The organism is Kitasatospora sp. NPDC057940 (assembly GCF_042887425.1).
Classification (GTDB): Bacteria; Actinomycetota; Actinomycetes; order Streptomycetales; family Streptomycetaceae; genus Kitasatospora.
Genome location: NZ_JBHVPH010000001.1, coordinates 681,153 through 736,965 on the forward strand (window position 1 = coordinate 681,153; position 55,813 = coordinate 736,965).

Annotated in this window: 50 protein-coding genes and 1 tRNA gene (2 of these 51 only partly in view); 33 read left to right on the top strand and 18 right to left on the bottom strand. The window is 74.3% G+C overall.

Going from position 1 to position 55,813, the window contains the following annotated elements:
• Positions 1–152 carry the 3' end of a LysR family transcriptional regulator gene (locus tag ACFVTF_RS02930; protein WP_387808158.1) on the top strand. 811 nt of this gene lie to the left of the window's left edge, so only the last 152 of its 963 coding nucleotides appear in the window; its start codon lies off the left edge, out of view; its stop codon occupies positions 150–152.
• Between the two features lie 168 nt (positions 153–320).
• On the opposite strand, the gene ACFVTF_RS02935 is transcribed toward ACFVTF_RS02930, so the two are convergent.
• Positions 321–929, bottom strand: coding sequence for a YceI family protein (locus ACFVTF_RS02935; protein ID WP_387808160.1), 609 nt, complete (start codon positions 927–929; stop codon positions 321–323).
• A gap of 182 nt (positions 930–1,111) precedes the next feature.
• On the opposite strand from ACFVTF_RS02935, the gene ACFVTF_RS02940 reads away from it, so the two are divergent.
• The 7 genes from ACFVTF_RS02940 (at position 1,112) to ACFVTF_RS02970 (ending at position 8,298) form a co-directional block, all read left to right on the top strand.
• Positions 1,112–4,357, top strand: a complete 3,246-nt coding sequence (locus ACFVTF_RS02940; protein ID WP_387808163.1) for an SNF2-related protein — start codon at positions 1,112–1,114, stop codon at positions 4,355–4,357.
• Complete coding sequence (locus ACFVTF_RS02945; protein WP_387808165.1) at positions 4,354–4,635, top strand: hypothetical protein; 282 nt, start codon at positions 4,354–4,356, stop codon at positions 4,633–4,635. The genes ACFVTF_RS02940 and ACFVTF_RS02945 overlap by 4 nt, the downstream gene beginning before the upstream one ends.
• 43 nt (positions 4,636–4,678) lie before the next feature.
• Positions 4,679–5,572 (top strand): RNA polymerase sigma-70 factor, encoded by an 894-nt coding sequence (locus tag ACFVTF_RS02950; RefSeq protein ID WP_387808168.1) that lies wholly within the window; start codon positions 4,679–4,681, stop codon positions 5,570–5,572.
• A 34-nt stretch (positions 5,573–5,606) separates the two neighbouring features.
• A complete protein-coding gene (locus ACFVTF_RS02955; RefSeq protein WP_387808171.1) occupies positions 5,607–6,728 on the top strand; it encodes a MerR family transcriptional regulator in 1,122 nt (373 codons plus the stop codon).
• Between the two features lie 69 nt (positions 6,729–6,797).
• Positions 6,798–7,262 carry a helix-turn-helix domain-containing protein gene (locus tag ACFVTF_RS02960; RefSeq protein WP_371518211.1) on the top strand — a complete coding sequence of 155 codons (465 nt, stop codon included), beginning with the start codon at positions 6,798–6,800 and terminating at the stop codon, positions 7,260–7,262.
• A gap of 2 nt (positions 7,263–7,264) precedes the next feature.
• Positions 7,265–7,825 carry a hypothetical protein gene (locus tag ACFVTF_RS02965; RefSeq protein ID WP_371518212.1) on the top strand — a complete coding sequence of 187 codons (561 nt, stop codon included), beginning with the start codon at positions 7,265–7,267 and terminating at the stop codon, positions 7,823–7,825.
• A 122-nt stretch (positions 7,826–7,947) separates the two neighbouring features.
• Positions 7,948–8,298 carry a DUF2516 family protein gene (locus tag ACFVTF_RS02970; protein WP_063348783.1) on the top strand — a complete coding sequence of 117 codons (351 nt, stop codon included), beginning with the start codon at positions 7,948–7,950 and terminating at the stop codon, positions 8,296–8,298.
• 109 nt (positions 8,299–8,407) lie between these two features.
• Here the strand turns inward: ACFVTF_RS02970 and ACFVTF_RS02975 are convergent, their stop codons facing one another.
• The gene (locus tag ACFVTF_RS02975; protein ID WP_387808176.1) at positions 8,408–9,901 is read right to left on the bottom strand and encodes a PP2C family protein-serine/threonine phosphatase; all 1,494 of its coding nucleotides are present in this window, start codon (positions 9,899–9,901) and stop codon (positions 8,408–8,410) included.
• A 455-nt stretch (positions 9,902–10,356) separates the two neighbouring features.
• Positions 10,357–11,187: a class I SAM-dependent methyltransferase gene (locus ACFVTF_RS02980; protein WP_387808178.1), complete on the bottom strand. Its 831-nt coding sequence runs from the start codon at positions 11,185–11,187 to the stop codon at positions 10,357–10,359.
• Between the two features lie 218 nt (positions 11,188–11,405).
• Between ACFVTF_RS02980 and mshA the strand changes: the two genes are divergently transcribed.
• Positions 11,406–12,776: a D-inositol-3-phosphate glycosyltransferase gene (gene mshA / locus ACFVTF_RS02985; RefSeq protein WP_371522757.1), complete on the top strand. Its 1,371-nt coding sequence runs from the start codon at positions 11,406–11,408 to the stop codon at positions 12,774–12,776.
• A 109-nt stretch (positions 12,777–12,885) separates the two neighbouring features.
• Positions 12,886–13,398, top strand: a complete 513-nt coding sequence (locus tag ACFVTF_RS02990) for a YbjN domain-containing protein (RefSeq protein ID WP_371518216.1) — start codon at positions 12,886–12,888, stop codon at positions 13,396–13,398.
• Between the two features lie 22 nt (positions 13,399–13,420).
• Here ACFVTF_RS02990 and ACFVTF_RS02995 read toward each other — a convergent pair whose 3' ends face one another.
• On the bottom strand, positions 13,421–14,824 hold the full coding sequence (locus ACFVTF_RS02995) for an MFS transporter (protein ID WP_387808182.1): 1,404 nt from the start codon (positions 14,822–14,824) through the stop codon (positions 13,421–13,423).
• A gap of 149 nt (positions 14,825–14,973) precedes the next feature.
• Here ACFVTF_RS02995 and ACFVTF_RS03000 point away from each other — a divergent pair, with 149 nt between their 5' ends.
• Positions 14,974–15,732, top strand: a complete 759-nt coding sequence (locus ACFVTF_RS03000; protein WP_063348789.1) for a phosphoglyceromutase — start codon at positions 14,974–14,976, stop codon at positions 15,730–15,732.
• A 279-nt stretch (positions 15,733–16,011) separates the two neighbouring features.
• Positions 16,012–16,602: a lytic polysaccharide monooxygenase gene (locus ACFVTF_RS03005; protein WP_371518219.1), complete on the top strand. Its 591-nt coding sequence runs from the start codon at positions 16,012–16,014 to the stop codon at positions 16,600–16,602.
• A 111-nt stretch (positions 16,603–16,713) separates the two neighbouring features.
• Here the strand turns inward: ACFVTF_RS03005 and ACFVTF_RS03010 are convergent, their stop codons facing one another.
• Positions 16,714–16,893: a hypothetical protein gene (locus ACFVTF_RS03010; RefSeq protein WP_063348791.1), complete on the bottom strand. Its 180-nt coding sequence runs from the start codon at positions 16,891–16,893 to the stop codon at positions 16,714–16,716.
• 284 nt (positions 16,894–17,177) lie between these two features.
• A complete protein-coding gene (gene phoU / locus ACFVTF_RS03015; protein WP_350878362.1) occupies positions 17,178–17,858 on the bottom strand; it encodes a phosphate signaling complex protein PhoU in 681 nt (226 codons plus the stop codon).
• A 307-nt stretch (positions 17,859–18,165) separates the two neighbouring features.
• Here phoU and ACFVTF_RS03020 point away from each other — a divergent pair, with 307 nt between their 5' ends.
• Both ACFVTF_RS03020 and ACFVTF_RS03025 read left to right on the top strand, forming a co-directional pair.
• Positions 18,166–19,587: a sensor histidine kinase gene (locus ACFVTF_RS03020; RefSeq protein ID WP_371518222.1), complete on the top strand. Its 1,422-nt coding sequence runs from the start codon at positions 18,166–18,168 to the stop codon at positions 19,585–19,587.
• A gap of 2 nt (positions 19,588–19,589) precedes the next feature.
• Complete coding sequence (locus ACFVTF_RS03025; protein WP_030061050.1) at positions 19,590–20,285, top strand: response regulator transcription factor; 696 nt, start codon at positions 19,590–19,592, stop codon at positions 20,283–20,285.
• A 109-nt stretch (positions 20,286–20,394) separates the two neighbouring features.
• Here ACFVTF_RS03025 and ACFVTF_RS03030 read toward each other — a convergent pair whose 3' ends face one another.
• Positions 20,395–21,060, bottom strand: coding sequence for a DUF461 domain-containing protein (locus ACFVTF_RS03030; RefSeq protein ID WP_387808186.1), 666 nt, complete (start codon positions 21,058–21,060; stop codon positions 20,395–20,397).
• Positions 21,061–21,488: 428 nt separating this feature from the next.
• On the opposite strand from ACFVTF_RS03030, the gene ACFVTF_RS03035 reads away from it, so the two are divergent.
• The 7 genes from ACFVTF_RS03035 (at position 21,489) to ACFVTF_RS03065 (ending at position 28,555) form a co-directional block, all read left to right on the top strand.
• A complete protein-coding gene (locus ACFVTF_RS03035) occupies positions 21,489–21,971 on the top strand; it encodes a CarD family transcriptional regulator (RefSeq protein ID WP_030244332.1) in 483 nt (160 codons plus the stop codon).
• Positions 21,972–22,252: 281 nt separating this feature from the next.
• The gene (gene ispD / locus ACFVTF_RS03040; RefSeq protein ID WP_387808330.1) at positions 22,253–23,008 is read left to right on the top strand and encodes a 2-C-methyl-D-erythritol 4-phosphate cytidylyltransferase; all 756 of its coding nucleotides are present in this window, start codon (positions 22,253–22,255) and stop codon (positions 23,006–23,008) included.
• The gene (gene ispF / locus ACFVTF_RS03045) at positions 22,998–23,519 is read left to right on the top strand and encodes a 2-C-methyl-D-erythritol 2,4-cyclodiphosphate synthase (RefSeq protein WP_350878367.1); all 522 of its coding nucleotides are present in this window, start codon (positions 22,998–23,000) and stop codon (positions 23,517–23,519) included. The genes ispD and ispF overlap by 11 nt, the downstream gene beginning before the upstream one ends.
• A gap of 160 nt (positions 23,520–23,679) precedes the next feature.
• The gene (locus tag ACFVTF_RS03050; protein WP_350878368.1) at positions 23,680–24,072 is read left to right on the top strand and encodes a PPOX class F420-dependent oxidoreductase; all 393 of its coding nucleotides are present in this window, start codon (positions 23,680–23,682) and stop codon (positions 24,070–24,072) included.
• A gap of 94 nt (positions 24,073–24,166) precedes the next feature.
• Positions 24,167–25,576: a cysteine--tRNA ligase gene (gene cysS / locus ACFVTF_RS03055; protein WP_387808191.1), complete on the top strand. Its 1,410-nt coding sequence runs from the start codon at positions 24,167–24,169 to the stop codon at positions 25,574–25,576.
• Positions 25,577–25,711: 135 nt separating this feature from the next.
• Positions 25,712–26,704: a 23S rRNA (guanosine(2251)-2'-O)-methyltransferase RlmB gene (gene rlmB / locus ACFVTF_RS03060; RefSeq protein WP_350878370.1), complete on the top strand. Its 993-nt coding sequence runs from the start codon at positions 25,712–25,714 to the stop codon at positions 26,702–26,704.
• Between the two features lie 252 nt (positions 26,705–26,956).
• Positions 26,957–28,555, top strand: coding sequence for a DoxX family membrane protein (locus ACFVTF_RS03065; RefSeq protein WP_371518231.1), 1,599 nt, complete (start codon positions 26,957–26,959; stop codon positions 28,553–28,555).
• 88 nt (positions 28,556–28,643) lie between these two features.
• Here the strand turns inward: ACFVTF_RS03065 and ACFVTF_RS03070 are convergent, their stop codons facing one another.
• The 3 genes from ACFVTF_RS03070 to ACFVTF_RS03080 form a co-directional block, all read right to left on the bottom strand.
• Positions 28,644–29,435, bottom strand: coding sequence for an NDP-sugar synthase (locus ACFVTF_RS03070; protein WP_387808194.1), 792 nt, complete (start codon positions 29,433–29,435; stop codon positions 28,644–28,646).
• 81 nt (positions 29,436–29,516) lie between these two features.
• A complete protein-coding gene (locus ACFVTF_RS03075) occupies positions 29,517–29,966 on the bottom strand; it encodes a hypothetical protein (RefSeq protein WP_387808197.1) in 450 nt (149 codons plus the stop codon).
• Between the two features lie 194 nt (positions 29,967–30,160).
• Positions 30,161–31,252: an ABC transporter ATP-binding protein gene (locus ACFVTF_RS03080; protein WP_371518237.1), complete on the bottom strand. Its 1,092-nt coding sequence runs from the start codon at positions 31,250–31,252 to the stop codon at positions 30,161–30,163.
• Positions 31,253–31,535: 283 nt separating this feature from the next.
• Here ACFVTF_RS03080 and ACFVTF_RS03085 point away from each other — a divergent pair.
• Positions 31,536–31,609, top strand: a tRNA-Thr gene (locus ACFVTF_RS03085).
• A 93-nt stretch (positions 31,610–31,702) separates the two neighbouring features.
• On the opposite strand, the gene ACFVTF_RS03090 is transcribed toward ACFVTF_RS03085, so the two are convergent.
• Entirely contained in the window at positions 31,703–32,107 is a 405-nt protein-coding gene (locus ACFVTF_RS03090) for a CU044_2847 family protein (protein WP_387808200.1), read from the bottom strand.
• Between the two features lie 124 nt (positions 32,108–32,231).
• Between ACFVTF_RS03090 and ACFVTF_RS03095 the strand changes: the two genes are divergently transcribed.
• The gene (locus tag ACFVTF_RS03095) at positions 32,232–33,455 is read left to right on the top strand and encodes a hypothetical protein (protein ID WP_387808203.1); all 1,224 of its coding nucleotides are present in this window, start codon (positions 32,232–32,234) and stop codon (positions 33,453–33,455) included.
• On the opposite strand, the gene ACFVTF_RS03100 is transcribed toward ACFVTF_RS03095, so the two are convergent.
• Genes ACFVTF_RS03100 through ACFVTF_RS03110 form a run of 3 tightly spaced genes read right to left on the bottom strand, consistent with a single transcriptional unit; the run spans position 33,445 to position 38,094 of the window.
• A complete protein-coding gene (locus ACFVTF_RS03100; protein WP_387808206.1) occupies positions 33,445–34,038 on the bottom strand; it encodes an NUDIX hydrolase in 594 nt (197 codons plus the stop codon). The genes ACFVTF_RS03095 and ACFVTF_RS03100 overlap by 11 nt on opposite strands.
• A gap of 43 nt (positions 34,039–34,081) precedes the next feature.
• Positions 34,082–37,225, bottom strand: coding sequence for a trypsin-like peptidase domain-containing protein (locus ACFVTF_RS03105; RefSeq protein ID WP_387808209.1), 3,144 nt, complete (start codon positions 37,223–37,225; stop codon positions 34,082–34,084).
• The gene (locus ACFVTF_RS03110) at positions 37,222–38,094 is read right to left on the bottom strand and encodes a hypothetical protein (protein WP_387808211.1); all 873 of its coding nucleotides are present in this window, start codon (positions 38,092–38,094) and stop codon (positions 37,222–37,224) included. Before ACFVTF_RS03110 ends, ACFVTF_RS03105 begins: the two co-directional genes overlap by 4 nt.
• A 203-nt stretch (positions 38,095–38,297) precedes the next feature.
• On the opposite strand from ACFVTF_RS03110, the gene ACFVTF_RS03115 reads away from it, so the two are divergent.
• The 3 genes from ACFVTF_RS03115 to ACFVTF_RS03125 all read left to right on the top strand — a co-directional run bounded on the left by ACFVTF_RS03115 (position 38,298) and on the right by ACFVTF_RS03125 (position 40,781).
• Positions 38,298–39,626 (top strand): MFS transporter, encoded by a 1,329-nt coding sequence (locus ACFVTF_RS03115; protein WP_387808214.1) that lies wholly within the window; start codon positions 38,298–38,300, stop codon positions 39,624–39,626.
• A 211-nt stretch (positions 39,627–39,837) separates the two neighbouring features.
• Positions 39,838–40,071 (top strand): hypothetical protein, encoded by a 234-nt coding sequence (locus ACFVTF_RS03120; RefSeq protein WP_063348809.1) that lies wholly within the window; start codon positions 39,838–39,840, stop codon positions 40,069–40,071.
• Between the two features lie 164 nt (positions 40,072–40,235).
• A complete protein-coding gene (locus ACFVTF_RS03125; protein WP_387808217.1) occupies positions 40,236–40,781 on the top strand; it encodes a methylated-DNA--[protein]-cysteine S-methyltransferase in 546 nt (181 codons plus the stop codon).
• A 101-nt stretch (positions 40,782–40,882) separates the two neighbouring features.
• On the opposite strand, the gene ACFVTF_RS03130 is transcribed toward ACFVTF_RS03125, so the two are convergent.
• Positions 40,883–41,962 carry an ATP-grasp domain-containing protein gene (locus tag ACFVTF_RS03130; protein WP_371518269.1) on the bottom strand — a complete coding sequence of 360 codons (1,080 nt, stop codon included), beginning with the start codon at positions 41,960–41,962 and terminating at the stop codon, positions 40,883–40,885.
• A gap of 378 nt (positions 41,963–42,340) precedes the next feature.
• Here ACFVTF_RS03130 and ACFVTF_RS03135 point away from each other — a divergent pair, with 378 nt between their 5' ends.
• The 4 genes from ACFVTF_RS03135 to ACFVTF_RS03150 all read left to right on the top strand — a co-directional run bounded on the left by ACFVTF_RS03135 (position 42,341) and on the right by ACFVTF_RS03150 (position 48,201).
• On the top strand, positions 42,341–43,762 hold the full coding sequence (locus ACFVTF_RS03135; protein ID WP_387808220.1) for a family 2B encapsulin nanocompartment shell protein: 1,422 nt from the start codon (positions 42,341–42,343) through the stop codon (positions 43,760–43,762).
• Positions 43,763–44,066: 304 nt separating this feature from the next.
• The gene (locus ACFVTF_RS03140) at positions 44,067–45,116 is read left to right on the top strand and encodes a family 2 encapsulin nanocompartment cargo protein polyprenyl transferase (protein WP_350878389.1); all 1,050 of its coding nucleotides are present in this window, start codon (positions 44,067–44,069) and stop codon (positions 45,114–45,116) included.
• A 306-nt stretch (positions 45,117–45,422) separates the two neighbouring features.
• The gene (locus tag ACFVTF_RS03145; protein ID WP_387808224.1) at positions 45,423–46,769 is read left to right on the top strand and encodes a DUF1254 domain-containing protein; all 1,347 of its coding nucleotides are present in this window, start codon (positions 45,423–45,425) and stop codon (positions 46,767–46,769) included.
• A gap of 97 nt (positions 46,770–46,866) precedes the next feature.
• Positions 46,867–48,201 (top strand): DUF1254 domain-containing protein, encoded by a 1,335-nt coding sequence (locus tag ACFVTF_RS03150; RefSeq protein WP_387808227.1) that lies wholly within the window; start codon positions 46,867–46,869, stop codon positions 48,199–48,201.
• 45 nt (positions 48,202–48,246) lie between these two features.
• Here the strand turns inward: ACFVTF_RS03150 and ACFVTF_RS03155 are convergent, their stop codons facing one another.
• On the bottom strand, positions 48,247–50,136 hold the full coding sequence (locus ACFVTF_RS03155) for a hypothetical protein (RefSeq protein ID WP_387808230.1): 1,890 nt from the start codon (positions 50,134–50,136) through the stop codon (positions 48,247–48,249).
• 150 nt (positions 50,137–50,286) lie between these two features.
• On the opposite strand from ACFVTF_RS03155, the gene radA reads away from it, so the two are divergent.
• Together radA and disA are read left to right on the top strand one after the other, a co-directional pair.
• Positions 50,287–51,798: a DNA repair protein RadA gene (gene radA, locus ACFVTF_RS03160; protein ID WP_350878393.1), complete on the top strand. Its 1,512-nt coding sequence runs from the start codon at positions 50,287–50,289 to the stop codon at positions 51,796–51,798.
• A 201-nt stretch (positions 51,799–51,999) separates the two neighbouring features.
• Positions 52,000–53,058 carry a DNA integrity scanning diadenylate cyclase DisA gene (gene disA / locus ACFVTF_RS03165; protein ID WP_350878493.1) on the top strand — a complete coding sequence of 353 codons (1,059 nt, stop codon included), beginning with the start codon at positions 52,000–52,002 and terminating at the stop codon, positions 53,056–53,058.
• Positions 53,059–53,243: 185 nt separating this feature from the next.
• Here the strand turns inward: disA and ACFVTF_RS03170 are convergent, their stop codons facing one another.
• Positions 53,244–54,137, bottom strand: a complete 894-nt coding sequence (locus ACFVTF_RS03170; protein WP_387808232.1) for a hypothetical protein — start codon at positions 54,135–54,137, stop codon at positions 53,244–53,246.
• A 266-nt stretch (positions 54,138–54,403) separates the two neighbouring features.
• Here ACFVTF_RS03170 and ACFVTF_RS03175 point away from each other — a divergent pair, with 266 nt between their 5' ends.
• Positions 54,404–55,279, top strand: coding sequence for an A/G-specific adenine glycosylase (locus ACFVTF_RS03175; protein ID WP_371522763.1), 876 nt, complete (start codon positions 54,404–54,406; stop codon positions 55,277–55,279).
• A 72-nt stretch (positions 55,280–55,351) separates the two neighbouring features.
• Here ACFVTF_RS03175 and ACFVTF_RS03180 read toward each other — a convergent pair whose 3' ends face one another.
• Positions 55,352–55,813, bottom strand: partial view of an MDR family MFS transporter gene (locus tag ACFVTF_RS03180; protein ID WP_371518276.1) — the end only. It continues 1,143 nt past the right edge of the window; 462 of the gene's 1,605 nt are visible here — the last part of the coding sequence; its start codon lies off the right edge, out of view; its stop codon occupies positions 55,352–55,354.

Genomic DNA, 55,813 nt, shown 5'->3' on the forward strand with positions numbered 1-55,813 from the left:
GCCTGGTCAGCCTGGTGCACCGGCCCGGCGAGCGCCACCCGGGGCTGGCCGCGCTGGGTGCGGCGGCCGCCGGGCTCGGTGCGGCCGAGGGCTGGCTGCGGCGGCCGGCGGGCAGCTGGCTGCCGGCGGCGGACGCGGTGCTGCTCGGGTGACCGGGCCGGGTGCCGGGGCCGGGTGGGACCGGGCCGCCGGGACCAGCCGCCGGAAACCGTGGGACGCGACACCGCCCCTGCCGTCGGGGGGTCGGCAGGGGCGGCGGGTGGGCGGACCGGGCCGCGCGGCGGGTCCGGTGGCCCGGGTGGCAGTCGTGGACGGCCGGGTCAGGCCGCCTTGACGGCGGAGATGTCGAAGCTGAGCTTGACCTTCTCGCCGATCAGCACGCCGCCGGTCTCCAGGGCCGCGTTGTAGGTCAGGCCGAACTCGGTGCGGTCGAGGACGGCGCTGCCCTCGAAGCCGACCCGCTCGGCGCCGTAGGCGTCGGTGGCGCTGCCGGTGTACTCCAGCTCCAGGACCACCGGGCGGGTGGTGCCCTTGATGGTCAGCTCGCCGCTCATCCGGTACGTGTCGCCGCGCAGCCGCTCGGCCGAGGTGCTGCGGAAGCGGATCTCCGGGTAGGTGTCGGCGGCGAAGAAGTCGCCGGTGCGCAGGTGCTCGTCGCGCTGGGCCTGGTTGGTGTCGATGCTGGAGACCTTGATCACCAGGTCGGCGGAGGAGTTGCCCGGGGTGCTGCCGTCCAGGTGCAGCTTGCCGTCGTACTCGGTGAAGCGGCCCTTGACGTTCGTCACCATGGCGTGGCGCACCGAGAAGGCGACCTCGCTGTGCGTGGTGTCGATGGTCCAGTCGCCGCTCAGGTGGGCGAGGTCCGGGCCGGCCGGGGTCTCGACGACGGCGGTGGGGGCGGCGGTCTTGGTGCGGTTGAACAGGCCCATGGCTCCTCCTCGGGTCCGAAGCCATTTGTTTAGGCTTCAACTTGTTGGCTTCAGCGTAGGCCGCTTTCGTTCAAATTTCAACCACAGTGCTCGGCGTTTCGCGAAAGACTTGGCGGAGCGGCACTGTCGGACCGCCCGGTTAGGCTGCGAAGGACGGTTCCGCCGACCGGAAGGCCTCCCGCATGTTCGTCCTGCACGCGCTCTGGCGGGCGGGCGGACGGCTGGCCCTGTGGGCCGAGGACGCCCGCTCCCACCCGGGCACCGCCGAGCCCCGCCCCGGCCGGGCGGCCCCGCGCGCCCACCCCTACGCCTGCCCGGCCGGCGAACTCGCCGCCGTCCTCGGCGGCATCGGGCCCGGCCTCGGCTGGCTCGCCGGCCAGGCCCCCGAGCGCTGGGCCACCCTGCTGCTGCCCACCACCGGCGCCCTGCCCGCGCCCTCGCCCGACCTGCCGGTCACCCCGGTGCGGGGTGCGGCGGTCCTGACGCCCTGGCGCGTCCCCGCGCTGCTCTTCGACACCGGGGCGGCCGCCCAACTGCTCGGCGAGGTCTTCGACCCGCACTGGGCCGTCACCAGCACCGATCTGCCCGGCACCGGGCGCGTCGAGGTCGTCCAGGGCCCCTCGCTGCGCTGGCTGACCGGCGTGCACGACCTCGCCTGGCGAACGGTCGGCCGGGGCCGGGTGCTGCCGCTGCCCGTCCTGGCGGACGGCCGCCCGCAGGCCCGTTGGCGGCCCGACCCCACCCCGGCGGGCCGCCGGGAGGCCGCCGCGCTGGCGGACGCCTGCCCGCCCGTCCTGCTGGGGGAGTGGCCGACCGGCGGCGCCGGCACCGGCGAGGCCCTGCTGGACGCCGCGCTGGGCGCGCTGGTGGACGCCGAGGCCCGGGCCGCCCTGGCCGGCGCGCCCCCGTTGGGCCCGGGCGGTGCCCGAACCGGCGACGCCCGACCCGGTGTTGCTCCAGCCGACGCCGTGGTGGAGGCCGCTGCCACGACGGTCGCCGCGGTGGGGAGCGTCGCGGTGGGGACCGCTGCGGTGGGGGCCGCCGCCGAACGCTGGCTGCACGCCCTGACCACCCCGGACGGCGGCCTCACGGACGTCCGGTCCGAGGGCTTCGCCGAACTGCGCCGCCGAATCGCCGCCTGGTACGCCGCCGCCGAGCCCACCGCGCCCGCGCTCCGGCTCTGCTTCCGCCTGCTGGAGCCACTCGGTCCCGACCCGGACGACCCCGAGGGCCGGCCCTCCGACGACGCCTGGCAGCTGGAGTTCCTGCTCCAGGCCGTCGACGAGCCCTCCCTGCTGGTCCGCGCCGCCGACCTGCACGAAGGCGGCGCCGCCCACGCCGCGCTGGCCCGCAAAGCGCCGGACCCGGCCGACGTCCTGGTCACCGAGCTCGCCCGCGCCGCCCACCGCTGGCCGGCCCTGGACGGCCTGCGGCACCGTTCCCGCCCGGCCGCCCTGCCGCTCGACCGGGCCGGCGCGCTGGACTTCCTGCGCACCGCCGCGCCCGCCCTCGCCGAGGGCGGCTTCGGCGTGCTGCTGCCCGCCTGGTGGCGCCGCCGGCCCAGGCTCGGGCTCGCCCTGCGGGCCACCACCCCGCCCGCGCCGGGCTCGCTCGCCGTCTCCTCCCAGGTGGACCGGGACGCCGTGGTCGCCTTCCGCTGGCAGGCCGCGCTCGGCCCGGAGGGGGCGCCGCTCACCGAGCAGGAACTGGCCGAACTCGCCGCCGCCAAGCAGGGGTTGGTCCGGGTCCGCGGCACCTGGCTGGAGGCCGACCCGGAGCAGATCGCCGCCGCGCTCGCCTTCCTCGCCGACCGGCGCGACGGCGTGCTGGCCACCGCCGACCTGCTGCGGCTGGCCCTCGATCCGGAGGCGACCGTCGCCGGGCTGCCCGTCACCGCCGTCCGCGCGGACGGCCCGCTCGGCGACCTGCTCGCCGGGCGCGCCGCCCCGGCCCCCGCCCCCGCGCTGCCGCCCGACTTCCGGGCCACCCTGCGCCCCTACCAGGAGCGGGGCCTGGCCTGGCTGCGGGCGATGGCCGGGCTCGGCCTCGGGGCCGTGCTGGCCGACGACATGGGCCTCGGCAAGACCGTCCAGACCCTCGCCCTGCTGGCCACCGAGCAGGCCGAGGGGGCGTCCGGCCCCACCCTGCTGGTCTGCCCGATGTCCCTGGTCGGCAACTGGCAGCGCGAGGCCGAGCGCTTCGCCCCCGCGCTGCGGCGCCACGTCCACCACGGCTCCGGCCGCCTCGGCGCCGACCGACTCGCCGAAGCCGTACGGGGCGTGGACCTCGTCATCACCACCTACGGGCTGGTCCAGCGCGACCTCGCCGCGCTGCGGGCGATCCGCTGGCGCCGGGTGGTCGCCGACGAGGCGCAGTACGTCAAGAACGCCGGCACCGCCCAGTCCCGGGCCGTCCGCGCGCTGCCCGTCACCCGCCACCGGATCGCCCTGACCGGCACCCCGGTGGAGAACCGGCTCGCCGAACTGCACGCCGTCCTGGACTTCGCCAACCCCGGGCTGCTCGGCCCGGCCGAGCGCTTCAAGGAGCGCTACGCGATCCCGGTCGAACTGCACCGCAGCCCCGAGCGCACCGCCGAACTCCAGCGCCGCACCGCCCCGTTCGTGCTGCGTCGGCTCAAGTCCGACCCGGCGGTGGCCGCCGAGCTGCCGGCCAAGCAGGAGATGACCGTCTGGTGCAGCCTCACCGCCGAGCAGGCGGGCCTCTACCAGGCCGTGGTGGCCGACCTGCTGCAGCGGGTCGAGGGGATCCGGGGCGTGGAGCGGCGCGGCACCGTGCTGGCCGCGATCGGCAAGCTCAAGCAGGTGTGCAACCACCCGGCCCAACTGCTGCACGACGGATCGGCGTTGGGCGAGCGCTCGGGCAAGGTGGCCCGGCTGGCGGAGCTGCTGGAGGAGGCGCTGGCCGAGGGCGACCGGACGCTGGTCTTCACCCAGTACGCCGAGTTCGGCACGATGCTGCGCCCGTACCTGGCCCGCCGGCTCGGCGAGGAGGTGCTCTACCTGCACGGCGGCGTCCCCCGGGCCCGCCGCGAGGAGATGGTCGAGCGCTTCCAGTCCCCGGACGGGCCAAGGGTGTTCCTGCTCTCGCTGCGGGCCGGCGGCACCGGCCTCAACCTGACCGCCGCCAACCAGGTGATCCACCTGGACCGCTGGTGGAACCCGGCGGTCGAGGAGCAGGCCACGGACCGCGCGTTCCGGATCGGCCAGCGCCGGGACGTCCAGGTCCGCCGACTGGTCTGCGTCGGCACCGTCGAGGAGCGGATCGACGAACTCCTCGCCGCCAAGCGCTCGTTGGCCGCAGCGGTGGTGGGGGAGGGGGAGCGCTGGCTCACCGACCTGCCGGTCGAGGCGCTGCGTGAACTGGTCGCGCTCACCCGCGAGGACGCCGTCGCCGAGGAGGACGCATGACACCCGACCACCCCGCCCCCGTCCCACCCGGGAACACCCCCGCCGGGAACGCCCAAACCGTGGACTCCCAACCCGGGAACGCCCCTGCCGGGAACGCCGCCGCCGTGAACGTCGCCGCCTACTGGGGCGGCGGCTTCACCCTGCGCCCGGCCCCGCCCGGGCCCGAGGAGGAGCCCGACGAGCCCTCGCTGCGCCGTCTCGGCCGCTCCGGCGTCACCGTGCGCGGCCGCGACCTCGCCACCCTGCTCGCCCCCGCGTACGAGGCGTTCCGCGGCTGACGAGGCCTCGGCTCGCCGCCGCCCGTGCGGTAGCGTCGGAGCGGTGACCGACACCCTCACCGACCCCGCCCTCGACGACTTCGAGCGGCACCGCCGGATGATCTTCGGTATCGCCTACCGGATGCTCGGCAGCGTCGCCGACGCCGAGGACCTGGTCCAGGACACCTGGCTGCGCTGGAGCGGCGTCACCGGCCCGGTCGCCAACCCGGGCGGCTACCTGGCCCGGACGGTCACCAACCTCGCGCTCAACCGGCTCGACTCGGCCGCCGTCCGCCGCGAGGCCTACGTCGGCCCCTGGCTGCCCGAGCCGCTGGTCGCCGAGCCGGACGCGACCGCCGACGTCGAGCGCGCCGAGACGGTCTCGTTCGCCCTGCTGGTGGTGCTGGAGAGCCTGTCCCCGCTGGAGCGGGCCGTCTTCGTCCTCAAGGAGGCCTTCGGCTTCTCCTACCGGGAGATCGCCGAGGCGCTGGAGCGCACCGAGGCCGCCTGCCGGCAGGTCGGCAGCCGGGCCAAGGCGCACGTCCGGGCCCGCCGGCCGCGCTACGACGCCCCGCCGGAGCTGCGCCGCCGTGCCACCGAGGAGTTCCTCGCGGCCTGCGTCGGCGGCGACCTCAACCGGATGCTGGACCTGCTCGCCCCCGACGTCACCTCCTGGACCGACGGCGGCGGCGTGGTCCGCGCCGCGCTGCGCCCGGTCACCGGCGCCGACAACGTCGCCCGCTTCCTGCTCGGGGTGCTCGGCCAGCTGGGCGAGGGCGCCGAGCTCCGGCCGGTCCTGGTCAACGGCCAGCCCGGGCTGCTGGTCACCCAGGACGGTGCGATCGACGCCGTCTCGGTGTTCGACTTCGTCGAGGGGCCCGACGGCGGGCTCCGGATCGCCGAGCTGCGCATCGTCCGCAACCCGTCGAAGCTCGCCCACCTCACCGGCCGGGCTTGACCCTCGACCTGGTCGAGCCCGCAGAGTCACCGGCATGGAGAGCGAGCTGCACAGCATCGGCGAGCTGGCCCGCGTCAGCGGCCTGGGCGTCGGCACCCTGCGCTACTACGACGGCGCCGAGGTGCTCACCCCCGCCTGGGTCGACCCGCAGACGGGCTACCGCTGGTACCGGCCCGGGCAACTCGCCGACGCCCGCCTGCTGGCCCGGCTGCGCCGGGTCGGCCTGCCGCTGGCCGGCATCCGCGCCGTGCTCGGCGCGGCGCCCGGCTCGGGCGCGGCCGCGCGGGTGCTCGACGCGCACCTGCGCCGGCTGGAGGACGGCCTCGCCGACGCCCGCCGCGAGCTCTCCCTGATCCGCGTGATGATCGACCAGAGGGAGCAACCGATGACCACCACCCCCGCCGAAGTCCGCCTCACCGTCCCCGCCGAGGAGCTGGCCGCCGCACTGGACGCGGTCCGCTTCGCCGTCGGCGGCGACCCCGACACCCCGGCGCTCGCCGGGGTGCTGTTCGAACCGGACGGCCCGGTGCTGCGCCTGGTCGCCACCGACCGCTACCGGATGGCGCTCGCCGAGGTGCCCGCCACCACGGCGCCCGCCAGGGCGGACGGCGGCACGATCGTCCCCACCGCCCTGGTCGACGCCCTGCGCGCGCTGCTCGGCGCGGGCGCGGGCACGGGCGAGGTCGAGGTCGAGGTGACCCTCGGCGGCGGCCTGGTCCGGGCCGAGACCGGCGGCCACCGGATCGAGGGCGCCGCCCTGGACTTCGACTACCCCGACCACCGGGCGCTGACCCGGCTCGAACCGGAGCACCGGATCGACCTGTCCGCCGCCGAACTGCGCGGCGCCGTCGAGACCGGCGCCACCCGCACCCTGCCCTCCGGCCCGAACGGCGCGGACTGCGCGGTCACCGTCCTCACCCTGACGGCGGACGGCCGCCTGGCGGTGGCCGGTGCCGAGCCCGGCCCCGGATCCACGTCCGGAGACCTGAGGGTGGCGGTCAACCGCGACTTCCTGCTGGACGCCCTGCGGGTCGGCCGGCCCGAGCAGCTGGTGCTCGAACTCGGCGGCCCGATCGCCCCCTTGGCGATCCGCACGCCGGGCCGGGAGGGCACCTTCTCGCTCCTGATGCCGGTCCGCGTCCCCGACCTCGGCTGAGCCCGCCCGCCGTTTGCTGTTGTTAGCATCCTGCTTGCATCTGCAAGCAGGATGTTGCAGTCTGCCGGTATGGCCTCACTGAACGTCGGCTCGCTGGGCGAGTACATCCGCGAGCAGCGCCGGAACGCGCAGTACTCACTGCGCCAGCTGGCGGAGGCCGCAGGCGTGTCGAACCCGTACCTCAGCCAGATCGAGCGAGGGTTGCGCAAGCCGAGCGCGGAGATCCTGCAGCAGATCGCGAAGGCGCTGCGGATCTCGGCGGAGACGCTGTACGTCCAGGCCGGGATCCTGGAGGAGCGGCGAGGTGAGGGCCTGGAGCTGCGGGCCTCGATCCTGGCCGATCCGCTGATCAACGAGCAGCAGAAGCAGGCGTTGCTCGCGGTCTACGACGCCTTCCTGAAGGAGAACGCCGTCCAGCGGGGCGCGGTGGCCGAGCGGTCGCCCGCGGCCGGCACCGGCACCGGCGTTCCACCAGCCTCCGGCCCGACGACCGACGGCTCAGTCACCCAGAACACCCACCGGGAGGACCGGTAAGCATGCCGATCACCGACGAGATCAAGAAGACCCTCAGCGACCCGACCCCGCTGTACGCCATCGCCGGCGCCGGGGATCTCGCGTACGAGAAGCTGCGCGAGGTGCCGGGCCGGGTGGAGGCGCTCACCGCGGACCGCAAGGGCGCGCAGGAGAAGGCCACCGCCCGGTTCCAGGAGGCGCAGACGAAGCTGGCCGAGGCGCAGGCCAAGGTCACCGAGACCGTCACGACGCTCCCCGTCGACCTGCGGACCTTGCAGGAGCGGGCGCAGGGCTTCGCCCTCCAGCAGGTCGGCCGCGCGGTCGAGCTGGCGGTGAAGGCCAAGGAGACGTACGACGAGCTGGCCGAGCGCGGCAAGGTCGTGGTGGACCGGGCCCGCCCGGGCGCGCCCGCCGAGCCGGGGCTGCCGGCCGGGGAATCGGAGCTCGCCCGGGCGGCCGAGCCGGTCGAGGCCGAGCTGGTCGAGGACGACACCGACACCCCGGCCACCGCCCCGGCCGCGGACGCCCGGCCCGCCCCGAAGAAGGCCGCCCGCCCCCGGAAGGCCGCCGACCGCGCGGAGTGAGGGAAGGGCCGCCGGACGGGCACATCCGGTGACCGCTGGACGTTGACAGGAGAGCGGACGGTCGACCGTGCCAGGATGGGCGGTGGCCGGAGCGCCGGAGGCGAGAGACAGAGGAGAGCGTGATGGGCGGAGTGGCCCAGATTCTGGACTTGGCCTATCTGAACCCGATCTGGTGGCTGTCCGTCGCCATCCTGGGCTTCAAGCTGTTCGCCCTGGGCGACGCGGTCACCCGCCGTGAGGACGCCTACCGGGCGGCGGACAAGAAGACCAAGCCGTTCTGGCTGGCGATCCTGGCGATCGCCTTCGGCTGGGACCTGCTGTTCGGGGTGAACTTCTTCACCGGCATCGGGACGCTCGCCGGGCTGGTCGCGTCGATCGTCTACATGGTGGACGTGCGCCCGGCGATCCGGGAGCTGACCGGTGGCGGCGGCCGTGGCGGCCGCAGCAACACCGGTCCGTACGGCCCCTGGTAGGCCGCGCGATCGGGCAAAGATCAGGCAACGGCGAGGCCCGGGCGGGGAGTTCACCCACCCGGGCCTCGCCGTACCCGGCTCCGGTCGGCTCCGGTCGTCGCCGGCCGGCTCAGCCGAGGATCAGCTGCACCGGGTTGCGTTCCAGCAGCAGCACCGCGACGTCGTCCGTCAGCGCGCCGCCGTTGAGCTCCTCGACCTCGGCGATGGCGCTGTCGACGAGCCGGCCCCGGGTGAGCCCGGCGGACTGGTGGTCGCCGATGAGGTCGGCCAGCCCGTCCTGGCCGAGGCGGCGGGAGCCGGCCCCGACCCGGCCCTCGATCAGCCCGTCGGTGTAGAGCAACAATCGCCAGCCGGGCTGGAGTTCGAGCTGCTGGGCGGGCCACGCGGCCTGCCCGTCGTGGCACGGCAGCAGGCCGAGCGCCGGACCGGCGAGGTCGGCGGGCAGGGTGACCGGCTGGTGGTCGCGGCCGAGCAGCAGCGGCGCCGGGTGCCCGGCGAGGTAGAGCCGGGCGGGCTCGCCGGCGCCGAGCGAGTCGAGGCCACCGCTGGCGCCGCCCGGCTCGATGACGAGCATGCAGAGCGTCGCGAAGATCTCGTCGCTGCGCCGCTCGTGTTCCAGCACGTGCTGGAGGGTGGTCAGCAGGGCCTCGCCGGTGAGGCCCGCGAAGACGAGGGTGCGCCACGCTATCCGGAGGGCGACGCCGAGCGCGGCCTCGTCCGGGCCGTGGCCGCAGACGTCGCCGATCACGACGTGGACGGTGCCGTCGTCGGTGCGGACGGCGTCGTAGAAGTCGCCGCCGAGCAGGGCGCGGCGGCGGCCCGGGCGGTAGCGCCGGGTGAAGGAGAGGCCCGCGCCGTCGAGCAGCGGGGTGGGCAGCAGGTGGCGCTGGAGCCGGGCGTTCTCCTGGCCTCGCAGTTCGGCCTCGACCAGGCGGCGCTGCGACTCGTCGGCGCGCTTGCGCTCGACGGCGTAGCGCAGGGCGCGGCCCAGCAGTGGGCCGTCCGTCGCGTGCTTGATCAGGAAGTCCTGGGCGCCCGCGGCGACGGCGGCCGCGCCCAGTTCGGCGCCGGCCGCGTCGGTGAGCACCACGACCGCGGTGTGCGGGGCGCGGCGGAGCAGTTCGTGCAGGCCTTCGAGGCCGTCGGAGTCGTCGGACGGGTGCGGCAGGTCGGCGGGGGCGGCGAGGTCGAGCAGCACGCAGCTGAAATTGCTGCCGCGGGAGCGCCCGCGCCGGGTGCCGGACGGGGACACGGCGAGCAGTTCGGTGGCCTGTTCCAGCCCGCGGGCCCAGTGGATCTCGATCGAGGTGCCGCTGTCGGCGACCGCCGCCTTGATCAGCTGGGCGTCGGAGGCGTCGTCCTCGATCACCAGCAGTTTGAGCGGTGCGGTGCTGCTGGCGGCCGCGGCGGGGGCGTCGGCGGGGGCCGAGGTGTGTCCGGTCTGGTGCCGGGGGTGCGGTATCGGGGGAGCGGCCGTCACCTGGCCGGCCGGCGTCGGGCCGGTCGGGGCCGGGCGGTTGCGGGCATGGTCAACGGGGGCGCCGGCCTGGGCGCCCGACAGGCTCGTGGCACCAGGTGCCCGCCCGTCTCCCGTTGCGGGCATCGGTGGTTCCTCCCTTTCCCCGAGTGCGTAACGGTCAGCGCCCGTCCGCAGTGCCCGCCTGGCACCGTGCGCCGGGGAACTTCTCGCGACCATAACGTGATCTCCGGGGATTTCTCTGGCCGACCGGCGCCGTTGTGGTTTTTGCCACGCCGGTGGCGGTGCGGTGATCTGACTCGGACGACGGCTGGCATCCCCGCGGTGGCGGGGGAGGAAAGGGGACGGGCGATGGTGACGCGGATCACCCTGGTCGAGGGTGACGTCGGGGGCCGCAGGTGGACGCCGTGGCGCCGGGCGGCGACGGCGCACGGGCAGGTCGTCCGGCGGCGTCCATCGTGACGTGATGGGGCGTCAACACGCCAGTGGTATTCGATAACTCGTTCGAGTGAATGCGGTGAGTCGCTCACCCGCACCGGCCCCGGTCCGTGCCGGGCCGGCGTCCCCGGCCGCGTGGCCCGCTACGGCGCGAGCGCCCTCCAGGGCACCGTGACCTCGCCCTGCCGCCACCGCCCGCGCGCGTCCACCAGGGGCCAGTCGCCCGCCAGCGCCGTGCAGGCCGCCACCCAGCGCTGCCGCGCCCCGAACGCCCCGTACGGCGCGGCCGCCGCCCAGGCCCGGTCGAAGTCGGCCAGGAAGGAGTGCACCGGCCGGCCCGGCACGTTGTGGTGGATCAGCGCCTTCGGCAGCCGTTCGGCCAGGTCGGAGGGCTGGCCGAGGCCGCCCAGCCGGGCCGCGAAGGTCACCGTCCGGGGCCCCTCCGGGCCGAGCGCGACCCAGACGTGCCGCCGCCCGATCTCGTCGCAGGTGCCCTCCACCAGCAGCCCGTCCGGGGCCAGCCGGGCGCAGAGCCGCTCCCAGACCCCGGCCACCGCCGACTCGTCGTACTGCCGCAGCACGTTGGCGGCCCGGATCAGCTGGGCCGGCGCGCCGCCGTCCAGCGGGACCTCGAAGCCACCGCGCCGGAAGGTGAGCAGCGGCGGTTCGGCGTACGGCAGCGCGGCCGCGACCCGCTCCGGCTCGATCTCGATCCCGACCACCCGGACGTCCGGGCGCACCGTGCGCAGCCGCCCGGCCAGTTCGACGGCCGTCCACGGCGCGGCGCCGTAGCCGAGGTCGACCGCCACCGGCGGGCGCCCGCCGGCGCGCAGCGTGCGGCCGAGGGTGTGGGCGATCCAGCGGTCCATCCGCCGCAGCCGGTTGGTGTTGGTGGTGCCCCGGGTGACCGTCCCCACCGGCCGTCCGGTCCGCCCACGGGCGGGTGCGGTCGCGGAGTCGAAGGAGGCAGCCATGCCTGGAAGGGTAGTCGGGTCCGCGTCGGCACCGCTGTGACCTGGGACGTCGCCCCGTCCGGCATCTCGTCGGCCGGACCGGGAATGCCGGACGCGGGCCGGGTGGTTGGCTGTCTGGTGGTGATGTGTGCCCGGGACGGGGCAGCGCACACCGGACAGCGGGCGGCCCGTGCGCGGGCCGCCGAGACGGGCCGCACAGAGGAGGCTTCAGCCAGGTGATCCAGCACCCCGTCCGTTCGGTACGCCGTGCCCAGCCCGCCGCGCCCGCGCGGGGCCGGCTCCAGTCGCTCGTCCCGGGCCGCCGCCGCCCGCGCCGGATAGCGATGCTGAGTGTCCACACCTCGCCGCTGCACCAGCCCGGCACGGGGGACGCCGGCGGGATGAACGTCTACATCGTCGAGCTGGCCAAGCGCCTGGCCGCGCTCAACATCGAGGTCGAGGTGTTCACCCGGGCGATCTGCTCGGACGACGCCCCCACCGTCGAGCTGGCCCCCGGCGTGCTGGTCCGGCACGTCACCGCCGGCCCGTACGAGGGCCTGCTGAAGGAGGACCTGCCCGCCCAGCTGTGCGCCTTCACCCACGGGGTGCTGCGGACGGAGGCGGGCCACCGCCCCGGCCACTACGACCTGGTGCACTCGCACTACTGGCTCTCCGGGCAGGTCGGCTGGCTGGCCGCGCAGCGTTGGGGGGTGCCGCTGGTGCACACCATGCACACCATGGCGAAGGTCAAGAACGCCGCGCTGGCCGAGGGCGACACGCCCGAGCCCGCGGCCCGGGTGATCGGCGAGACCCAGGTGGTCGAGGCGGCCGACCGGCTGATCGCCAACACCACCGAGGAGGCCGCCGAGCTGGCGCTGCACTACGCCGCCCGGCCGGACCAGCTGGCCGTCGTCCACCCCGGCGTCAACCTGGACGTCTTCCGCCCCGGCGGGGCGTCGGCGCGGGCCGCCGCCCGGGCCCGGCTGGGCCTGCCGCAGGACGCCGCGGTGCTGCTCTTCGCGGGCCGGATCCAGCCGCTGAAGGCCCCGGACGTGCTGCTGCGGGCGGTCGCCGAGCTGCTGGCGCGCCGCCCGGGGCTGCGCGAGCACCTGCTGGTGCCGGTGGTCGGCGGTCCGTCCGGCACCGGACTGGCCCGGCCGGAGAGCCTGCACAAGCTCGCCGCCCAGCTGGGCATCAGCGACGTGGTGCGGTTCCACCCGCCGGTCGGCCAGGCCGAGCTCGCGCAGTGGTACCACGCGGCGACGGCGCTGGTGATGCCCTCGTACAGCGAGTCCTTCGGGCTGGTCGCGCTGGAGGCGCAGGCCTGCGGCACCCCGGTGGTGGCGGCCTCGGTCGGCGGCCTGCCGGTCGCGGTGCGGGACGGCGAGACGGGCACGCTGGTGCACGGCCACGACCCGGCGGCCTGGGCGCACGCGCTGGAGCCGTACGTCACCGACCGGGGCCTGGTCGCCCGGCGCGGCGCGGCGGCGGCCCGGCACGCGGCCGGCTTCGGCTGGGACACCGCCGCGGCCGGCACCGCCGAGGTGTACGCCGGCAGCCTGGCCCGCCCGGCCGGCCGCTTGGCCGCCGCCCGGCGGCGGCTGGCCTGACCTCGGCCTGACTGCGGCCGGACCACGAGCCGGCTGCGGCCCGACTGCGGCCGCCGGGGGCACGCACCGCTGGTGCGCGCCCCCGGTACCGCCGAGTAACGTCACCCCCATGGCAATCCGCACCAAGGACGAGGCCCTGACCCTCCTGCGCACCGCCCTGGACGACGCCGGAGCGGCCTGGGAGCCCGCCGCCACCGACCCGTTCACGCTGGTGGTGACGCTCCCGGGCACCCGCAAGCTGAGCACCGCCTGCGCGCTGCGGGTCGGCGACCACACCCTGTCGGTGAACGCCTTCGTGATCCGCCGACCGGACGAGAACCACGAGGCCGTCTACCGCTGGCTGCTGGAGCGCAACACCCGGCTGTACGGCGTCGCGTACGCGATCGACCCGCTCGGCGACGTCTACCTGGCCGGCCGCCTGCCCCTGGAGGCGCTCACCCCGGACGCCGTGGACCGGCTGCTCGGGACGGTGCTGGAGAACGCCGACGAGCCGTTCAACACCCTGCTGGAGCTGGGCTTCGCCTCGGCGATCCGGCGCGAGTGGGAGTGGCGGACCAAGCGCGGGGAGTCCACCCGCAACCTGGCCGCCTTCGCCCACCTGGCCGCCCCGGCGGCCGACTGACCCGGCAGCGGGGCCGGCGCCCTCAGATGCCCGCCGGAGCCTTCTTCTCCGCGGCGGGCTCCGGCACCTCGGGCTCCGCCACCTCGGGCTCCGTCACCTCGGTCACCGCCACGGTCACCTCGGTCGCTGCCGCCTCGGTCACCGGCACCTCCGTCACCTCGGCCACCGCGGCCTCCGGCACCGCCCCGGCACGGCCCGCCGTCGCGTCCGTGCGCCGCCCGAGCACCACGTGCCCGGCCGCCGCGACCGTGCCGCAGACCCCGCACACGACCCAGAGCACCGCGGAGCCGGCGTGCTGCAGCAGCAGACCGCCGATCGCCGGGCCGAGGAACGAGGCGAGCGACCAGGAGAGCGAGTAGACGCCCTGGTAGCGGCCGCGCGCGTGGGTCGGCGCCAGTTCGGCGACCAGGCCCATGATGGTCGGCGCGTTCAGGACCTCGCCGACCGTCCAGACCGCCACCGAGAGGGCGAACAGCCACGCGGACGACCCGGCCAGCGCCGCCAGCCCGAAGCCCCAGCCCGTGATCAGGCAGCTGGCTATCAGCATGGCGGTCCGGGAGCGGCTCTCCATCCACCGGGTGAGCGGGATCTGGAGCACCACGATCAGCAGCCCGTTCAGGCCGATGACCAGCCCGTACTCGGTGGAGCTGATGCCCGCGGCGCCCATGTCGACGGCCAGGGTGGTGCTGCCCTGCTGGAGGATCAGGGCGAGCAGCAGGTTGAGCCCGACGACGGCCATGAACCGCCCGTCCCGGAACACCGCGCCGAGGCCGACCGTCGGCTCGTCCGTCCCCTTCCCGTGCCGGGGCGAGTCCTGCGGCTTGGTCTCGGGGATCCGGATGAAGATCACCACCGCGCACACCAGCGTGGAGAGCGCGTCGAGCAGGAAGAGCGTGAGGTAGCCGTGGGTGGCGATCAGGCCGGCCACGGCGGCGGAGAGGCCGAAGCCGATGTTGATCGCCCAGTAGTTCAGCGAGTACGCGCGGACCCGGTCCTCGGCCGGGACGAGGTCGGCGATGATCGCCGAGGTCGCGGGCCGGGTGGCGTTGTTGCAGAGGCCGACCAGGAAGGCCACCGTGGCGATCGCCACCTGGCCGTCCGTGAAGCCGAGCACGGCGGTGAACAGCGCGGTGCCGAGCTGGGCGGCGACCAGGGTCGGGCGCCGGCCGATCCGGTCGGTCAGCACGCCGGCGCCGATCGCGGCGACCGCCGAGCCGAGGCCGTAGAGGGAGGCCACCAGGCCCGCGTAGGAGGCCGAGTACCCCCGGTTGGTGGTCAGGTAGAGCGCGAGGAAGGTGAGCACGAAAGCGCCCAGCTTGTTCACCAGTGTGCTGACCCAGAGCCACCAGAACTCCCGTGGTAGCCCGCCCACCGTCTCCTGTATCAGCCTTCGGATCCGGGGGTTGGTGAACAGGGCGACGGGCATGTGGGGGGCTCCCGGGGCAGGCGTCCGCCGAGCGGCACGGGCAGGTCCGGTCAGCCGACGTATGTAAGTGTCAGATAGGCGGTGCACACATTACACATCTGCCGTAGGTCCGGACCAGCGCTTTTCCTGCCTCCACTAAGCTGGGGGCCATGGCTGACACGACGTACCGACTCATCCTGCTCCGCCACGGCGAGAGCCAGTGGAACCAGAAGAACCTGTTCACCGGTTGGGTCGACGTCGACCTCAACGAGAAGGGCGAGAAGGAGGCCGCGCGCGGTGGCGAGCTCCTGGCCGCCGAGGGCCTGTTCCCGGACGTGCTGCACACCTCGCTGCTCCGCCGTGCGATCCGCACCTCGCAGATCGCCCTGGACAAGGCCGACCGCCACTGGATCCCGGTCAGCCGCAGCTGGCGCCTGAACGAGCGACACTACGGTGCGCTCCAGGGCAAGGACAAGGCCCAGACCCTGGCCGAGTTCGGCGAGGAGCAGTTCCAGCTGTGGCGCCGCTCGTACGACACCCCGCCGCCGGTGCTGGCCGACGACGCCGAGTACTCGCAGGCCGGTGACGCCCGCTACGCGGACATCCCGAGCGAGCTGCGTCCGCGCACCGAGTGCCTGAAGGACGTCGTCGACCGGATGCTCCCGTACTGGTACGACGCTATCGTCCCGGACCTCGCCGCCGGCAAGACCGTCCTGGTCACCGCCCACGGCAACAGCCTGCGCGCGCTGGTCAAGCACCTCGACGGCATCTCCGACGAGGCCATCGCGGGCCTGAACATCCCGACCGGCATCCCGCTCGTGTACGAGCTCGACGCCGACTTCAAGCCCGTCACCAAGGGCGGCCGCTACCTCGACGCCGACGCCGCCGCCGCGGCCATCGAGGCGGTCAAGAACCAGGGCAAGAAGTAACCCGCCTGGCGAAACGGCCCCGCCTCCGGTTCGCCGGGGGCGGGGCCTTCGTCGTTCAACCGGCCTGTGCGGAAGTCGAGTTGTGCTTGGTGCCGGCGGCCGGATCCGGGCTCGTCCCAATAGTGGTTCAGACCATTGACGGGTGGCGGAGTCCGCTCCTACGGTGAGGGCGCCGGACTGCCGCAGGCATGCCAAGGATCTCCCCGTCCCGGCCGCCGCGCCCCCACGCGCGCGTCTGCGTCCCGGCGCACTCTCCATCCACCCCCACGGAGGAGCATCATGCGCACACGTCACATCGTCGGGGCGGTGGTCGCCGCCCTCGCGGTGCCGCTCAGCCTCGCCGTCCCGGCGCAGTCCCACGGGTACATCTCGACGCCGCCCAGCAGGGCCGCGCTCTGCGGAGCGGGCGGGGTGTCGTGGGACTGCGGCGACATCCAGTGGGAGCCGCAGAGCGTCGAGGGTCCCAAGGGCTTCCCGGACTCCGGGCCCGCCGACGGCACCATCTGCGCCGGCGGGAACTCCCGCTTCGCCGAGCTGGACGACCCGCACGGCGGCGCCTGGCCGACCACCGCGGTGACGGCGGGGCAGCAGCTCACCTTCACCTGGACGTTCACCGCCCGGCACGCGACCACCGACTTCCGGTACTACCTGACCAAGCCGGGCTACGACGCGAGCCAGCCGGTCACCCGGGACAGTCTGGACCTGACGCCCTTCCTGATCGCCCCGTACGGCGGGAAGCAGGTGCCCAGCACGCTCAGCCACACCGGGACCGTCCCGAGCGGGCGCACCGGCCACCAGGTCGTGGTCTCGGTCTGGACGATCGCCGACACCGGGAACGCCTTCTACTCCTGCACCGACGTCCAGTTCTGACGCCCGGGGCGGCACGGCGGACGCCGTGCCGCGGACGCGCGGCACCAGGACGCGCAACGAGGTGCACGGCCGACGGCCGTGCACCTCGGGGACTCCTCGGCGGCGGACCGCTCAGTGGCCGCCGCAGCAGCCGCCGTCCGCGCCGCCGCACTGGCAGGGCGCGCCGGACTGGCAGCCGCAGCCGCAGCCGGGGCCACAGCCGCAGCCGGCCGCGAGGACGGGCAGGAGCTTCGGGGTGGGCGGCTCGACGGTTTCGTGGGCGCGTGCCGGTCGGGTGGGGTTGGCCTTCATCGAGCTGTTCCCTCCTAGTGACGGGCACAGTCCTGTGCCCCCAACGTCGAGTGAAGCCGCCGATCGGAGGGAGCGTCAACAGGCGCGCAGTGGTGGGATGTACCAGCGTCGTGCGCCCCCACCACCCCTGTCGCAGGTTTACTCACCCCGCAGGGGGAGCGGCCGCCCCTTGAAGCCCCGAGCCCGAGCCCCGAGCCCGAGCCCCGAGGCGCCGAGCCCGAGCCCCGGTATGCCGAGCCCCGAGCTGCCGAGCCCCGAGGCGGCCGCACCGCACCCGCACGAGGTCACTCCGCCGCCGCGGCCTCCGAGGCGGCCACGAACTCGGCCACGTGCTCGCCCGTCACCAGGTACACCACGCGCTTGGCGACCGACACCGCGTGGTCCGCGAAGCGCTCGTAGTAGCGGCCGACCAGGGTGATGTCGACGGCGGTCTCGATGCCGTGGTGCCAGCGGTCGTCGATCAGGTGCGACAGCAGCTCGCGGTGCAGGGAGTCGATCGCGTCGTCGTCCTGCTCCAGCTCCAGGGCCTTGTCGACGTCCTTGGTGGCGATCACCAGGCCGGTCTTGGCCACCAGGCGCTGGGCGAGCTGGCCCATCTCCAGGACGGTGGAGTGCAGGTCGCCGGGCACGGCGGAGTCGGGGTAGCGCATCCGCGCGACCTTGGCGACGTGCCGGGCGAGGTCGCCGCAGCGCTCCAGGTCGGAGCTCATCCGCAGCGAGGTGACGACGATGCGCAGGTCGGTGGCGACCGGCTGCTGGCGGGCGAGCAGGTCGATCGCGCGGTTCTCCAGCTCGTGGTGGAGGTCGTTGATCTTCTCGTCGGCGGCGATCACGCTCTCCGCCAGTGCCAGGTCCGCGTCCAGGAGTGCGGTGGTGGCCCGGCCCAGGGCCGAGCCGACCAGGCGGGCCATCTCGACCAGGCTGTCGCCGATCGCATCGAGTTCCTCGTGGTACGCGTCGCGCATGCTCTCTCCTCAGTAGCTGTGTCGGTGGCGGTGCCGACCGGCCGGCCCGTCCGACGATCGTCTTGTCGTCCGGGTGACCGCTGCTGGTGGCGCGAATCGTACGCGCACACCTGAGACGGCGGCCGGTGGTTCGGCCCGCCGCCCACTCCCACACGGGCTGCATGGCCAACTCTGGGCCGTCCGGGCGACGATGCACGGCCGGTGTGGTGAATCAGCGGCCACGTGAAGGTGAATTCTCGGCAACGCGTGGCCGATGCCTTGATCGGGCCCTTGGGGAGTGGCCTGGCCGTGCGCTTACGCTGGCCACATGGACGTGAACGTGGCCGCCGCCGCTGCCTGCGCCATAGCCGGGCTCGGCGTCGGCCTCACGGCCTCCATCGCCTTCCGTTGGAGCGAGCGCGAGCAGGCCAGGGGCAGGTACGGCGGCACCAGCAGCAGACACCACGGTCGGCACCAGGGCCTGGGCACCGGCACCCCGGAGCCCCCGCTGCCGCCGGGGGTGGACACCGTCCTCTCCGTCCTCCGCTCCTGCGCGATCGTGCTGGGCGAGGGCGACGAGGTGGTCAAGGCCAGCTCCGCGGCGTACGCGATGGGACTGGTGCGCGGTGGCGCGGTCGCCGTGGACCAGATGCTCTCGCTGGCGCGCGCCACCCGCCGGGACGGCGAGATCCGCCAGGTCGAGCTGGAGGTGCCCCGCCCCGGCGTGGCCCGTGCGGGCGAGCCGCTCGCGGTCTCCGTCCGGGTCGCCCCGCTGGGCTCCCGGCTGGTGCTGGTGCTGGTCGAGGACCAGACCGAGCGCCGTCGGGTGGAGGCGGTCCGCCGGGACTTCGTGGCCAACGTCAGCCACGAGCTGAAGACCCCGGTGGGCGCCCTGTCGCTGCTCTCCGAGGCGGTCGCCGACGCGTCCGACGACCCGGAGGCGGTGCAGCGCTTCGCCGGCCGGATGCAGATCGAGGCGACCAGGCTGGCCAGCCTGGTCCAGGAGATCATCGACCTCTCCCGGGTGCAGGACGACCGGCTGATGGTGGACCCGGAGCCCGTCGCGGTGGACGAGCTGATCGCCGAGGCGATCGACCGCTGCCGCCAGCAGGCCGCCGCCAAGCAGATCCTGATCACGGCCGGCGGCATCGCCGGGCTCTACCTGCACGGCAACCGCGGCCAGCTCGCCGCGGCGCTCGGCAACCTGGTCGAGAACGCCGTCAACTACAGTCCTCCCCGTACCCGGGTGGCGATCGCCACCCGCCGGATCTCCAGCGCCGCGGCGCTCGGCGAGGCGGACGGCGAGCTGATCGAGATCTCGGTCACCGACCAGGGCATCGGCATCTCGGAGAAGGACCGCGAGCGCGTCTTCGAACGCTTCTACCGGGTCGATCCGGCCCGCTCCCGGGCGACCGGCGGAACCGGCCTCGGCCTGTCCATCGTCAAGCACGTCGCCGCCTCGCACGGCGGCACGGTCTCGGTGTGGAGCGTCGAGGGCCAGGGTTCGACCTTCACCATCCGCCTGCCCGCCGGGCAGGCGCCCGAGGCCGAGGACGGCGACGACCTCGACGACAGCGGCGACCTCGACGCCCGCGGTGCCACCGGCGGCCGTGGCGCCGCCGCCGCGCCCACCAGAACCCTCACCACGGACCGGACGGCCACCACAGGCCGCACGGACCGTCCGCTCCCCACGGGGGAGCGGGAACACCCCCTGTCAGACGCAACCCCCCAGCTTGCCCCGGAGGCCTGATCGTGACCCGAGTACTGGTGGTCGAGGACGAGGAGTCGTTCAGCGACGCCCTGTCGTACATGCTCCGCAAGGAGGGCTTCGAGGTGGCCGTCGCCGCCACCGGCCCCGACGCCCTGGAGCAGTTCGAGCGCAACGGCGCCGACCTCGTCCTGCTCGACCTGATGCTGCCGGGCCTGCCGGGCACCGAGGTCTGCCGTCAGCTGCGGGTGCGCTCCAACGTGCCGGTGATCATGGTCACCGCCAAGGACAGCGAGATCGACAAGGTGGTCGGTCTGGAAATAGGTGCGGACGACTACGTCACCAAGCCCTACTCCACCCGTGAGCTGGTCGCCCGGATCCGGGCGGTGCTGCGCCGCCGCGGTGAGGACGGCGGTGCCGGCGAGAACGGCGGCGGCCCGGGCGCCCTGGAGGCGGGCCCGGTCCGGATGGACGTCGACCGGCACGTGGTGACGGTGGACGGCGCCAAGGTCGACCTCCCGCTGAAGGAGTTCGACCTGCTGGAGATGCTGCTGCGCAACGCGGGCCGGGTGCTCACCCGCATGCAGCTGATCGACCGGGTCTGGGGCGCGGACTACGTCGGCGACACCAAGACCCTGGACGTCCACGTGAAGCGCCTGCGGGCCAAGATCGAGCCGGACCCGGGCGCCCCGCGCTACCTGGTCACGGTCCGCGGCCTGGGCTACAAGTTCGAGCCGTAAACCGCGGGCGCGGACAGACGCGGAAGGCCCCCGCCGGCAGTCGCCGGAGGGGGCCTTCGCGTTGGTGTCCGGCAGGCCCGGGAGGGCCCGCCGGACGCCGGGTGGTGCGTCAGTGGGCGCCGGCGGACTGGGTGGCACCCGGGGTGGTGGCGGTACCGGACGGCGTGGCCGCACCGGTGGTGGCCGGAGCGGCCGGGGTGGTGCCGGCGGCCGGGGTGGTCGCGGCGGTGGCGCCCTTGGTGGGCACGGCCGCCGGGGACGACGTCGGGCCGAAGCCCTTGTAGAGGCCCGTGTTCGGGCTCACGCCGGCCTGGGCGTCGACCTTCTGGCCGTCCTTGAAGGTGAACGAGGTGGTGGCGAAGCCGCCGACCTGGACGCCGACCGAGGCGACCTTGGCGGACGGGTTGCCCTCGCCACCGATCGCCACGGCGCCGCCGGCCGGGACGACGATGGTGGACAGCGGGGCGCCCGCGGCGTCGGAGAACGCGGCGGTGGCACCGTTGCCGACGGTGACGGACTGCAGCTCCGCCGGGGTGCTGCCCGTGTTGGCGATGTTGACGGTCACGTTGGCGGGACCGTTGTGCTCGCCCGAGGACTCGTCCCCGGTGACGACCACGATGTTGTTCAGCCGAAGGTTCGTTCCGAGGGTTGCCGCCGCGTTGTCGGGCTTGACCTGCAGCGTGTCCGGCGTGTTGCCGGCGGCGCAGGACGACAGCGAGGCGATGGCGATGGCGGCGATGGCGGCGATGCTGCCGCGTCGAAGGCTGCGGCTCACGGCGGCGGCTTCTCCTAAGTCAACGTGTCGATAGGTCAGGCCTCAGATTATCGACCTCACTTATGCGCTCCTCACGGGGTGGTCCCCGTGTCGCACTCCCGGGGTTCGCGGGGCGGCCGTCCGGCCGCACTTGTGGCGTGTCCGGGTCACTCTCGGGACAAGCTTCGACCAAGATCGAATAACGATGTGGATACGGCCCGATAAACGGTGAAAACCCAAGATCCAATCATGGTTTCCAGGGTGTTGCCCAGGGTTTCGCCGAACGCTGGAACCGCCTCCGACCTGCGGGAAGCCTCCCTCGAACACCGGTCGCAGCACGTCATGGGGGTCCTTGTCAAGCCCCGAGACCGGCCCTGACCTGCGAAAACGCCCTTCGGGTGCGCTGAAAAGCGTGTTATTCTGGAAAGCCACGGAAGGGGTCCTGTCACATGACGTTCAAGGTTGGCGACACGGTGGTCTACCCCCATCACGGGGCCGCGCTGATCGAGGCCATCGAAATTCGCCAGATCAAAGGTGTGGACAAGACCTACCTGGTGCTCAAGGTGCAGCAGGGAGACCTGACGCTCCGCGTGCCCGCTGAGAACGCGGAGTTCGTCGGCGTGCGCGATGTGGTCGGCCAGGAGGGTCTGGACCGGGTCTTCGAGGTGCTGCGCGCACCGTACACCGAAGAGCCGACCAACTGGTCCCGTCGCTACAAGGCGAACCTGGAGAAGCTCGCCTCTGGCGACGTTATCAAGGTCGCCGAGGTTGTGCGCGACCTCTGGCGCCGTGAGCGCGAGCGCGGCCTCTCGGCCGGCGAGAAGCGGATGCTCGCGAAGGCGCGCCAGATCCTCGTCAGCGAGCTCGCGCTGGCGGAGAACACCAACGAGGACAAGGCGGAGACGCTGCTCGACGAGGTGCTGGCCTCGTAGCGCAGTCGGGCTGCCGCCCACCGCTCACAGCGCCCGGTGTCGGCGCGCCGCTCCCAGGACGAAGCGTCCGGGGGTGGTGCAGTGGCACTTCGGGCGCTGAGGCGTGTCCGGACGACGCCCCCGCCCCGAGCCGGTCCAGGCCCGGCAAGGCCGTTCTCCGCCCTGCAAGACCGATTCTGCGGGATTGTGCGGCGGACGGTTGGACCGTAATTCTTCGGAAGGGGCCCGTAGCGCCCGCCGGGCACGCCAAGGCCATACCCACTTCTCCGAAGGAGTGAAACCTGAACGCCTCAGCAGCAGTCGCAGCAGCAGTGGTGCCCGCCGCCGGACGCGGTGAGCGGCTGGGGCCCGGTGCCCCGAAGGCCCTGCGGGAACTGGGTGGCGTGCCGCTCCTGGTGCACGCCGTGCGGGCGCTGGCCCGCAGCCGTGCGGTCGGCCTGGTCGTGGTCGCCGCGCCCGCCGACGGGGTGGCCGAGGTGGTCGCCCTGCTGGACAGCCACGGGCTGGACGGCAAGGACATCCGGGTGGTCGCCGGTGGCGCCACCCGCCAGGAGTCGGTCCGGCTCGGCCTGGCCGCGATCCCGGCCGAGGTGGAGATCGTCCTGGTGCACGACGCGGCCCGCCCGCTCGTCCCGGTCGAGGTGGTGGACGCGGTGGCGGCCGCCGTCCGGGCCGGGGCCGGGGCGGTGGTGCCCGCGGTGCCGCTGGCCGACACGGTGAAGCGGGTCGAGCCGAGCCCGGGCCGCCCCGAGCCGGTGCTCGACACGCCCGACCGGGCCACCCTGCGCGCGGTCCAGACCCCGCAGGGCTTCGACCGGGCCACCCTGGTCGGGGTGCACGCCAAGGCGCTGGCCGAGGAGGCCGCGGGCGTCGACGGCGCGCCGCCGGTCACCGACGACGCGGGCCTGGTGGAGCGCTACGGCGGCCAGGTCGTCGTGGTGCCCGGCCACGAGGAGGCGTTCAAGGTCACCCGTCCACTGGACCTCGTGCTCGCCGAGGCCGTACTCGCCCGCCGGAGGGCCGCCGATGCCTACTGACCCGCTGACGCCCGCCGACCGGGCCCCGGCCCCCGTGCTGCCGCGCGTGGGCATCGGCACCGACGTGCACGCCTTCGAGGCCGGCCGCCCGCTCTGGGTGGCCGGACTGGAGTGGCCGGACGCCGGGGTCGGGCTCTCCGGGCACTCGGACGCCGACGTCGCCGCGCACGCGGCCTGCGACGCGCTGTTCTCGGCCGCCGGGATCGGCGACCTGGGCGCGCACTTCGGCACCGACCGGCCGGAGTGGGCCGGTGCCTCCGGGGTGAAGCTGCTCGGTGAGGCGGCCCGGCTGGTGCGCGCCGAGGGCTTCGAGATCGGCAACATCGCGGTCCAGGTGGTCGGCGTCCGGCCGAAGATCGGCAAGCGGCGGGCCGAGGCGCAGGCCGCGCTGTCGGCCGCGGCCGGTGCGCCGGTGTCGGTGTCCGGCACCACGACGGACGGCCTGGGCCTGACCGGTCGGGCCGAGGGGCTGGCCGCGATCGCCACGGCCCTGGTGTACGAAAGGCGTTGAGCCGGGCGCGGTCGGCAGGGTGCGGTCAGCAGGGCCGGAATAGCCGGGCCCTGACGAGTGTTCACCCGGTGTGGCGGGGGATCGGTCGGTAGTGTGCGGTTTCGGGCCCGGGCGGGGCTTCCCCTCGGGCCGTACCGCCGACGATGAGAAGAGGTTCTCGATGGGCGTCGAACTCTCTGGCCCCGCCAAGGAATTGCTCGACCGCAAGAGTTTCGCCGTGGTGTCCACGATCCAGCCCGACGGCAGCCCCCAGTCCTCGGTCGTCTGGGTCACGCGGGACGGCGACGACATCCTGTTCTCCACCGTCCAGGGCCGCCGCAAGCACCTCAACCTGGTGCGGGACCCGCGCATCTCGCTCGTGGTCAACCCGCCGGAGAACCCGTACGAGTACGTCGAGGTGCGCGGCTCGGCGACGATGACCACCGAGGGCGGCCGGGAGCTGATCGACGAACTGTCCCGCAAGTACCGCGGCGAGGAGTACGGGTTCGACGGCCCGGACGACGTCCGGGTGGTCGTCCGGCTCAGCCCGCGCAAGGTGGTCGGCAACATCTGACCGGCCCGCGCGGCCCGTGGTTCCCCGGGAGTGCTGCATATCATTCCCGGGGAATGTCGCGGGGCACCCCCTCCTGCCCACTACGCTTGACGCTGTGAGCATTCGCCTGTACGACACCAGCACCCGCCAGGTACGCGACTTCGTCCCGCTTGTACCGGGTTGTGTCTCGATCTACCTGTGCGGCGCTACCGTCCAGTCGGCGCCTCATATCGGGCACATCCGGTCCGGTCTCAACTTCGACATCATGCAGCGGTGGTTCGCCTACCGCGGCTACCAGGTCACCTTCGCCCGGAACGTCACCGACATCGACGACAAGGTGATCGCCAAGGAGCGCGAGTTCGGCATCCCGTGGTGGCAGATCGCCTACGAGAACGAGCGGGCGTTCAACGACGGTTACACCGCGCTCGGCTGCCTGCCGCCGACCGTCGAGCCGCGGGCCACCGGGCACATCCCCGAGATGGTCGAGATGATGCGGGGGCTCATCGAGAAGGGCCACGCCTACGCGGCCGACGGCAACGTCTACTTCGACGTGAAGTCGTACCCGGACTACCTCGCGCTCTCCAACCAGAAGCTGGCCGACCTGCGCCAGCCCGAGGGCGAGGGCGAGACCGGCAAGCGGGACCAGCGCGACTTCGCGATGTGGAAGGCCGCCAAGCCGGGCGAGCCGAGCTGGGAGACCCCGTGGGGCCGCGGCCGGCCGGGCTGGCACCTGGAGTGCTCGGCGATGGTCCACAAGTACCTCGGCCCGGCCTTCGACATCCACGGCGGCGGGCTGGACCTGATCTTCCCGCACCACGAGAACGAGATCGCCCAGTCCAAGGCCTACGGCGACGCCTTCGCCAGCTTCTGGGTGCACAACGCCTGGGTCACCATGGCCGGCGAGAAGATGAGCAAGTCGCTGGGCAACTCGGTGCTGGTCTCCGAGATGGTCCAGCGCTGGCGTCCGATCGTGCTCCGCTACTACCTGGGCACCCCGCACTACCGCTCGATGATCGAGTACAGCGAGGACGCCCTGCGCGAGGCCGAGGCCGGCTTCGGCCGGATCGAGGGCTTCATCCAGCGCACCGTCGAGCGCTGCGGGGCGGTCGACGCCGCCCCCGAGGTGCCGCCGGCCTTCGCCGAGGCGATGGACGACGACCTGGGCGTTCCGCAGGCGCTCGCCGTCGTGCACACCGCCGTCCGCCAGGGCAACAGCGCCCTGAACGCGGACGACAAGGAGAACGCGGTGGCGCGTCTGGCCGAGGTCCGTGCGATGCTCGGAGTGTTGGGTCTCGACCCGCTCGACCCGCAGTGGGCCGGGTCGGAGCGCGGCGAGCCTGGGACAATGAAGAGCATGCACGGTGTGGTCGACTCGCTGGTCCGCCTGGTCCTGGACCAGCGGCAGGCGGCGCGTCAGCGCAAGGACTTCGCCACCGCGGACGCCATCCGCGACCAGCTCGGCCTGGCCGGGCTGGTGATCGAGGACACCCCGTCCGGCCCGCGCTGGACGATCAACAGCCAGTAACCCCATCTGACGATCGGGGTGAGGGTGGGCCGTACCGGACCGGTGCGGCCCTCCCGCATGACGTAGCGCATGCAGTCGGCCGCCGCCGGACAGAACGGGGCGGCCGGGCATGCCGGACAGACAGGAAGTACAGCCATGGCCGGCAACAGCCAGCGCAGGAACCGCCGCAACCCCGGGTCGAAGAAGGGCGCGTCTGTCGGTACCGGCGGCCACAGCCGGAAGGCGCTCCAGGGCAAGGGCCCGACCCCGCCCGGAGCGGAGCGCAAGGGCCACCCGAAGCAGCGCGCCGCCAACGCCGCGGTCAAGCGCGAGCGGGACGCCAAGGCCCGCGCCGGCATGCGCCGCGCCGGCGGTGCCGGTCGCGGCGGCCGGGGCGGTGCGGGCAGCGCCGAGCTCGTCTTCGGCCGCAACTCGGTCGTCGAGGCCCTCCAGGGCGGCGTCCCGGCCACCGCGCTGTACGTCCAGCAGTTCGTCGACACCGACGACCGCGTCCGCGAGGCCTTCCAGGCCGCCAACGACCGCGGCATCCCGCTGATGGAGGCCCCGCGCCCGCAGCTGGACCAGATGACCGGCGGGCTCAACCACCAGGGCCTCGTGCTCCAGGTGCCGCCGTACGAGTACGCGCACCCCGACGACCTGCTGGTCGAGGCCTCCGACTCGGGCCAGGACGCGCTGATCATCGCGCTGGACGGCGTCACCGACTCGCGCAACCTCGGCGCCGTGGTCCGCTCCGCCGCCGCCTTCGGCGCGCACGGCGTGGTCATCCCCGAGCGCCGCGCGGCCGGCATGACCGCCGGTGCCTGGAAGACCTCCTCCGGCGCCGCCGCCCGTCTGCCCGTCGCCCGGGCCACCAACCTCACCCGCACCCTGGAGGCCTACCAGAAGGCCGGCCTCATGGTGGTCGGCCTGGCCGCCGACGGCGAGGCCGAGCTGGGCGACCTGGAGCTGCTGACCGGCCCCGTGGTGATCGTCGCGGGCAGCGAGGGCAAGGGCCTGTCCCGGCTGGTCTCGGAGACCTGCGACATGCGGGTGCGGATCCCGATGTCCGGGCTGACCGAGTCGCTGAACGCCGGTGTCGCGGCGGGCATCGTGCTCTACGAGGCCGCGCGGCTGCGCGCCAAGCGCTGATCACAGCCGGTGTGCGGGGCGCAGGGGAACTTCTGAATTCTCCGCAATCCGAGTGAAAAGCGATCGGGCCCGACCAGGCCCGATCGCTTTTCTCATGATCATTTCAAGTATGCGCCGGACATCCACTCGGGAGAGTGTCCTAAGCGGTGGTCACCCGGTTAGACGGGCGTGGACACCAGAACACCTCGGCGCCCCCTGTTCGGCGGCGGCAGCACCGGGATAGACGCGGGCCCCGGCCTTGACACGGTCAAGGTGCCGTCCGACCCCGCGCGCCTCAGCATCACCCAGGCGAGCTTCCGGCTCCGGCTCGGCGCCCCGGTGGCGCCGCTGATCGAGGCCCCGGCCGGACTGCTGTCCACCGGCGCCGCGTTCGGCGACCCGTACGCCAACCAGGGCCTGATCCGCCGTCCGCTGGTCACCCCGCAGGTCGTGGTGCCCGCCTCCGCCGTCCCGGCGCTCGCAGGGGCTGTCGGAGGCGGTGCGCCGCGCCGCAAGGGCCGGGTCACCGCCGTCACCTGGACCGGGCAGGCGCCCCCCGGGGACCTCGCGGCCACCCAGCTGCTGGACGCCGTCCGGCTCACCGGCTCCGGACCCGACGACGGCGGCCCGGGCATGTCGGACACCCAGGTGATCCCGTCCTACTCGGGCGCCCGGACCGTCCCGCGCCAGCCCAGGGAGGGCGCCGGCACCGCCACCGACGCGGGCATCGGCCCGGTCGGCGCACCGCAGGGCTGGACCCCGAGCGGCGAACTCCCCGAGGTCTCCGCGACGGCCGCCGAGGGCAAGCAGCCCTGGTACCCCGGCCGCCGGGTCGACCTCGGCCTGGTCCTGCTGCCGCTGCGCGCCGTCCTCGGCTCGCTGTCCGTCTACGCCGGGTTCAGCAAGCTCTGCGACCCGGTCTACTTCGACGGCGGCGAACGCGGCTCGATGATGCGCTGGCTCGCCTCGCTGCACCCCTGGAAGGTCGCCGAACCGCTGCTGGCCTTCGCCATGGCGCACCCGGTCGGCGCCGGCCTGGTGGTGTCGTTCACCCAGGTCGTGGTCGGCGTGCTGACCCTCCTCGGCCTCTGGCAGCGGCTCGCGGCCGGGGCGGCGATGCTCCTCTCCGCCGCGCTGCTGTTCACCGTCAGCTGGCGGGCCGTGCCGGTCTACGACACCCCCGACCTGATCTTCCTGGCGGCCTGGAGCCCGCTGCTGATCGCCGGAGCTCCGTTCGCCTCCCTGGACGGGCGGCTCAACCTGGAGGCCTGGCGGCGCTACGGCGCCGACGCCCCCGCCGCGCTGCGCCGCCGGGTGCTGCGCCGCGGCACGGTGGTCACCACGGTCGTGGTCGGGGCGACCCTGCTGCTCGGCTCGATGCTCGGCGCGGCGGTGCGCACCGGGGCCCGGACGCACCAGGCGCCGGCCCGTCCGGCCACCGACTACGGCACGCCGGTCTGGCCCAGCGGCGCCCCGACCGGCACCCCGGGCGGCCAGGGCTCGTCCACCTCGCCCTCGCCCGCCCCGCGCCCGGCCACCCCCACGCCGAGCCCGACCACCCCGCCCTCCTCCGCCCCGGCCACCCGCCCGGGCAGCCCGACGCCGAGCGGCAAGGGGCACTCCGCCAAGGCGGAGACCGGGGCCGGCACGACCCCGGCCCCCGCCGCGCCGTCCGCCGCCGCGCCGTCGGCCGGTTCCTCGCCCGCCCAGCGCAGCACCCCGGCCCCCGCCGGCTCGGGGGCGGCGTCCAAGCCCAGCCCCAGCTCTGGGGCGAGCCCCGGGCTGCTCGGCGGGGTGCTGGGCAGCGGCCCGCTCGCCGACCTGTCCGGCGGCTCCCGCTCCTCCCACCCGGGGGCGCCCACGTCCACCTGACGGCCCGTGGACGCGATCGGCCGGGTGCTCCTTGGTGGAGCACCCGGCCGATCGTCGTGCGGGGGGCGGGGGAGGCTGGGGGGGATGGTTACTGCGGTGCGCGGCCGGCCCCGGAGGCGAGCTCCTTGGCCGCCTCGGTGAGGTCCTTCGCGGTGTCGATGGCGCGCCAGTACACGCCCTGCGGCAGCTGGTAGCCCGCCAGCCGCTTGCTGCGCGCCAGCTGCGGGAACGTGGTGCGCTCGTGGTCGCCCACGTCCGGCAGCAGCTCGGCGAACTCCGGGCTGAACACGTACAGACCGGCGTTGATCAGGAACGGCGAGGGCGGCGCCTCGATGAAGTCCAGCACGTTGCCGAACTGGTCGGTCTCCACCGCCCCCCACGGGATCCGCGGCCGGGCCAGCGCGAGCGTCGCGACGGCGTCCCGCTCGTGGTGGAAGGCGGCCATGTCGCGCAGGCTGAACCGGGTCCAGATGTCGCCGTTGGTGGCGTACCAGGGCTCGTCCGGGCGGGGCAGCGCCTTGGCCGCGTACTTGAGGCCGCCGCCGCGTCCGAGCGGCTCCTCCTCGACCACCGTGCGCACGCGCAGCGGCAGATCCGCTTTGTCGAGCCACTCCTCCAGCACGGCGGCGAGGTGCCCGCAGGAGACCACCGCGTCGGTGACGCCCTCGGAGGCCAGCCAGGCCAGCTGGTGGCCGAGGATCGGCGTGCCCGTCCCGGGGATCTCGACCAGCGGCTTCGGGCGGTCGTCCGTGTAGGGCCGCAGCCGCGAGCCCTGGCCGCCGGCCAGGATCACGGCCTGGGTGACGGGCGTCGTGGTCGGCCGGGACGGGTGGGTCGGCGGGGACGTGAGGTCGGCGGTGGGGCCGGAGTCAGCGGTCATGCCTGAACAATAGGGCGCCCGCCGGAGCCGGGAGCCCGAGGCCGCGGGCGTCGTCGGCCCGCGGCCCGCGGCCTTGAGAGGTCAGCCGGCGATGCCCGCCGCGAACGACCCGTCGCAGACCGGGCGGGCGAAGGACCGGGCCCGCTGGACGTCGCCCTGGTACTTGCGCACCGCCGCCTTGCCCAGCTCCCCGGCGAGCGAGGTGCAGTACGGCGTCAGCGACGGCTGCTCGCGCATCGAGCGCTCCAGCAGGTCCAGCGCGGCGGACGGGTTCTTGGCCCGCAGCTCGTCCAGCAGCACCACCCGCAGCGACTCCTGCGGGGCGAGCCCGTCCGGGGACGTGCCCGCGGCGGCGGTGGCGGAACGCCCGATCCCGGCGCCGTCGCCACTGGACGCCGCCACGACCTGCTGGTCGAGGTTGGTCGGCGGGGCCCATGGCACCCGGGTCACGGCGAGGGTGCCGGTGGTCACCAGGACGACCGGCAGGGTCAGGGCGACGGTCTGGCCGATACGGCGTACAAGCTGCTTCACCCTCAGGAGAGTAGCGGTGGGTACGGGCCGGATCGCCCTCCGTGACACCATCGAGTGACACCGTGTCCGGTTTCGTCCCCACACCGTGTTGACGTGGGGGTGTACGGACGGAGCCCGCCGGACCAGGAACGGTCCGACGGGCTCCGTCGTGTCGGCTTGCCCGCCGGTCGACCGACCGGCAGGGCGCGCCGTGCTCAGCTGCTCAGACGGGCGCCCGAGCTGGTCGAGAACACGTGGGTCTCGTTGGCGATCGGCACGACGTGGATCGTCTCGCCACGGGCCGGGATCTGCCGGCCGTGCACGCGGACGACCAGCTCCTTGTCCTCGCCGCCGATCTTGGTGGTGCCGTACACGAAGCCGTCGGAGCCGAGCTCCTCGACGACGTTCACCGTCACCGCGACACCCTCGATGCCGCCCGCCGGGACGATCTCGAAGTGCTCCGGGCGGATGCCGACCGTCACCGACTTGTCGGTGCCGGCGCCGGCCAGGTCGTCGCGCGAGACGTTGACCACCGAGCCGCCGAACTTCACGCCGCCGTCCACCAGCGGCACCTCGACCAGGTTCATCGCGGGCGAGCCGATGAAGCCGGCCACGAACAGGTTGGAGGGCTTGTCGTACATGTTGCGCGGGGTGTCGACCTGCTGGAGCACGCCGCCCTTGAGCACCGCGACCCGGTCGCCCATGGTGAGCGCCTCGGTCTGGTCGTGGGTGACGTACACCGTCGTGATGCCCAGGCGGCGCTGCAGGCCTGCGATCTGGGTACGGGTCGAGACGCGCAGCTTCGCGTCCAGGTTCGACAGCGGCTCGTCCATCAGGAAGACCTGCGGCTGGCGCACGATCGCGCGGCCCATCGCGACACGCTGCCGCTGACCACCCGACAGCGCCTTCGGCTTGCGGTCCAGGTACTCCGTCAGGTCGAGGATCTTCGCGGCCTCCTCGACCTTGGTGCGGATCTCCGCCTTGTTCACGCCGGCGATCTTGAGCGCGAAGCCCATGTTCTCGGCGACGGTCATGTGCGGGTACAGCGCGTAGTTCTGGAACACCATGGCGATGTCCCGGTCCTTCGGCGGCAGGTGGGTGACGTCCCGGTCACCGATCCGGATGGAACCGCTGTTGACGTCCTCCAGACCGGCCAGCATGCGCAGGCTGGTCGACTTGCCGCAGCCCGAGGGGCCGACCAGCACGAGGAACTCGCCGTCCGCGATCTCCAGGTCCAGCGCGTCCACCGAGGGCTTGTCCGCCCCGGGGTAGACGCGGGTCGCCTGGTCGTACGTGACAGAAGCCATGGTCGTTCTCTCCTTCACCGGCAGGAACGTGCCGGACGATCCGAGTAAAGGGGCGGTCGTTCGTCTCCGTCAGCCCGACCAGTGGTCTGAACCACCTCGCGAACCGACTCCGGGCGACGCTACCTGCGCCTCCGTCGCTTGTCAGCCCCCAGCCCGCCCGATTTCGGCATCGGTTCCATCACACCCACCCACCCCGCCAACCCCCGGATATCCCCCCACCCCACCTGCCGGGCCCGGTAGACTGCCCCCGGTGCCGCCGTGATCCCTCGCGGACGGTCACCGTGCCTCCTTAGCTCAGCTGGCCAGAGCACCGCTCTTGTAAAGCGGGGGTCGTCGGTTCGAACCCGACAGGGGGCTCGCAGTGTGAAGGGCCAGCTCGCCCGGGTGATCCGGCAGGGCTGGCCCTTCGTCGTTGGTGCGGTGCGAGGCCCGGTGGTGTGGGGTGGTTGGTCAGCTGGGTTCGGGTGTGGATTCGGACGGTTCGCCGGGTTCGGCCGGGTCGTCGGACTCCTCCGATTCCTCCGGGTCGTTCGGGGGGCCGGAAAGGGCGGGCTCGCTGCTTTTGTGCCAGGTTGCCGTCACCTTCAGGCTGGCCTTTCCGTCGACTCCGGTCACCGCGCTGACGAGGACTCCCGTCTTGACGGAGAGCTCGATTCCGAATTCGAGTGTGAATTCGTCGGGGGCGGCCGCCCGGAGGCCGGATCGTACGTTGCCGACCACGGTCTGGAGGGTGCTCGCGAGGTCGTCCAGCTGGTAGCTGGGGCGGCGCAGGGCGACGTCCCTGGGGCCGCGCTGTTCCTCGATGCGGGCCCAGAACGTCCCCTCGGGCGTCACTACTTGGACAAGCTCTGACATTTCTCCTCCAAGGGGTGTCGTTGCCGGGGTCGAATTGCCGGAAAACCGGTGTCCGGCCCGGGTCGTGGGCCTATCCTTCTTCTTCGCGAGGGGAACTGTATCGGGCGCCGAGGGGTGGCAGGCCATGGATATGGGACAGCGGGCGGCGGGTGCCGAACGCATCTACCTCTCCGATGTGGAGCCGCACGCGGCGGCGCCGATCGACCGGGCCTCGGACCTGCGGTCGCGGGTGCTGCTGCACGTCCTCTTCGCCGACACCCTGCTGATCGGCGACTCGCAGGGCCTCAACAACAGGTACTTCCGGGCGCTCGTGGACGCCGAGGAGGCGCGGAAGGTCCGCTGGTCCCCGGGGACGGCGGCGCTGTCGGACTTCGGCGCTCTCCTGGAGGCCGGCCGGCTGCGGGTCGCGCTGCGGGCGGGCGGGACCCTGCACCGGATCAGCGACGGCCACCGGGCCGAGGGCGTGGAGAACGCGCCCGACGTCGCCTACGTGGAGCGGCTGACCGGGGTGTCGTCCGCGCACACGGTGCCGTACGACGGGTCGGCCGTCGCCGCCGCGTTCAAGTCCGGTGTCCTGGCGCGGATCGAGGCCGCCGAGCGGGACTTCGCCGGGAGCGCGCGGGAGGCCCTCGAAGCCGCGCGGGCCTGGGTCGCCGAGCAGGATCCGCTGCTCTACAAGCAGCTCCGGGACTGGCTGGCCGGCTACCGGAGCGCGCACCCCGGGGGCAGTGCCGAACTCGTCCTCGTGCTCCAGTCGGTGGACGACTGGGCCGGCGAGTCCTACCGGCGGGCGCTGCCGCAGGCCCTGGGCGTCGGCATGGCCGGCCCGCGCGACGGCGAGGGCACCATCCCGGTCTTCCGGAGCCGGCGGCTCGTCGAGTACGCGGGGTTCCCGGCGGTGATGCTCGACAACCTGCTGCTGTCCCAACTCCCGGTGGAGGTGGTGTTCGAGGCGATCGAGCAGCCCTCCCGGGTGGCCCTGGTCGCGGAGTTGGGGCGGCTGCGCCGGGGGATCCAGCCGGACACGGCGGTGCTGCGTTCGGCGGTCGAGGAGTTCAGCTCGTGGACGCTGGAGGCGTTCGAGCGCACCTTCCGCCGCGTCGGGGGCCTGGCGTGGGAGCACCTGCGGGGCGAGGTCCGGCTGATGCGCTTCGGGCTGGACGAGGACCCGGTCGCCGGTCGGCTGGGGGCCGGCCTGGAGGTGGTCTCCCCGGCGGCCGACGGTGTTCGCGACCTGTCGCTCCACGTGGTGAACGGCCCGGGTGCGGCGGGCCCGGATCCGCAGCACCGGGCCCATCCGCGGCCGTTGCGCGAGCTCGACCCCTTCGAGCGGGTGGTCACCCTCTGACGGTTCCGGTCCGCGGGTCGGGGTGGGCCTGGAGGAGGGCGAAGGCGGCCAGGGTGACGCCGCAGGTGATCCGGCCCTGCCGCAGCCAGTGCGCCATCAGGTCGGGGGAGACCCAGACCGGGTCGGTCACCGATTCCATGGCCTCCGGGCGGGCGGTGGTGGTGCCTCCGGGGAGCACGGTGGCGCGGCAGACGTGGATGCCGTTCTCGATCAGGCCGGTGTCCGCGTGGATCAGGCCGAGGCTCTCCACGGTGGAGGCGACGAGGCCGGTCTCCTCCCTGAGTTCGCGTGCGGCGGCCTCCTCCGGGGGTTCGCCGGGCTCGCAGCCGCCGCGCGGGAACTCCAGCGAGGCGGCGCCGACCGGGTAGCGGTAGGAGGGCACCAGCGCGATGCCGTCGGGGCCGGTCGCCACCACGACGACGCCGGTCTGCGACCACTGCCACCGGAGGTAGTTGCCGGCCGTGCCGCCCGGGGCGACGACCTCGTCGTTGTAGAGCCGGCCGAAGCGGTTCCCGAAGACCTCGACGGCCTGGCGGCGTCGGATCGGGGCGGGTGCGGCGAGGTCCTGAGAGTCCGTGGGCATCATGCTCCTACCTGCCGTCGTAGGGCCGCAGGTGGCGGCGGCCTCACCTGCCATGATTGCCCATGGTCGCCAGCTGCTCCACCCAGTGTGCGCGCTCGTCGGTGAACTCGGTTATCTCCGAAGAGAGTTGGACCAGCATCTGGAGCGAGGACCGTTGTGCGGCGAGCCGTTGCCGGTCGCCGGGCGGAAGGGTGGCGCGCAGTTGTGCGGCCTCGCGCAGTGCACGGTACGCCTCGTCGTCCCGTCCGGCCCGGACGAGGCCGATCGCGTGCCGGTGCAACGCCTCCGGGAGCCTGGCCAGGTAGCGGCCGGGCTGCTGGTCGGCGAGCTCGCGCAGCAGCGCGAGCGCCCGGTAGCCGGCCGCCACCGCCTCGACGGGCCGGCCGGCCAGTTGCCCGCACCGGGCGAGGAGTTGGAGGCAGGTCAGCAGGGTGTCGTCCTGCCGGGCCCCCGATTCGGCCTCCTCGCACAGCTCGACGCCGTGCGCGGCCGCGTCGAGGGCCGCGCTCACCTGGCCGTCCTCCATCCGCACCAGGGCCAGGGTGCTCAGCGCCGTCGCGGTGTCCAGGAGGTACGTCTGGCGCAGGGTGTCGTCCTCGTCCGCCCCGGCGAGGAGTTCCTCGTAGCGGGCGACGGCCGACCTGGCGTGTTCGAGCGCCGGTTCGGTCCGGTGGGCGCGGTGCAGCAGGAGGCTCACGTTGTGGAGCGCCCTCGCGTACTCGGGGAGGTGGCGTCCGGTCTGCCGGACGAGGTCCCGGCTGAGGCGGACGGCCTGCTGGGCGGCGGTCAGCGCCGAGTCGCCGGGCCGGACGCCGTCCGAGGGGAGGACGCGAGGGGTGAGTCCGTCCGAGGCGAGTACGCCTGGGGCCAGTCCGTCCGCGGCCGGCCCGTCCGGGGCGGTTTCGTCGAGCCGGAGGCTGTAGCTGATGAGGCGGCGCAGCCTGCGCAGCTGGTCCTCCTCGCCGAATTCGGGGTCCGGCTGGTCCAGCAGGCGCTTCAGGACCAGCGCCGCCACCGGCGACAGGCTGGAGGGGTAGCCGGGCAGCCGGCTCTCGACGGCGGCGAGGACGTCCGGTTCGCACGCCCGTACGGCGGGCAGCATGAGGGCCGCCAGCGGTTCGGCGTGCGGCAGTACGGCGCCGTTGGCGGCCAGGGCCGGAAGGAGCGCGTCGGGCCGCTCGGCGATGCTTCGGGCCAGTGCGGCGTCCAGGGCCGGGTGGGCGGGGTGGTCCACGACCCGCCCCACCCCGGTGCAGCCGCGGGCGCGGGCGAGGATCTCCACGGTCTCGGTGGCCGCCGCGATCCGCTGCTGCGGCGAGGCGGGGTGCGGCGGGTCCAGCAGGGCGAGCAGGTACTCCTCGGAGCGTCCCGAGCTCTCCGGCGTGCTCAGCACCCGGCGGACCAGGATCTCGCCGATCCGGCTCGGGCCGACGGGGGCGACCAGGCCGTCCTCGGCCGGGTAGAGCATGCGCAGGAGGGCGGTGACGACGTTCATGTTGAGGGGCGGATGGTGGGGGAACGCCTCGGCCCTGACCCGTTCCAGCAGGGCGATCAGCCCGTCCGAGCGCCGCCCGGGGGCGAGGACCGGGACGAGGAGGAGCCCTTCCGCCAGGAGCCGGCCGGCCTCGCCGGCCAGGGCCGGCTCCGCGGGCAGCCATGCCGTGAGCTGCGCGTGCCAGACCCGGACCTCGTGGTCGCAGAGCCGTTCCAGCGGATCGCCGTGCCCGGACCAGGTGCTTCCCCGGGCGAGGGTGAGGACGGCGTCCAGCGCGAGTGCCAGCACGCCGAGCAGTGAGTCCTCGCGCCCGGCGCGCGAGGGGAGGCTCCTCGGGACGGGCAGGCGGTCGTGGCCGAGTCGTCGGGCGAAGACCTCGAAGGCCGAGACGACCAGTGCGGCGGGCGAGGAGTCCCCGGTGGCAGTGGTGGCAGTGGTGGCAGTGGTGGCAGCGGTGGAAGGGACGGAGGCGGCGGAGGGGAGCGTCCTGGGGAGCTCCACGACGCTGGCGTCGGCCAGCGCCCAGTCGTCGACGCCGCTCTGCAGCGCCCGCCAGAAGGGCTCGGCCGTGCGGGCGAGCAGCAGCAGGCGCAGCCGGGGCTGCTCGGGTCCGAACCGCGAGACGTGGTCCACCAGGGCGCGGATGTCCTCCAGCCGGGCCTGGGCGTAGTCGAAGACGGCGAGGACCGCCAGACCGTCGTCGAGGGCGGTGGTCAGCTCGTCCAGCCACCCCGCCCCCGCGAGGCTGCTGCGCTGCACGAAGCCCGCGAGCCAGCCGTCCTCGGCCATCAGCCGGCACAGTTCGGCGGCGAGCCTGGTCTTGCCGGAGCCGCCCGGCGCGTGGAGCAGGCGCAGCAGCAGCGGGGTCGCGTCGGCGCACCAGGCCCGCAGTTCGGCGAGTTCCGGGCGGTCCACGAAGGGCATCGCGCCCTGCGTCAGCAGCTGGGCGGGGGTCGGCCGGGGTGTCTGGCGGGGGCGGTGGTGCCCGTACGCCCCGAAGAGCCGGACCTGGCGCCCGGCCCGGTCCATCGCCAGGTCGTACCAGGCCGTGCCGGGCCGGTGGCCGAGTCCGTTGCGCCGGGCCAGTTCGGGGAAGCAGGCCCGTACCGCGTCGACGGGGACCATCCAGCCGCCCAGGACGGCCGTCTCGTCGCGGGAGGTCTTGAGCACTCCGCACACCCGCCCGGTGGCGGGGTCGAGCACGAGGCCGCCGCTGAACCCCTGGACGACCTGGTCGCTCCTGAGCCGGACGAAGTGGCCCGCTTCGCCGGAGCGGCCGACGACGGAGAGGTACAGGGTGTCCCGGTGGGTGCCGGCGTCCAGGGTCGCGTCGCTGAATCCGTGGACGATCACGTCCGAGCCGCCGGGGGGCACCTGGTCGGCGAGCCAGACGCCCGCGGTGTCCAGCGGTTCGGGGAGCCGGAGCACCGCGAGGTCCGGGTAGGCGTAGATGCCGCCGTCCGGGTCCTGCCGCGGTTCCCGGGCGACCACCTCGGCCCGGAACGTGCGCCCGTGCACCGTCACCGTCGGGTGCGGGTCGGAGCGGACGACGTGGGCGCAGGTCAGCACGGTGTCGGGGGCGACCAGGAAGCCGGTGCCGGAGCTCTCCGCGGTCTCGATCAACACCGCTTGTTCCGTGGCGAGTCGGCTGACGGCCTCCCGGCGCCGCCGGGTCTCGTTGTCGGGGATCACGCGGGGTCCCTTCGATCGGGGGTGCCAGGGTGTCGTGCCCGGCCGTCGGAATCCGGTGACGGAGGTGTGCCGGGACGTAGTTGACGCAGGGTCCAGCCGTGGGCGCCGGGGGTCAAGGGGGCGGTGTGGGCGGTGAGGAGTTCGGCGGCGCGGCGGTAGGAGAGGCGGGCGCGGCCGGTGTGGGGGCAGCGGTCGGGGGCGGGGGTGCCGGCGGGGGCGCGGCGGTCGGTGAGGAAGAGCGGGCCGGCGGTGCGGCCGGCGACGAGGAGGGGGAGCAGCCGGGCGGTGCCGCTCCGCCAGTGGACGGGGGTGCGGCCGGGCCGGTGGAGGGTGCGGTGCCGGGGCAGGTCGAGGTGGTCGGTGTCGAGGGCGAGGACGGTGTCGATGGCGGCGCCGGACTCGTGGAGCAGGTGCCAGAGCGACTGTTCGCGCAGGGGCGCGCGGAGGGCGAAGAGGGCGCGCAGGTCGTCGGGGGCCAGGGGAGTGGCGGTCGGTCCGGGCCGTGGGGCGGGGTGCAGGTCGGTGGTGGGGTCGTCGTCGAGCCAGCGCTGGGCCCGCCACCAGGCCACGGCGGCGCGCAGGGTGGAGAGTTCGCGGTTGAGCGTGCGCGGGTCGGTGTCGGTGCGGCGGCGGTCGGCGGCGGTGCGCAGGCGGCGGGCGGCGTCCGGGTGGTCGAGCAGGGCGAGCGGGAGGACGGGCGGCCGGGCGCGCCGCCGTTCGGGGCCGGTGGGGGCGGGGCGGTCGGCGAGGGCCCAGGCCCAGGTGTCCAGGGCGATCCGGTAGATCCGCCGGGAGCCTTCGGCGAGCCCGGAGGCGGCCAGGTAGCGCTCGACGGCGACGGCGTACTCGACCGGGGGGAGCTCTGCCATGGCGGGGCCTCTTCCGCAGTAAATCAACTCGGTCCGGACTCCTCAAGGTTATCCACGGAGCGCAGTAAATCGCAGGTGAACGGCCATATTTGAGGCCGTTTACTGCGGCAGTCGGCAGAGCGCGAAATATTGATGCCGAAAGACTCAACTTTTCCCCGGGAAACCCTTGAACGCCGTTCCCGTCCGGAGGCAGACTGCCGCCCATGGCAGTGGATGTGGAACGGATCCCGGCCCGCCGCCGGCGGTGGGGAGACCGGCTCGCCGTGCTGGGCGAGCGCGATTTCGCGTGGTTCTTCGTCGGCTACTCGACCTCCCTCCTCGGCTCCTCGATGGCGCCGGTGGCGGTGGCCTTCGCGGTGCTCGACGGCGGTGGCGGCGGAACCGACCTGGGGTGGGTGATGGCGGCCCGGATCCTGCCGGTGGTGCTGGTGCTGCTGGCCGGCGGGGTGATCGCGGACCGGTTCGGCAGCCGCCGGGTGATGCTGGGCTCGGACGTCCTGCGCGGGCTCGTCCAGGCGGTGTTCGCCGCGCTGCTGACGGCCGGGCGGGCGCCGGTCTGGGCGATGGTCGCGCTGGTGGCGGTGTGGGGGATCGGGGAGGGGCTGTTCCTGCCGGCCCTCGGGGCGATCGTGCCCGGCCTGGTGCGCCGGAAGGAGCTCCTGGCCGACGCGAACACCCTGCTGGGGCTGGCCCGTTCGGTGGCCACGGTGGCCGGGCCCGCGACGGCCGGCCTGGTGACGGCGACGCGGGGCCCGGCGGTGGTCCTGCTGGTCGACGCGGTGACGTACGGCGTCGGCGCGTTCGCCCTGGCCAGGCTCCGGCTGCCCGACCGGGCGGCGGACGCGGCCGGTGGCGAGCAGTCGATGCTCGCCGAACTGCGGGCCGGCTGGACGGAGTTCGCCTCCCGGCCGTGGTTCTGGATCACCACCGTCCAGATGGGCCTGTTCAACCTGCTGGTCTGGGCGCCGTTCCTGGTGCTCGGCCCGCTCACCGCGCAGCGGGACCTCGGCGGCGCCCGGGCCTGGGGCCTGGTGATGGGGGTGTACGGCGTCGGCGCGGTGCTGGGCGGGCTGGTGATGCTCGGGCGCCGGCCCGGGCGGCCGCTCGCGGTGGCCACCGTGGCCACGCTGGCCTGGGCGCTGCCCTCCGCCGCGCTCGCGGCCGGTGCGCCGCTGCCGTGGGTGGTGGCCGGCGCGCTGGCGGCGGGGGTCGGCTCGGCGGTCAGCGGGACGCTGCTCAGCACGGCGATGCAGAGCTGGGTGCCGCCGGAGGTGCTCGGCCGGGTCAACTCCTTCGGGGCGCTCGGCGCGTTCGTGCTGGGGCCGCTCGGGCTGGCGGCGGCCGGGCCGGTGGCGGACCGGATCGGCGTGGCCGAGGTGCTGCTGCTCGGTGCGGTCTGGCAACTTGTGGCCGGTACGGTGGTGTTGGCGGTGCCGGCGGTCCGGAACCGCCGCTGGGAGGGGAACCGGCACGGCGAGGACGGGCGCCCGGGCGAGGACGGGCGTCACGGCGACCAGGAGGGCGCGCCCTGACCCGCGCCGGTCCGACCTCCCCGTGATCCGCCGACCACCCGCCCCCGAACGGCTCCGGGGCGCACCCCCGGCCCCGGTGCGGCCCACCGCGCCCGGCCGGCTCCGGAGCGCGACCAGGTCCGGCCGTCGCACCCCCGCCGCCCGCGGCGGGCGCCGCGGCCGGACCGGTCGTACGGTGGAGGGAGTGGGGGTGGACGGAGGAGGTTTGACCATGCCCGGTTCGCTCACCATCAGCCACCACGAGTCTGCGGCCACCCTGGACCGCACGGACGCCGAGCGGCTCGCCACCGTACTGGCGGAGCTGGCGTACCTGCTGGAGATCCCGGGGCCGAACCGGATCAACGACGCGCAGCTCACCCTGCTGTGCGAGGGCCGGGCGCCGGACCGCGCCGAGCTGTCGCACTGGTCCCGGGCGCTCGCGGCCGAGCTGAAGGGGCGGCGCTGACGGCCCCGCTGCCCGCGCCGCGGCCGACGGTTCCGGTGCCCGCCGACGCCGGAGGCACGCCGCCCCGCCCGCCGTACGATGGCGTGCGGGGCGGGCGGACGTCGTGCGCCCCGCGGGCGCCGGGGTGGCCGGCGGCCGGTCCGGCGGAGGGCGGGGGCCCGAGCGTGCCGCAGTCCTGGTCGATGTCCTGGCTGACCGTGGAGACGCCGCTGCCCAGCGGCCCGATGCACATCGCCGTGACGCCGCTGGGTGTGGCGGCGGCCGGGTACGGCGGGCGGGAGGGCGAACTGCCGCCGTGCACCGACGCGTCGAAGACCGCCGCCGTCCGGGACCGGATCGGCGCCTATCTGGCGGGCCGCAGCCGTGAGTTGGGCCTGCCGATCGACTGGAGCCTGAGCTCCGGCCCGCACCGCACCGTGCTGCGCACGCTCTGGCAGGAGGTGCCGTACGGCCGGACCGTCACCTACGGCGAACTGGCAGCCCTCAGCGGGGTGTTCGAGGACGTGGCCGAGCCCGGCCTGGCGGCGCGGACGGTCGGCCAGATGATGGCCGCCAATCCCGTCGCCCTGCTGGTGCCCTGCCACCGGGTGGTGGCGGCGGACGGGATCGGCGGCTTCGGCGGCGGCCGGGTGGGGATCGACGTGAAGCGCTGGCTGCTCACCCTGGAGGGCGTGCTGGAGCCGACGCTCGACTGGAACGGCCCGCTGTAGCACCGGGGTTGCCGTCGGTGCGGCCGCACCGAGATCCGCGAGCCGAGAGCCCCGCACGAGCCGCCCGCCGTGGCGTCCGGGCCGCCGTCGTCGCGTCCGGGCTACCGCTGCCGGACGAGGGAGACCGGGGCGGGCGCCCGGCGCTGCTGCACCGGCTGGATGCCGGAGACCAGCGTGTACTCGACGCCGTGCACGTCCGGATCCACCCCGGTGGGCTCCGGCCGTTCGCCGAGCGCCAGCCGGACGGCGTCCCAGGGCAGGTTGAGGCCGCACAGCCGCAGCTGGTGGAGCCCGGCGGCGGGCCGGGTGTTGACGTCGATCACCACCGGTCGCCCGGCCAGTTCGCGGAACTGGATGTTGGACAGGTACGCCATCCGGCTCGCCCCGACCAGGCGCCGGACCGGCTCCAGGTACCGCGGATCGGTGGTGAAGCCGCGGCGGCGGCCCGCCTTGGTGCGGCCGACCACGGTGAGCGGGTGGCCGTCCCGGTCGGCTAGGCAGTCCACCGAGACCTCCGGCCCGTCCAGGTAGGGCATCACCAGCAGGTCGACGGGCTCGTCCCGCTCGCCCCCCGGGCCCGGTCGGGCGGACAGGGCGGCGGCCACCTGCTCGACCTGGACCCGGTGGTCCCAGCCGTGCAGCCGCCGCGGCCCGTACGGCTCCCGGGTGAGCACCCGGAAGCCCGCGCCGCCCGCGCCGGTGGTGGGTTTGAGGCAGGCGGTGTGCCCGGCGGCCTCGATCCGGTCGACGGCGTCGAGCAGTTCGTCGGCGGTGCGCACCCGCCACCAGGGCGGGGTGGGCAGTCCGGCGGCGGCGATCGCCCGGTAGCCGTCGGCCTTGCTGGTGTAGGTGGCGACGGCGGTGGCCGGCGGGCAGAGCAGGGTGGTGCCGATCGCCTCGAACTCCGGCCGGGCGAGGGCGATGGCGAGCTGGTGCAGCTGCGGGAGGAAGACGGTTATGGAGTGCCGGGCGCAGTAGTCGAGCGCGTAGCCGACGTAGGCGTCGGCGGGCAGGTCGGCGGGTTCCAGGGCGCCGTGGTCGGCGGCGGCGAGCACCGGGGAGTCGGGGTCGGCGTGGGTCGCGTGGACCGCCACCGGGCGAGGGGCGGTGCGGAGTTGTTCGATGAAGAAGACGTTCTCGGCGTAGGTGCGGTTGAGCCAGACACGGACGGGGGCTGTCAAGACTGCCTCCCAGGGCATGGGGTGACGAAGGGTCAGGGCTCGTGGTCGGCCGTGCTCGTCAACTGGCCTGGCGGCCCTGTGAGGTGGCACCTTAGCGGCCGGCTCCCCGGGCCCGGACGGGAGGGGCGCCGGGTGCGCGGGCGTCAAGGGGTGGCGACGGAGGGGGTGCCGATGGGGGAAGATGGGAGGCGGTATTCCCGATAAGTTCGAATAATCAGTCGAACAGATATCGATCGGGTGATCCAGTCGTACTATTTGTTCGGTTATCCCGAACCACTCGAACGAGTGATTGCGGCATGCACCCGAATGGGCCCACCATGAAGCTGCAACATGAATGCGCAAGGCGACACTTCATCGGGCATGCGAAGGGCTCCCCCTATGTCGACCGAAACCAATGCCGGTGTTCCCGCGCCCAGCGCGCAACCGGAGATCCGGCAGCAGCAGAGTCTGAGCACGGCGGGTGCGCGGAACCTCGCCACGACCACCAAGTCCGCGCCGCAGATGCAGGGCATCAGCCCGCGCTGGCTGCTCAGGACGCTGCCCTGGGTGCAGGTGTCCGGCGGTACCTACCGGGTCAACCGCCGTCTGCGCTACTCGGTCGGCCGCGGTCGGGTGAGTTTCGTCAAGACCGGCTCCGAGGTGCGGATCGTCCCGCCGACGCTGGCCGAGGTGCCGGTGCTGCACGGCTTCCAGGACGAGGCCGTCCTGACGGAGCTGGCCGGGCGCTTCGTCCAGCGGGAGTTCGCCGCCGGCGACGTACTGGTCTCCGCCGGTTCGACGATCAACGAGGTCTTCCTCATCGCGCACGGCAAGCTCGAACGGCTCGGCACCGGCAAGTACGGCGAGGAGACGGTGGTCGGCACCCTCGCCGACGGCGACCACCTCGGCGACGAGGCCCTCCAGCAGGAGGACGGCACCTGGCCGTACACCGTCCGGGCCGCCACCTCCGGCACCGTGATGGCACTCTCCTGGCCCGCCTTCCAGGAGCTCCACGACCGCTCCGAGGCCCTGCAGCTGCAGGTCATCGAGTACCTGAACGGCTTCCAGCAGGCGCAGAACAAGCACGGCGAGGCCGCGATCGACCTCTCCGCCGGCCACCAGGGCGAGTACGAGCTGCCCGGCGCCTTCGTGGACTACGAGCTCAAGCCCCGCGAGTACGAGCTGAGCGTCGCGCAGACCATCCTCAAGGTGCACTCCCGCGTCGCCGACCTCTACAACCAGCCGATGAACCAGACCGAGCACCAGCTCCGGCTGACCATCGAGGCGCTGCGCGAGCGCCAGGAGCACGAGCTCGTCAACAACCCCGAGTTCGGCCTGCTGGAGAACGCCGCGTACGACCAGCGGATCCAGACCCACTCCGGCCCGCCCACCCCGGACGACATGGACGAGCTGCTCAGCCGCCGCCGCGGCACCAAGATGTTCCTCGCCCACCCCAAGGCCATCGCCGCCTTCGGCCGCGAGTGCAACAAGCGCGGCCTCGTCCCCGGCACGGTCGAGGTTGAGGGCAAGCACGTCACGGCCTGGCGCGGGGTGCCGGTCTTCCCGTGCAACAAGATCCCGATCAGCGGCGGACACACCAGCTCGATCATGGCGCTGCGCGTCGGCGAGGACAACCAGGGCGTCGTCGGCCTGCACCAGACCGGAATTCCGGACGAGTACCAGCCGAGCCTTTCGGTGCGGTTCATGGGAATCGACGACAAGGCCGTCATTTCCTACCTGGTCAGCGCCTATTACTCCGCCGCGATTCTCGTCCCGGACGCGGTCGGCGTCCTGGAGAACGTGGACGTCGCGCAGCGCTAGGCGCTGTCCGGGGCGCGGCTCCGCCATTCCGGCCGGGCGCGCGATATCCGGGCACGCGCCCAGGCCCGGGGCCGGGCACCGACCGACCGGAGCCGGTCGGAATTTCCACGCCGCCCGGCCGGGGGACCCACACCCCGGCCGGGCGGCGCGCCGCGGCACGTCCGGAAAGCGGGCCGGCCGCCGACTGGCCCGACTGCCGACTGGCCCGGCCGCCGGCCGATCCGGCCACCGACCGGGTCGGCCGACCCACGACCGGCACCTCACACCAGGCCGCCTCACCGCAGGCCGACAGGGGGAGAAACCCATGACGAGCTCCACACTGGAGCGGGACCACAAAGAGGGGAACGAGGCGGCGGACGTCCTCGCCCGGGCCCGCAACCTGGTCGACCCGGTCCTGCGGGCCGCCGTCGACTCGCTGCCCGGCGCGATGCGCAAGGTCGCCGGCTACCACTTCGGCTGGTGGGAGGCGGACGGCTCGCCCGTCGAGGCCCCCTCCGGCAAGGCGATCCGGCCCGCCATGGTCCTCGCCGCCACCCAGGCGCTCGGTGGCACGACCGCCGAGGCCACCGCCGCGGCCGCCGCCGTCGAGCTGGTGCACAACTTCACGCTGCTCCACGACGACGTCATCGACCGGGACGAGACGCGCCGCCACCGGCCCACCGCCTGGCGGGTGTTCGGCACCACCGAGGCCATCCTGGCCGGGGACGCCATGCACTCGCTGGCACTGCGCCTGCTCGCCGAGGACGCCCACCCGGCCGCCCGCGGTTCGGTCCGCCGGCTCACCGACTGCGTGGTCGAGCTGTGCGAGGGCCAGCAGATCGACTGCGCCTTCGAGCAGCGCAGCGACGTCTCGCTCGCCGAGTGCCTGGCGATGGCGGAGGCCAAGACCGGTGCCCTGCTCGGCGCCGCCTGCGCGATGGGCGCCCTGTACGGCGGCGGGTCGGAGGAGGCCGCGCAGGCGATGGACGGCTTCGGCCGGGAGATCGGCCTGGCGTTCCAGCTGATCGACGACCTGATCGGCATCTGGGGCGATCCGGCGGTGACCGGCAAGCCGGTGGGCGCGGACCTGGTCGCCCGGAAGAAGTCGCTGCCGGTGGTCGCGGCGCTGGGCTCCGGCACCCCCGAGGGGGCCCGGCTCGCCGGGCTGTACGCCCTCGAACGCCAGCTCAGCCCCGAGGAGTTGGCGCAGTGCGCGGCGTCCGTCGAAGGCGCCGGCGGCCGCGGCTGGGCGCAGGGCGAGTCCTGCGAGCGGATGGCGGCGGCGATGGCGCAGCTGGCCACGGCCGTCCCGGAGCCGTCGGCGGCCGACGAACTGCTGGTGCTGGCCGAACTGGTCACCCGCCGCAGCCACTGACCGGGCTGGTCCGCCCGGGCCGGTCCGACCGGGCCGGTCCGACCGGGCCGGTCCGACCGGACTCGGCTGACCGGGTTCGTCGGAAGCGGGAAGTCGGCCGGCCCGACTTCCCGCTCCGGGCCCGGCGCCTCAGCGCCGGTGGTCGGCGGCCGTCGGCCGGTGCCCGTCGGGCGCCCGGGAAGCATCGGACCACCCGACATGCTGACCCGCCCCGCCCCGCATAGCATCCCCTATGTACTCGTATGTCCAGAATTCCGGTGTGCGCCTGCGCCGCCGGCCTTCCGCGTACTGGGGAGAGCGACGAGCATGGCCAACCCGGCACTCGTGGACCCGGCCACGATCCGCGCGACCGCCGCCGAGGCCTGGATCCGTGGCTACCCGATCCTGCAGAACTACCGCACCCTGTACGCACAGGCACTGGACGACGCGGACCCGGGGTACGTCGGCGGCTTCGGCGTCTTCCGCCACCGCTCGCAGCCGTTCACCCCGGCCGACACCGACGTCGCCTCCCCCGACAACGACACCCTGCACTCCTGGGCCTGGCTCGACCTGCGCGCCGAGCCGTGGGTGGTGTCCGTCCCGGCCACGGACCGCTACTACGTCCTCCCGCTGCACGAACTCGACACCGTGTACGCCGGGTTCGTCGGTGCCCGGAGCACCGGCCAGGAGGCCGGCGACTACCTGGTGGCCGGCCCCGACTGGCAGGGCGAGCCCCCGCCCGGCGTCCGGGGCGTGCTCCGCACCGCCACCCGCCTGGTCGGCATCCTCGGCCGCACCCACCTCACCGGCGACACCCCCGCGGACGTCGCCGAACTGAAGGCCGTCCAGCAGCAGTACCGGCTGCGCCCGCTGCACGAGTACGCCGGCACCCCGGTGCCCGCCCGCGCGCCGGAGCCGGTCTGGCCGGTCTGGCGCGAGGAGGTGCTGGACACCGTCGAGTTCCTCGGCTTCCTCGACTTCCTGCTCGGCTTCTTCCCGCTCCGCGGGCCCGTCGAGCTGCCGCCCGCCGAGGTCGACCTGCGCGGCCGCCTCACCGACCTCGGCGTCGACGGGCGCGGCGAGTTCGAGCCCGCCACGCTGCCGATCGAGGTCCGGGCCGAGATCGTGCGCGGCATCGTGGACGGCCGCGCACGGCTGGAGCGCGCCGCCGAATCCGAACCCACCAGCCCGGCCGCGCTCTTCGGCACCCGTGAGCGGATCGGCGGGGACTTCCTCCGCCAGGCCCTCGGCGCCAGGCTCGGCCGCTACGGGCTGCCCACCGAGGAGACCTGGTACGGCGGTTGGGCGGCGGACAGCGCGGGCAACCGGCCGCCGAACGCCAGCGACCGCGACTACGTCGTCCGCTTCGGCCCGGACGACCTGCCGCCGGCCCGGTACTTCTGGTCCGCCACCATGTACGCGCTCCCGGACCGCCTGCTGGTCGACAACACCCTGGACCGCTACGCGATCGGCGACCGCACCCCCGGCCTGGTCCGCGACCCGGACGGCGGGCTCACCCTCCACCTCCGGCACAAGCGGCCCGCCGACGCCCAGCACTCCGCCAACTGGCTGCCCGCCCCGGACGGCCCGTTCACGGTCGTCGTCCGGCTCCACGGCCCGGACCGGTCCGCCCTCGACGGCCGCTGGCACCTCCCGCCGCTCGACCCGAGCTGACCCGCATCCCAGAGACACCGCAGAGACCCGCACCCCAGAGACCGCGCCACAGAGACCGCACCCCAGAGACCGCGCCGACCGGACGAAGGACACCCCGATGAACCACCCCGAGCTGGAGGCCCTGGCCGCCGACGCCTACGTCTACGGCTACCCGCTCGTCGCCGACCTCACCATGGTCGAGCGCTTCTCCCGGGGCGGCCTGGGCACCCTGCCGGCGGCGTCGTTCAACCACTTCAGCCACGCCACCCGGCTGGCCGGGCCCAAGGACCACTTCGTCTCGGTCAACAACGACACCCTCTACTCGATCGCCCAGCTCGACCTCTCCGAAGGCCCGCAGGTGCTGCGCGTCCCGGACACCGCGGGCGCCTACTACGTGCTGCAGGTCGTCGGCGCGTGGACGGACAACGTCGCCTACGTCGGCAGCCGCGCCACCGGCACCGGCGAGCAGACCTGGCTGATCGTCCCGCCCGGCTGGCACGGCACCCCGCCCGACCCGGCCCGGGTGATCGAGGCGCCGACCACGGTGGCGACCATCGTCGGCCGCTTCGCCTGCGCCGGGCCGGACGACCTCCCCCGGGTCAAGGCCCTCCAGAAGGCCCTCACCCTGGAGCCGCTGGAGCCCGGCGGGCTGGTCGCCGGACTGCCCGAGCCCGATCCGGAGGTGCCCGAGCGGCTGGCCTTCTTCGAGCGGCTGCGGGTCTGGATGCAGGCCTTCCCGCCGGCCGGTCCGGACGTCGAGTACCAGCAGCGCTTCGCCCCGCTCGGCCTGCTCGACGAGGGCATCTCGCCGTACCGCGCGGCCGCCGCGGACTGGACCCTCGCGCTGGCCAAGGGCCTGGCCGCCGGCCGCGAACGGGTCGAGGACGCCACCCGCCCGCCCGAGGACCACCCGCCCGGCGAGTGGCGCTCGGCGCTCCACCTGTTCGACTACAACATCGACCACCTGGGCCCCGGCACCCTCGACGACCCCGAGTGGCGCATCCCCGACCGCCGCGCCGGCTACCTCAGCCGGGCCGCCGCCGCCCGGGCCGGCCTCTGGGGCAACCACGCCTACGAGGCGTCGTTCGCGATGACCTACGACGACTCCGGCGGCCGCCCGCTCAGCGGCGCGAACCGCTACACGTTGCGGTTCGACCAGCCACCGCCCGCCGAGGCGTTCTGGTCCGTCACGATGTACGCGCTGCCGGACTACTACCTGGTGGACAACCCGATCGAGCGCTACGCGATCGGCAACCGCACCCCGGGCCTGGTGTACGGCGCGGACGGCTCGCTCACCCTGACGCTCCAGCACGAGCAGCCCGAGGACGAGGTGGAGGCGGCCAACTGGCTGCCCGCCCCGGTCGGTGAGTTCCGGCCGATCATCCGGCTCTACCAGCCGAAGCCGGCCGTGCTGGACGGCAGTTACCGGGTGCCGCCGATCGACCGGAGCTGACCGCCGTCACCGCCGGGCGCGGACGTCGAGTGGGGCACCGGACGCTCAGCGCGGAGCCGGGGTCGCGGTGCCCGTCGGGGTGCCCGAGGGCGGTGGCGAGGACGGGTGCGCCGACGCCGACGCCGACGCCGACGCCGAAGGCGAGGGCGAGGGCGACGCCGAGGAGGACGCCGACGACGAGGGAGCACCGGACGACGGCGACCCCGACGGGGACGGAGCCGCCGTGGCCGTCCCCGACGGCTGCGGGGAACCGCTCGGCCGCGGGTCCGTCGTGGCCGACGACGACGCCCCCGGGGCGGCGGGGGAGGAGGCCGAGCCGCCCCGGTTGTGCGGTCCGCCCTCCAGGGTGACGACCGCCTGCGAGGGCGGCAGCGCGATCCGGGCGGTCCAGTGCGTCGTGGGCGCGAGGTCCTCGTCCACGGTGACGGTCACGGTGATCCGCTGGCCCGGTGCGAGGGTGCCGGAGTCGCGGCTGAGCCGCAGCCAGGCGGCGTCCGTCACGGCGTGCCAGTGGATCTCGGTGGTGCCGGAGTCGGTGAGGGTGAGGATGGTCCGGCTGCCGTACTCGGCGGCCTCGACGGTGAGGAGTCCGGCCGGGGCCGGTGCGGCGCCGCCCGGGCCGCCCCCGGCCGCGGGTGCCCGCCCGACGGCGGGGGCGGGGGCGGGGGCGGCGACCAGGGCCGGACTGCCGATCGGGGTCGCCCCGCGGGCCGGTACCGGGACCGCCGGGCCCTGGAGGGTCAGCCGTGGAAAGCCGAGGGGCAACGTTTCTGCACCGATCACCCCGGCACCCACCGTCCCCGCACCCGCCAACTCCATCCCCGGCACCCCCGGCACCCCTGTGCCCGCCGGTGCGCCCGCCGTCGGCCACGGCTTCGACGGCTGCTGCCCGCCCGTCCGCCCGGCCTCCTCGACCCGCACCGCGGACACCGCGGCCGCCGTCCCCGCCCCGCTGCCCCGGTGCCCCGCCCACAGGGCGACCACCGGCGCCGCCAGGACGGCCGCGAGCACCCCGGTGGTCACCACCCGCCGACGCACCGCCAGCGCCCGGCCCGCGTCCGGCGCCCGGTGCCGGGGGAAGCCGCCCTGGTCGAACCGCAGCCCCGACTCGGCCGCCGGCGCCGCCCCCGCCCGCCGCACCGCACCGACCGCCGACGGCAGGTGGCCGATCACCGACGGCAGGTACGCCGCTCCCTCGCCCGAGGGCGCCGGAGAAGGCGCCGGAGCAGGGGCGGGAGCCGCCAGCAGCGGCAGCCCGGACATCCCCGCCGCGCCCTCCGCCACCTCGCCGGCCACCCGCCCCGCCGTCCCCCGGCAGGTCGGGCAGTCCACCACGTGCTGCACCAGCTCCCGGCGCAGCGCCGGGCCGAGCACCCAGTCCCGCCAGGACTCCGCCCCGGCCCCGCCGAGCCGGTCCAGCTCCGGGCAGCTGCCCACCCCGAGCACCAGCAGCGCCGCCCTGGTCCTGGCCACCTCCGCCTCGGCGGCGGCGAGCAGCGCGCGGGTCCGCTCGAACGGCAGGCCCAGCACCGCCGCCACCTCGTGCGGGGTCAGCCGGTGTCGGACGGACAGCTCCAGCGCCTCGCGCTGCTCCGGGTCGGTGCCGGCCGCCTCCGGCCAGGCGAGCGCGGCCAGCTCGCGCCGCCGCCGGGCCGCCTCGGCCTCGGTCGGCTCCGCCGTGGCGTCCCGCCCGGCGCCGCCCGCGAGCCGCCGCAGGCAGCAGTACCGGGCCAGCGAGAACAGCCAGGCCCGGACCAGCCCGGGCTCGGTCAGCCGGGCGCCGTGCCGCCGTGCCAGCTCGCGGGCCTCGCGCAGGGCGCCGGTGGCCGCGTCGTGCTCGCACAGCACCGAGAGGCAGTAGGTGAACAGGCCGTCCACCTGCCGGTCGTACGCCGCCAGCACGGCGGCCGGCGGCCCTTCAGTACGCGTTGTCACCCGTCCGACGGTAGAGACGGTGGGCGGCGCACCCCGGCCGTTCGCCGTGTATGTACTTCTTTCGGGTAACAACATCGCCCATCTGTGTGGGTTTGGGCCCGGCTCCGGTGGAGCAAGGCGTTGTCGGACCCAGGCGCTACGGTGGGCCGCATGGCTGCCCGTACCAAGACCACCGCCAAGCCGCGCCCGGCGTACCGCTGCACCGAGTGCGGCAACCAGCTGCCCAAGTGGGTCGGCCGCTGCCCGGAGTGCAACGCCTGGGGCACGGTCGAGGAGTACGGCGCGGTGCCGATCCGGACGACGGCCGCGGGCCCGGTCAGCTCGCCGGCCCGTCCGATCGGCCAGGTGGACGGCCAGGTCGCGACGGCCCGCTCGACGGGCGTGCCGGAGCTGGACAGGGTGCTCGGGGGCGGGCTGGTCCCCGGCGCGGTCGTCCTGCTGGCCGGCGAGCCCGGCGTCGGCAAGTCCACCCTGCTGCTGGACGTCGCGGCGAAGGCCGCCACCGACCGGCACCGCACGCTCTACGTCACCGGCGAGGAGTCGGCCGGTCAGGTCCGGCTGCGCGCGGACCGGATCAACGCGCTCTCCGAGCACCTCTACCTCGCCGCCGAGTCCGACCTCGGCGCGGTGCTCGGGCACATCGACGCGGTCAACCCCGGTCTGCTGATCCTGGACTCGGTGCAGACCATCGCCTCCGCCGAGCTGGACGGCGCCCCCGGCGGTCCGGCCCAGGTCCGCGAGGTGGCGGGCGCGCTGATCCGGGTGTCCAAGGAGCGCGGCATGGCGACGCTGCTGGTCGGCCACGTGACCAAGGACGGCCAGATCGCCGGCCCGCGCCTGCTGGAGCACCTCGTGGACGTGGTGCTCAGCTTCGAGGGGGACCGGCACGCCCGGCTGCGGCTCATCCGCGGGATCAAGAACCGCTACGGCGCCACCGACGAGGTGGGCTGCTTCGAGCTGCACGACGAGGGCATCGTCGGCCTGGCCGATCCGTCCGGCCTCTTCCTGACCAGGCGTGACAAGCCCGTCCCGGGCACCTGCCTCACCGTCACCCTGGAGGGCAAGCGCCCGCTGGTGGCGGAGGTGCAGGCGCTGATGGTGGATTCGCAGATCCCGTCCCCGCGGCGCACCACCTCGGGCCTGGAGTCGCCCCGGATCGCGATGATCCTGGCCGTGGTGGAGCGGCACGGCGGGGTGAAGCTCGGCAAGCAGGACATCTACACCGCGACGGTGGGCGGGGTGAAGCTGAGCGAGCCGTCCGCCGACCTCGCGATCGCGCTCGCGGTGGCCAGCTCCTCCTCGGACACCCCGCTGCCCAGCAACCTGGTGGCGATCGGTGAGGTCGGCCTGGCGGGCGAGGTACGGCGGGTGACGGGGGTGCAGCGGCGGCTCGCCGAGGCGCACCGGCTGGGCTTCACGCACGCCCTCGTCCCGCCGGATCCGGGCAAGGTGCCGCCGGGCATGAAGGTGGTCGAGGTGGCCGACATCGGCGAGGCGCTGCGGGCCATCCCGGGCCGCCGCCGGGCCGCCGCCAAGCCGCGTGCCGAGGCGCGTGCTGAGGCGCCGTCGGCGCCGCCGGCCCCGCGCGCGGCCCGGGTCGTCGCGCACCCGGAGGAGCTGATGGAGGGCTGGGAGCCGCTCGACTCCGACGAACTGCGCTGACCCAAGCCCTGTCGATGCCGCACGCAGTTAGACTTTCCCCAGTCTCATTGGCCAGAAGGCAGTACCGAGCGGTACTGAGCGACAGAGCAACAGACCGCGGACCGGCGCACGGCGCGAGGCGCGCGGCACGGGGTCGACCGGAGGAGTCACGTGGCAGCCAGCGACCGGGGGGCGGACAAGGCCTCCCGTGAGGAGGCCCTGCTGCGGGCCTCCCTCAGTGCCATCGCACCCGGCACGGGGCTGCGCGACGGCCTGGAGCGGGTGCTCCGGGCCAACACCGGCGGCCTGATCGTGCTCGGTTTCGACAAGACGGTCGAGTCGATCTGCACCGGCGGCTTCGTCCTGGACGTCGAGTTCACCGCGACCCGGCTGCGCGAGCTGTGCAAGCTGGACGGCGCGGTGGTGCTGGACAAGGACATCACCAAGATCGTCCGGGCCGGCGTGCACCTGATGCCGGACTCCACCATCCCCACCGACGAGACCGGCACCCGCCACCGCACCGCGGAGCGGGTCAACCGGCAGACCGGCTTCCCGGTGGTGGCGGTCTCGCACTCGATGCGGCTGATCGCGATGTACGTCAACGGCATCCGCCGGGTGCTGGAGGACTCCACCACCGTCCTGTCCCGCGCCAACCAGGCGCTGGCCACCCTGGAGCGCTACAAGCTGCGCCTGGACGAGGTGGCCGGCACGCTGTCGGCGCTGGAGATCGAGGACCTGGTGACGGTCCGGGACGTCACCGCCGTCGCCCAGCGGCTGGAGATGGTCCGGCTGATCGCCACCGAGATCGCCGGCTACGTGCTGGAGCTCGGCATCGACGGCCGGCTGCTCTCGCTCCAGCTGGACGAGCTGATCGCGGGCGTGGAGCCGGAGCGCGAACTGGTCGCCCGGGACTACTTCCCGGAGCGGGCCGCCAAGAAGGGCCGGACGGTCAACGAGGTGCTGGCCGACCTGGAGGCGCTCACCCACGCCGAGCTGCTGGACCTTCAGACGGTCGCCAAGGCGCTCGGCTACTCGGGCTCCCCGGAGTCGCTGGACTCGGCGGTCTCGCCGCGCGGCTACCGGCTGCTGGCGAAGATCCCGCGCCTGCCCAACACGGTGATAGAGCGCCTGGTCGAGCACTTCGGCGGCCTGCAGAAGCTGCTCGCCGCCAGCATCGACGACCTGCAGACGGTCGAGGGCGTCGGCGAGACCCGGGCCCGCTCGGTCCGCGAGGGCCTGTCCCGGCTCGCCGAATCGTCCATCCTGGAGCGCTACGTCTGACCGGGCGCCACGTCCGACCTGACGCACCGCCGCACACGGCCCCCGGGGAACGCCCCGGGGGCCGTCGCGCATCCCGCCGAGTCCACCCCCGCCGAGCCGTCTCGGCCGGCGCACCCCGACCGGCCCGCAAGGCGCCGAAGCCCCCGGCCGTCGGCCGGGGGCTTCGAGTCGAGTTGAGGGGGGGTTCAGCTGTCCAGGCGGATCGAGGAGCGCGCCGAGACCTGGCCGCCGGAGAGCCCGGTGAGGTCGGCGACCACCAGGTAGGTGCCCGCTGCGGGGGGCGCCGGGTCGGCGGTGGCGCACTGCGGCTTGCTGCGGCTGCGGTCCCAGGTGAAGGTCTCGGTCAGGCCGTTGTTGGCCGGGATCTGCACCCAGCTGCTGCCGCGGTCGGACGGGCAGTCGCCGGAGGACCAGACCCGGTCGCCGTTGCTGGCGGTCACGGTGATCGCGGAGGCCGTCCGGCCGAGGTCCACCCGGCAGTTGGCGCCGGAGGCGTTCTTCACGGTGAGCGAGAGCCGCGGTTTGTCCTTGGGCTGGTACGAGTTCTGCGCGCTGGCCAGCTCCAGGGTGACCTGCGAGGAGACGCAGACCGGAAGCGCCATCACCTCGGGCGTGTTCACCACCGGGGCGCCGCCGCCCGAGCCGCCCGCGCCGCCGGAACCGCCGGAACCGCCGGCCGCACCGCCGCCGCCCGCCGCCGCACCGCCACCCGTGCCCCCGCCGGTGGCGGGAGCCGGGTTGGCGCCGCCGCCGGTGCCGCCGGTGCTGAGGCTGACCTCGCCGCCGCCGGAGCCGGCCACCGGGCCGCCGCTCGCGTTGCCGCCGCTGCCGCCGCCGGGGCGCGCCGCGGGGCCGCTCGGGGACGCACCGGGCGTGATGGACTGGGCGGGGGTCTGGCTCTGGGACGGAACGGCCTGCGCGGCCTTGCTCGATGAGCCGCCGTCACCGCCCCCGTCCTGATCGATCATCAGCCAGGCGATCAGGGCGGCGACCGCCACGACGGCGACGAGCACGACGACGCGCCGACGCCAGTAGATCGAGGCCGGCAGCGGTCCCACGGGTTGACGCAGAGAGGGCACGCCCAAACTCTACGAGACTGTGTGTGCCGCTTGACGCACCAACACCGCACAGTCGCCCCTTCCTTCACATGATCCGCCATTTGCGCCGTTCGAGGGAGCTCCGAAGCGGTGGTTCTCCGGGCGATCCGCAGGGGTATCCGGAGTTCTTTTCTCCGCTTCGGTCGCGCCCGTCGCCATGGGAGGATCGAAGGGCCATGGCTGCCATCACCGTCACCCCCGCCCCCGTCCCCCCGGCAGGCGCCGCGCCGGACGCCGTCCGGCTGCCGATGCCCCTGCCGCTGCTGCACGCGACCGTCCTCGACTGGTACGAGGCCGAGAAACGCGACCTCCCCTGGCGGACGCCCGAGGCGACGCCCTGGGCGATCATGGTGAGCGAGTTCATGCTCCAGCAGACTCCGGTGAAGCGGGTGCTGCCCGCCTGGGAGGCGTGGCTGACCCGCTGGCCCACCCCGGCCGACCTCGCGGCCGAGGCGCCCGGCGAGGCGGTCCGGATGTGGGGCCGGCTCGGCTACCCGCGCCGCGCGCTGCGGCTGCACGCGGCCGCGGTGGCGATCACCGAGGAGCACGGCGGCGAGGTGCCGGACGACCACGCCACCCTGCTCTCGCTGCCCGGGGTGGGGGAGTACACGGCCGCCGCGGTCGCCTCCTTCGCCTTCCGCCAGCGGCACGTGGTGCTGGACACCAACGTCCGCCGGGTGTTCGCCCGCGCGGTGTCCGGCGTCGAGTACCCGGCCCAGGCCACCACGGCCGCCGAGCGCCGGACGGCGACGGCGCTGCTGCCCGACGACGCCGAGACCGCGGCCACCTGGGCGGTCGGCGTGATGGAGCTGGGCGCGCTGGTCTGCACCGCGCGCGGCCCGGAGTGCGGGGGCTGCCCGCTGTTCGCCCACTGCGCCTGGCAGCGGGCCGGCCGCCCGCCGTACGAGGGCCCGGCCCGGCGCGGCCAGACCTACGAGGGGACGGACCGGCAGGTGCGCGGCAAGCTGCTCGCGGTGCTGCGGGAGTCGCACGGCTCGGTGCCGCAGGCCCGGCTGGACGCGGTCTGGCCGGACGCGGTGCAGCGGGCCCGGGCGCTGGACGGCCTGGTCGCGGACGGCCTGGTGGAGCCCGTCGAGCAGGGCGTCTACCGGCTTCCCCAGTAGTCGGCCACGAACGCGGGACGGCGCCCCCGGAGGATTTCCTCCGGGGGCGCCGTCGTGTCGGCGGAAGGGCGGTCAGACGGCCGCCGCCTCCAGCGAGGCCTCGGCGGACTTGTCCGCCTTGCCCGTGCCGGTGCCGCGCAGCGGCACCTCGCGCATGAACACCGCGGCGGCGATGGCGACCACGGCCACCCCCGCACCCCACAGGAAGACCGTGTGCATGCCGTTGGACACCGCGTGGTGGTAGGCGTCCTGGATGTTCTCGGGGAGCTTGCGCAGGTCCGCCGGGCTCATCTGGCCCGGGTCCTTCACGGCGCCACCGCCGGCCGCAGCGTGGTCGCCCAGCCGCTCCTTCATGGTGTCGGTGACCCGGTTGTTGAACAGGGCGCCGAACAGCGCGACACCGAAGGAACCGCCGATGGTGCGGAACAGGGTGGCGGTGGAGCTGGCCACGCCCATGTCCTTGAGCTCGACGCTGTTCTGCGCGACCAGCATGGTGATCTGCATCAGGAAGCCCATGCCGGCACCGAGCACGAC

What these genes read in the sequence shown, in the direction of transcription:
- ACFVTF_RS02935 (WP_387808160.1), bottom strand. Translation starts at nt 929, where the DNA reads ATGGGCCTGTTCAACCGCACCAAGACCGCCGCCCCCACCGCCGTCGTC.
- ACFVTF_RS02940 (WP_387808163.1), top strand. Translation starts at nt 1,112, where the DNA reads ATGTTCGTCCTGCACGCGCTCTGGCGGGCGGGCGGACGGCTGGCCCTG.
- ACFVTF_RS02945 (WP_387808165.1), top strand. Translation starts at nt 4,354, where the DNA reads ATGACACCCGACCACCCCGCCCCCGTCCCACCCGGGAACACCCCCGCC.
- ACFVTF_RS02955 (WP_387808171.1), top strand. Translation starts at nt 5,607, where the DNA reads ATGGAGAGCGAGCTGCACAGCATCGGCGAGCTGGCCCGCGTCAGCGGC.
- ACFVTF_RS02960 (WP_371518211.1), top strand. Translation starts at nt 6,798, where the DNA reads ATGGCCTCACTGAACGTCGGCTCGCTGGGCGAGTACATCCGCGAGCAG.
- ACFVTF_RS02965 (WP_371518212.1), top strand. Translation starts at nt 7,265, where the DNA reads ATGCCGATCACCGACGAGATCAAGAAGACCCTCAGCGACCCGACCCCG.
- ACFVTF_RS02970 (WP_063348783.1), top strand. Translation starts at nt 7,948, where the DNA reads ATGGGCGGAGTGGCCCAGATTCTGGACTTGGCCTATCTGAACCCGATC.
- ACFVTF_RS02975 (WP_387808176.1), bottom strand. Translation starts at nt 9,901, where the DNA reads ATGCCCGCAACGGGAGACGGGCGGGCACCTGGTGCCACGAGCCTGTCG.
- ACFVTF_RS02980 (WP_387808178.1), bottom strand. Translation starts at nt 11,187, where the DNA reads ATGGCTGCCTCCTTCGACTCCGCGACCGCACCCGCCCGTGGGCGGACC.
- ACFVTF_RS02990 (WP_371518216.1), top strand. Translation starts at nt 12,886, where the DNA reads ATGGCAATCCGCACCAAGGACGAGGCCCTGACCCTCCTGCGCACCGCC.
- ACFVTF_RS02995 (WP_387808182.1), bottom strand. Translation starts at nt 14,824, where the DNA reads ATGCCCGTCGCCCTGTTCACCAACCCCCGGATCCGAAGGCTGATACAG.
- ACFVTF_RS03000 (WP_063348789.1), top strand. Translation starts at nt 14,974, where the DNA reads ATGGCTGACACGACGTACCGACTCATCCTGCTCCGCCACGGCGAGAGC.
- ACFVTF_RS03005 (WP_371518219.1), top strand. Translation starts at nt 16,012, where the DNA reads ATGCGCACACGTCACATCGTCGGGGCGGTGGTCGCCGCCCTCGCGGTG.
- ACFVTF_RS03010 (WP_063348791.1), bottom strand. Translation starts at nt 16,893, where the DNA reads ATGAAGGCCAACCCCACCCGACCGGCACGCGCCCACGAAACCGTCGAG.
- phoU (WP_350878362.1), bottom strand. Translation starts at nt 17,858, where the DNA reads ATGCGCGACGCGTACCACGAGGAACTCGATGCGATCGGCGACAGCCTG.
- ACFVTF_RS03020 (WP_371518222.1), top strand. Translation starts at nt 18,166, where the DNA reads ATGGACGTGAACGTGGCCGCCGCCGCTGCCTGCGCCATAGCCGGGCTC.
- ACFVTF_RS03035 (WP_030244332.1), top strand. Translation starts at nt 21,489, where the DNA reads ATGACGTTCAAGGTTGGCGACACGGTGGTCTACCCCCATCACGGGGCC.
- ispF (WP_350878367.1), top strand. Translation starts at nt 22,998, where the DNA reads ATGCCTACTGACCCGCTGACGCCCGCCGACCGGGCCCCGGCCCCCGTG.
- ACFVTF_RS03050 (WP_350878368.1), top strand. Translation starts at nt 23,680, where the DNA reads ATGGGCGTCGAACTCTCTGGCCCCGCCAAGGAATTGCTCGACCGCAAG.
- rlmB (WP_350878370.1), top strand. Translation starts at nt 25,712, where the DNA reads ATGGCCGGCAACAGCCAGCGCAGGAACCGCCGCAACCCCGGGTCGAAG.
- ACFVTF_RS03070 (WP_387808194.1), bottom strand. Translation starts at nt 29,435, where the DNA reads ATGACCGCTGACTCCGGCCCCACCGCCGACCTCACGTCCCCGCCGACC.
- ACFVTF_RS03080 (WP_371518237.1), bottom strand. Translation starts at nt 31,252, where the DNA reads ATGGCTTCTGTCACGTACGACCAGGCGACCCGCGTCTACCCCGGGGCG.
- ACFVTF_RS03090 (WP_387808200.1), bottom strand. Translation starts at nt 32,107, where the DNA reads ATGTCAGAGCTTGTCCAAGTAGTGACGCCCGAGGGGACGTTCTGGGCC.
- ACFVTF_RS03095 (WP_387808203.1), top strand. Translation starts at nt 32,232, where the DNA reads ATGGATATGGGACAGCGGGCGGCGGGTGCCGAACGCATCTACCTCTCC.
- ACFVTF_RS03100 (WP_387808206.1), bottom strand. Translation starts at nt 34,038, where the DNA reads ATGCCCACGGACTCTCAGGACCTCGCCGCACCCGCCCCGATCCGACGC.
- ACFVTF_RS03110 (WP_387808211.1), bottom strand. Translation starts at nt 38,094, where the DNA reads ATGGCAGAGCTCCCCCCGGTCGAGTACGCCGTCGCCGTCGAGCGCTAC.
- ACFVTF_RS03115 (WP_387808214.1), top strand. Translation starts at nt 38,298, where the DNA reads ATGGCAGTGGATGTGGAACGGATCCCGGCCCGCCGCCGGCGGTGGGGA.
- ACFVTF_RS03120 (WP_063348809.1), top strand. Translation starts at nt 39,838, where the DNA reads ATGCCCGGTTCGCTCACCATCAGCCACCACGAGTCTGCGGCCACCCTG.
- ACFVTF_RS03135 (WP_387808220.1), top strand. Translation starts at nt 42,341, where the DNA reads ATGTCGACCGAAACCAATGCCGGTGTTCCCGCGCCCAGCGCGCAACCG.
- ACFVTF_RS03140 (WP_350878389.1), top strand. Translation starts at nt 44,067, where the DNA reads ATGACGAGCTCCACACTGGAGCGGGACCACAAAGAGGGGAACGAGGCG.
- ACFVTF_RS03145 (WP_387808224.1), top strand. Translation starts at nt 45,423, where the DNA reads ATGGCCAACCCGGCACTCGTGGACCCGGCCACGATCCGCGCGACCGCC.
- ACFVTF_RS03150 (WP_387808227.1), top strand. Translation starts at nt 46,867, where the DNA reads ATGAACCACCCCGAGCTGGAGGCCCTGGCCGCCGACGCCTACGTCTAC.
- radA (WP_350878393.1), top strand. Translation starts at nt 50,287, where the DNA reads ATGGCTGCCCGTACCAAGACCACCGCCAAGCCGCGCCCGGCGTACCGC.
- ACFVTF_RS03175 (WP_371522763.1), top strand. Translation starts at nt 54,404, where the DNA reads ATGCCCCTGCCGCTGCTGCACGCGACCGTCCTCGACTGGTACGAGGCC.